Origin of the sequence: Aurantimonas aggregata (genome assembly GCF_010500835.1) — a bacterium.
Classification (GTDB): Bacteria; Pseudomonadota; Alphaproteobacteria; order Rhizobiales; family Rhizobiaceae; genus Aurantimonas; species Aurantimonas aggregata.
Map to the genome: position 1 here is coordinate 109,061 of NZ_JAAAMJ010000003.1, position 56,980 is coordinate 166,040.

Here is a 56,980-nt window from a genome sequence, read left to right on the forward strand (position 1 = left end):
GGATCGGGATAGAGCAGGTCGATCCCGGCAAGGCTGGCGTCCGGCATCCAGTCCAGCAGCCGCACGGCGTCGTCGTCGTAAAGGCGCAGATTGGCTCGCGGCTCGACCTGGATGGTCGACAGCAGCTTGGCCATGCCGTTGACGAAGGGCTCGACACCGATGAAGCCGGTGTCCGGCCGACGCTGCGTCTCGGCCAGGAGATGCTCGCCGCCGCCGAAGCCGATCTCGAGATGCACCGCCGCAACGGGACGGGGAAACAGTGCGGTGAGGTTGGCTGGCGCCGGCGTGTCGAGGTCGATCAGCAGCGTCGGCAGCAGCGTCTCGAGCAGCGCCGCCTGCCCCGGCCGCAGGGTTGGCCCCTTGAGCCTGCCGAAAAACGCCTCGCGGGCGCGCTCCCGGTGGGGGATGGCGGACGGATCGTTCTCCATGGAGACTTTGCGCTTCTGTCTGGCGTTTTCAGCGGCGGCGAAGACCGCTCGCTTTCGGGCGTATCGGCGCCTTCACCGGAAAGCGCCGTCGCGGCCCGCATTGCCGTGCCAGCCCGATCAGGTCAAGGGCCGGCGAAGAGGTGCCGGGAAGTCAGACCTTGTCGGCGACCACGGTCGTATCGGCGAGCGTGCGCACCAGATCGATCACGCGGCGGCGGACCTTGGGGTCGGCAATGCGGACGAAGGCGCGATTGAGCTGCAGGCCTTCGGTCGAGGACAGGAAATCGACGACGTAATCGGGCCCCGAGGGTTCGGCGAAGCCGTCCGTGCCGTCGATGCCGCCCGGCGCGTCCTCGAAGAAGAAGGCCACGGGCACGCTCAGGACTTCCGACATGCGCTGCAGCCGGCTGGCCCCGATCCGGTTCGATCCCTTCTCGTATTTCTGGATCTGCTGGAAGGTGATGCCGAGGCTTTCGCCGAGCTTTTCTTGGCTCATGCCGAGCATCGTCCGGCGCAGGCGAACCCGTGATCCGACATGCGTGTCGACCGGGTTCGGCTTCTTCTTGTTCTCCAGCATTGGAAGCGCCTTCATGTCTGCCCCGACCGACCCCGCTGCCGCGGCGCATGGCAAGCGCCGCAGGCGGGCCCAAAATTGTCTTAAATCAATTTCGAATTCCGGCCTAAGGGGTGCGCATCCAAGCTGTCAATCAACCTTTGCGCGCATCGTGAACCGGGAAAGCAACCCGGCAGCCAGGGCCGCGATCCAGGAGAGCCAGAAGGGTGCGCTGCCGAAGGATGCGTAGGCCGTCGGAGCGCCGGCCTCGGGAAGTGCCACCTCGACGGTTCCGGTCGATCCCAAGGCCAGACCGCCGATCTGCCGGCCATTGGAGTCGTTGACGACCGAGATGCCGGTATTGGCGCTGCGCACCAGCGGCAGGCCGAGAGCGACGGCGGTCAGCTCCGCCAGCCGCAGATGCTGGTAGGGGCCCGGCGTCGCCCCGTACCAAGCGTCGTTGGTGTCGTTGACCAGGAAGCCGGGCCGGGTCTCCGGCGAGCCGGCGTCGATCTCGCCCGGAAAGATGATCTCGTAGCAGATCAGCGGCAGGAAGCTCGGGGCGCCGTCGAGCGGCACCCGGCTGCGCACCGCGCCCGGCGAGAACCCGCCCGGCATGTCCGCCAGCTGCGACACGCCGAGGCCTTCGAAGAAGGTCTGGAACGGCAGATATTCGCCGAACGGCACCAGATGCACCTTGTCGCGAGCGTCGATGATCTCGCCATTGTCGTCGATGACATAGACCGAGTTGTAGACGCGCGAGCTGACGTCCTCGATGTCGCCCTCCAGCCGCGCCGCGCCGGCGATCAGCGTCTCGCCCGGCAGCAGCGTGTCGGCGATGCGGGCGATCGCATCGGGTCGTTCGGTCAGGAGGAAGGGGAACGCCGATTCCGGCCAGATCACCAGCGTCCGTGTCGCCGGCGCATCCGTGACGGCGCTTTCGGCTGCGGCGGCGGACGCGCTCGCCCCGGTGATCGCCGCGGGATCGGCCCGCGTCTCGGTCAGCCTGATGTGGCGCTCGAAGATCGTCTCGGCGTAGCTGTCCTGCCATTTCTGTGTCTGCTGGATGTTCGGCTGGACGACGCGGACATTCACGCCGTCGACGAATTCCGTCGGATGCGTCGCGAGCTGCCAGGCGCCGAAGCCGACATGCAGGACGAGCAGCACGGCGGCCACCGCCAGCGTCGCCATGCGGCCGCGCCGGTCGACGAGCACCGCCGGCGCGGAGAAAACGATGACCGCCAGCAGCGTCAGCCCGTGGACGCCGACGAGGCTGGCGGTCTGCATCAGCAGCGGCACCGGCGCCGCCATGACGCCGATCTCGTTCCAGGGAAAGCCGGTGAAGAGGAAGGCGCGCAGATATTCGACGAGGCCGAAGGCGGCGGCTAGCGCAAAGACGCGGTAGGCGCTGTCGCTCCACAGCAGCCGCGCCAAGGCGGCGGCGACGCCGTAATAGATCGCCAGGATCGCCGGCAGTCCGAGCACGGCGAGCGGGATGAAGACCGCGAACTCTGCGGCATCCACCAGCATGGCCGCGCCCAGCCACCACAGGTCGGCGACGAAATAGCCGAAGCCGAAGAGCCAGCCCGTGGCGAAGACCGGCAACAGCCGGCGCGGCAGCGAGCGGCTCGGGTCGAAGGCCGCGCCGTCGATCAGCCAGACCAGCAGCGGAAAGGAGATGAAGCCGACTGCTGGGAAGTTGAAAGGCGGCAGCGCCAGCGTCGCAAGCGCGCCGGCGCCAAAGGTCAGCAGCGCGCGCCGCCAGCCCGCGACGAGAAGGACGCGGCTGGCAAGACGATCGAGAAGGCGGCCCTCGCTGAAGATACCGCCGCGGCGGGTAATGGCGCTCAATTTGCCCCCGGAGGTCGACGACCCCAAGCACGATGCCGGTCCCGCCCAATAACGATCCTCGCTTTCGCGAGACTGATGCCGTTCCGGCGGTCCCGACCGCCGCGCCGATGCGCGGTGGCCGTGCCCCGGGCTTACGGCGCGTTCGCCAGGCCCTCGACGACGCGGCGGCGCTTGTCGCCCTGGCGGAAGCGCACGATCCGCACCCGCCGGACGCGGCGCGGATCGGCGTCCAGCACCTGGAACTCGAATCCCGGCACGGCCTGGATCACCTCGCCGCGCGTCGGCACCCGGCCGAGCTCGGAGAACAGGAGGCCGCCGATCGTGTCGGCCTCCTCCTCGTACTCGCTGATGTCGAAATCCTCGCCGACCAGCGCCTTCACCTCGTCGAGATCGGCCCTGGCATCGGCCACCCAGATGCCGTCACCGCTCGCCGTGATCATCGGCGCGTCGTCGTCGTGCTCGTCCTCGATATTGCCGACGACCATCTCGATGACGTCTTCCAGGGAGACGAGGCCGTCGGTGCCGCCATATTCGTCGATGACCAGCGCCATCTGCGTCCGCGTCGCCTGCATCCGCGCCATCAGGTCCGAGGCGAGCATCGAGGGCGGCACGAACAGCACCTTGCGGATGATGCCGAGGTCCTCGATCTTCCTGGCAAGGTTGATCTGGCGCAGATCGAGCCCGGATTTCGGCTTGCGCGCGCCGTTGCCGGCAGCAGCGGTGCCGTCAGGCTTGGCGGGACGGGCCACCCGCGTGATGTGGGCGACGACGTCGCGGATGTGGATCATGCCGCGCGGATCGTCGAGGCTTTCGCCATAGACCGGCATGCGCGAATGGCCGCTCGCCTCGAACTGCCGCATCAACTCTCCGAGAGTGGTCGTGATCTCGGCCGCCTCGATGTCGGCCCGCGGGACCATGACGTCCTCGACGCGCACCTCGCGCAGCCGCAGGATGTTGTTGAGCATCGCGCGTTCGGCAGGGCTGAAGGCGTCCTCGCCGGAGCCCTGGTGCATCAGCGCCTCGGTCAGATCCTCGCGCATGACGCGGGGCATGCGTGGCCGCATCCGTCGCAGCAGGCCCGCCCAGACGCCGGGCTGGCCCGGCGTCCCGGCGCGCCGACTTCGGTCGTCGCCGGCGTTGCGGTCTTCGGCCGCATCGCCGACCTGTGTATCGCCACGGTCCCGGTCAGGCACGTGCGCTTCGATGGTCATTGTCTCGCTCATGGTTCGACCGGCGTCATGGCCGGCGTTTCAGTGCCTTCGGCATAGGGATCGGCGATCCCCATCTCAGCAAGGATTTCGACTTCAAGCCGTTCCATGGCCTCCGCCTCGCTCTCGTCGACATGGTCGTATCCGACAAGATGCAGGAATCCATGCACCAGAAGATGTCGGAAGTGGGCATCGAAGGGCTTGTCTTCCAGCGCCGCCTCTCTGGCGACGGTCTCGTAGGCGAGGATGAGATCGCCGAGCAGCGGCCCGGGCGTAGCGCCCGGCCCCGCCATCGGGAAGGACAGGATGTTGGTCGGCTTGTCCTTGCCCCGCCATTCGGCGTTGGCTTCCCGGACCGTCGCGTCGTCGGCCAGCGTCAGGCCGATCTCGCTCACGATGTCGTCAGGCAGATCGATCCGGCGCGCGGCAGCGGCAAAGACCGCCTGTGCGCGCGACGCGATGTCGCCGAGGCCGGCCTCGTCCCAGGCCAACGTCTCGACGGCGAGGGCAACGGTCAGTCCGTCATATGAGCGCGGTTGTCGGTCGCCGGGCACTTAACTGTCCAGCGGGATGGTCGGCGCGCGGTGGCGCGTCGCATCCTCCTCATAGGCCTCGACGATGGCCTGCACCAGCGGATGGCGCACCACGTCCTTGGCCTCGAAGCGCACGGTGACGACGTTCGGCACCCCGACCAGCACCCGCAATGCCTCGACCAGGCCCGACTTCTGGCCGGGCGGCAGGTCGATCTGCGAGGGATCGCCGGTCACGACCATCCGGGCGTTCTCGCCGAGACGGGTGAGGAACATCTTCATCTGCATCGCGGTGGTGTTCTGCGCCTCGTCGAGGATCACCGCGGCGTTGGCGAGCGTGCGGCCGCGCATGAAGGCGAGCGGCGCGATCTCGATGGCGCCGGCGGCCAGCGCCCGCTCGACCTTCTCCGCCGGGATCATGTCGTAGAGCGCATCGTAGAGCGGCCGCAGATACGGGTCGACCTTCTCCTTCATGTCGCCGGGCAGGAAGCCGAGGCGTTCGCCCGCCTCCACCGCCGGGCGCGACAGGATGATCCGGTCGACCTGGCCGCGCTCCAGCAGCATCGCGGCATGGGCGACGGCGAGATAGGTCTTGCCGGTACCGGCGGGGCCGACGCCCAGCACCAGCTCGGCGCGGTCCATCGCCCGCATGTAGGCGTCCTGGGTGGGCGTGCGCGCGTGGATGGTGCGGCGGCGGGTGGAGATCTGGGCCAGCGACATCCGGCCCTTCTTCTCCAGCGTCGGCAGGATCAGCTGGTCGTCCTGGGCGATCGCCATGCGGACGGCGCCGTCGACGTCCTTCTGGCCGATCTCGCTGCCGCGCTGCAGGCGCTCGTAGAGATGGTCGAGCGCCCGGCGCGCCTGCTCGCTGGCCGCCTGCGTGCCGCGGATCTCGACCTTGTTGCCACGCGCCCGCGCATCGACGCCGAGCTTCTGCTCGAGCAGCGCCAGATGCTCGTCGAACTGGCCGAACAGCGAGCTGGCGAGGCGGTTGTCCTCGTAGGTCAGCACGATATGCGCCATGTCGGAGGCGCCGGATACCGGCAGCGTGCCACGTTCTGACTTCAAGCGACCTTCCTTCCGGCTTCGATCCCGGCGCCCGTCGCCATCAGCGAGTTCGGCAGGGTGGATTCGATGGTCACGTCGACAATCTCGCCGATCGCCCCGGCTCCGGCCGGCAGCACCACCGGCTGCAGGAAGGGCGAGCGGCCGACGAGCTGATGGGCGTAGCGGCCCGGCTTTTCGACCAGCACCGGGATGGTCTGTCCGACGAGGCTCGCGGCGAAGCGGTCCTGCTGGACGCGCAGGAGGGCCTGCAGACGCTGCAGCCGCTCCGACTTCACCGCCTCGTCGACATGGTCGTCCATGTCGGCGCCAGGGGTGCCAGGACGCGGCGAATATTTGAACGAGAAGGCCGAGGCGTAGCCGATCTCGACGACGAGCCGCATCGTGGCGTCGAAATCCTCCTCGGTCTCGCCGGGGAAGCCGACGATGAAATCGCCGGACATGGCGATGTCGGGCCGGGCGGCGCGGATCGTCTCGACGAGCCGCAGGTAGTCGTCCGCGGTATGGCGGCGGTTCATCGCCTTGAGGATCCGGTCGGAGCCCGACTGCACCGGCAGATGCAGATACGGCATCAGGCTTTCGAGATCGGCATGGGCGCGGATCAGCTCCGCGTCCATGTCGCGCGGATGCGAGGTGGTGTAGCGCAGGCGCGCGATGCCGGGGATCTCGGCGAGAGCCCGCAACAGGCCGGCGAGGCCGACCGGCCGGCCGGCCGCATCCTCGCCCGCCCAGGCGTTGACGTTCTGGCCCAGCAAGGTCACCTCGCGGACGCCGGAATCGGCCAGGCGGCGCGCCTCCTCGACGATCCCCGCGAACGGCCGCGAGACCTCCGAGCCGCGCGTATAGGGCACGACGCAGAAGGTGCAGAACTTGTCGCAGCCTTCCTGCACGGTGAGGAAGGCGGTGACGCCGCGGGCGCGGATCTGCCGGTCGCTGGTGTTCGGCAGATGGTCGAACTTGTCCTCGACGGCGTAGTCGGTGTCGACCACCTTGTCGCCGCGCGCCACCCGGGCGAGCGCCTCGGGCAGGCGGTGATAGGTCTGCGGGCCGACGACGAGATCGACGACGGGGGCGCGGGCGATGATCTCGCGGCCCTCGGCCTGGGCGACGCAGCCGGTGACGCCGACGCGGAACTCGCGGCCCTGGCTGTGGCGCTCGGCCTTGATGAGCCGGATGCGGCCGAGCTCGGAATAAACCTTCTCGGCAGCGCGTTCGCGGATGTGGCAGGTGTTGAGCAGGACGAGGTCGGCGTCCTCGATCGTCTCGGTCGGCTCGTAGCCGTCCTTCGCCAGCGCATCGCCCATGCGCTGCGAGTCGTAGACGTTCATCTGGCAGCCGTAGGTCTTGATGAAGACTTTGCGGGTATTGGCGCTGGCGCCCACCGGGACGGGTGCTTCGGTTGTTTCGGTCATGCGCCCTTCTGATCGGACCGTCGCCATCGGCCGTGCCGACGGAACTGGTTAGATATCTATATCGCCAGCATCGCCACCATGCGCAAGACGCAGAGCCGTTTCGTTTTCGCCCGCGCCGAGATTCCTCGGGCATCTGTGGCCGCGAAGGCTCGCCACCAGCATCCGTCGCACCCGCTCCTCGGCCGTCCGGGCGATGCGCTTGCGGTCGGACGCGGCATCGAAGAGCAGCGGCTCGCCGAAGGTCACTTCCGCCTCGATGGCGCCTTCGCGCAGGAAGGCGAGGAGGTGCGGGCCGAGCGGCACGTCCCCCGGCCAGGCGGCCAAAGGCCGGAAGAACCGCCCGAGCGGCACGCCATGGGCACTCGTATAGGCGATCGAGACCGGCTGGACGCGCACGGCATGGGTCCGGGCATTGCGGAGCGCTGCCTGCGCCGCGCCGAACAAAGCGGTCTTGAACGGCAGCACCTCGTTGCCGTCCGAAGTGGTGCCTTCGGCGAACAGCACCATGACGTCGCCCTGGTTCAGCCGTTCGGCGATGGCGTCGGCCTGGACGGCGGTCCGCCGGCGGTCGCCGCGCTCGACGAAGACCGTCCGCTGCAGCCGCGCGAGGAGGCCGAAGGCCGGCCAGTCCCTGACCTCGGCCTTGGCGATGAAGGACAGCGGCATGACCCGGCCGAGCACCATGATGTCGGCCCAGGACTGGTGGTTGGCCGCGATCAACAGCGGATGGTCGGGACTCGGCTGGCCGACCACCGTCACCCTGAGCCCGGTGACGGCGCAGGCGACGACGTGCCACAGATGCGGCAGGCGCCGCGCGAGGTCCCAACTCCTCGCCATGGCAAGGCTCTGCAACGGCCAGAGGAGAAGCGTCATGGTCGTCAGCACGACGGCGACGAACCCGACGCGCAACCAGGCGATCATGCGCTGCCGGCCTTCTGCGCCGTCATGATCGGGATTGTTCCTGCACGGCCTATCGCAGCGAGCGCTTGAGGATCAGCGCGCTGGTGCGCCGGCCGTCCGGCTGGCGGTAATAGGCCGGCCGGCGCCCGGCCTCGACGAAGCGCAGGCGCTCGTAAAGCCGGCGCGCGGCGGCGTTCTCCTCGTCGACTTCCAGAAACAGCGAATCGGCGCGCTCGGCGTGAAGATGCTGCAGCACGTGGTCCATCAAGAGGCGCCCCACGCCATGGCGGCGGGCACGCGGCGCGACGGCGATGGTGAGGATCTCGGCCTCGCCCTTGGTGTCGCGGGCCAGGACGAAGCCGAGCGGCGGCTCGCCGGATTGCCCAACTCGGCGGGCGACGAAGCCGAAGGAGCCGTCCTGGCCAAGCAGCGAGGCGAGTTCGTCGCCCGACCAGGGATGATCGAAAGCCTCGCTGTGCAACTCTGCGGCGGTGTCGAGGTCGTCATCTGTCAGCGGCGCGGCGACGACGGGAGCGGTGCGGACCAATGCGTCGAGAAACGAGGTCGTCCAGGCCCAGGGCAGATACCAGTACATCGAAGCTCCTCCCTTTGCCCGTTCCGGGTTTGCCGCGTCGTGGCGGCTTGCGGCGAGACTAGCCCATCAGGGCATGGCTTGAGGAGAGGCCGGGTCGCGAAAGCTGATCGTGCCCGTGGTGCTCGCCGGCTTGGCGTCGGCGCCACGCAGATACAGCGGCCGCGGCGGGGCTTCGAGAGCACGCGCCGCCAGTATTCCGAGCGCACGCATGTCGATGCGCGAATCGGCGCCGAGCACGGCCGCGTCGCGGCCGGACAAGGCGGCCAGGGCGATCGCCGAGCCAGTGCCTACGAGCCCGAGCGGCGTGCCCGCATCGAGATGGGCCAGCATCTGCGGCAGGTCCGCCGGCGCCAGCGCGCGGGGTGCTTCCAGGACGTCGCCGTCAGGGCCGTAGAGCGCGGCATAGATTTCGCCGCGCTTGGCGTCGAGCGTCGCGAGGATTGCCCGACCCTGGCCCAGCTCGGGCGCCGCCAGGGCCGCCAGCGTGTCGATGCCGACGGCCGGAATATTGAGCGCCAGTGCCAGGCCCCGCGCCGCCGCAACGCCGACCCGGATCCCGGTGAAGGAGCCGGGGCCGACGGTGACGCCGATCCGGGTAAGGTCGGCATAGGCGATGCCTGCCTCGCCCAGCACGTCGGCAATCACCGCCATCAGCTGCTCGGCATGGCCCTTGCCGATTTCCGGCTCGGCAGACGCGACAACCCAGTCGGTCGCACCGTCACAGACGGCCGCCGAACAGCGCTCGAAGGCCGTGTCGATGACAAGAAGCATTTGCATCACGCCCGGTTCGGCGATCCGGTCGCCGGTCGCACCATCGCCCGGCTGGCAGGAGGCATCACGACCGGACCCTCCGGATCAGGCGGCGGCGACGGCTTCCACCGCTTCGACTTCCGGCACGAAATGGCGCAGCAGGTTCTGGATGCCGTGCTTCAGCGTCGCGGTCGACGACGGGCAGCCGGCGCAGGCGCCGCGCATGTTGAGATAGACGGTGCCGTCGCGGTAGCCGCGGAAGGTGATGTCGCCGCCATCCTGGGCGACGGCCGGGCGCACACGCGTCTCGAGCAATTCCTTGATGGTCGCGACGGTACCGGCGTCACGCTCCTCGAAGAACTCGTCGCCATCCGGCGCCGCGGTGCCTTCGCCTTCGGCCAGCATGACCGGATCGTTGGAGAGGAAATGCTCCATCAGCCCGGCCAGGATCGCCGGCTTCAGGTACTGCCAGTCCGGCTCGTCCTTCGTCACGGTGACGAAGTCGTAGCCGAAGAACACGCCGGTCACGCCCGGCACCGCCATCAGCCGGGCGGCCAGCGGCGAGCGGCCGGCGGCGTCTGCCGCCGTCAGAAATTCCTCGGTGCCGGTTTCGACCACAACCCGGCCCGGCAGGAACTTCAACGTCGCGGGGTTCGGAGTGACTTCCGTCTGGATGAACATTGCTTGCCTCTCGTGCGACCGGTGCCGCCGAATTCATTGGAATTATTCTAAAGTGTACAGCGCAGCGCCGTTGATCGCAACATAAGGTGCGCGGGGCGCCATCAACAGAGGCTGGCGATATCCTCGTCTGTCAGCGTCGCCGGCACGATCGTCACCGGGATCGGGAAGGCGGCGCCCTTGCCGGCGACCGAGGACACCAGCGGCCCCGGCCCCTCGGACGCATCGCCGGAAGCCAGAACGAGGATGGCGATCTCGCGGTCCGCTTCGATCAATGCGTGGATCTCCTCGACGATCTTGCCTTCGCGCACGACCGTCTCCGGTTCGATCCCGACCTTCTCGCGCAATTCGTCCGCGACCTTGGCGAGCTTGGTGCCGGCTTCCTCGGCGGCTTCGGCCCGCATGATCTTCTCGACGCCCAACCAATGCTGGAAATCACCGGGCTCGATCACGAAGAGCAGGACGGCGCCGCCGCCGCTCGCCTTGGCGCGGTGCGCCGCATAGGAGGCGGCGCGCCCGCATTCGGGCGTGCCGTCGATGATCGCAAGGAACTTGCGCTTGCCGCCGGCATCCCGGCCAATTCGTCTTGATACCATGCCGGCAAGATGGCAGCGGCGATGCCCGGCGACAAGCGGCGGTGCCGCCCGCCCACATACTTTGCCGCATCGGGCGTACGGAGGCGGAGGCAGCCAGCCCCTCAGTCGTCGAGCAGGCCGATGATCTGCTTGACGTCCTTCATGGTCCGTTCGGCGATGGCGCCGGCGCGCTCGCCGCCGTCCTTGAGCACGGCGTCGATATGGCCGGGATCGGCCATCAGCCGGCGCATTTCCGACGTCACCGGCCCGAGCGTCTCGACCGCGAGGTCGACCAGCGCCGGCTTGAACTCGGAGAACTGGCGGCCGCCGAACTCGGCGAGGATGTCGGCCTTCGGCCGCTCGGCAAGCGCCGCGTAGATGCCGACGAGATTGTCGGCCTCCGGCCGGCCGGCGAGCCCCTCCAGCTCGGACGGCAGCGCGTCCGGGTCGGTCTTGGCCTTGCGGATCTTGCGGGCGATCGCCTCGGCGTCGTCGGTCAGGTTGATGCGCGACAGGTCCGAGGGATCGGATTTCGACATCTTCTTGGCGCCGTCCTTGAGGCTCATCACCCGGGTCGCCGGCCCGTCGATCAGCGGCTCGGTGATCGGGAAATAGCCGTTGACGGTCTCGTCGCCCATCGCCATCGGCACGCCGAGCCCGGCTGCGGCGATCTTCTGCGAGAAGTCGTTGTTGAACTTCGCGGCGATGTCGCGGGTCAGCTCCAGATGCTGCTTCTGGTCGTCGCCGACCGGCACCTGCGTGGCGCGGTAGAGCAGGATGTCGGCGGCCATCAGGCTCGGATAGGCGAGCAGGCCGAGCGAGGCGTTCTCGCGATCCTTGCCGGCCTTTTCCTTGAACTGGGTCATGCGGTTCATCCAGCCGATGCGCGCGACGCAGTTGAAGATCCAGGCAAGTTCGGCATGGCCGGAGACGCGGCTCTGGTTGAAGACGATGTGGCGCGCCGGATCGATGCCGGCGGCGAGGAAGGCCGCGGTGATCGAGCGGATCTGGCCCGGGAGGTCGTCATGGACGAGCTGCGCGGTGATCGCGTGGAGATCGACGACGCAATAGAGGCAGTCATGGCTCTCCTGCAGGGCGACGAACTTGCGGATCGCGCCCAGATAATTGCCGAGATGCAGATTGCCCGTCGGCTGGACGCCGGAAAAGACGCGGGGAGAAATGGCGCTCATGGGTCGCGGCTCCGGGGTCGGGAGATCAGGTGAAATCGCGGCGGGTTATGGCCGAGGGGCCGGCATCGATCAAGCGCTGCCTTCATCGGGGCCCGTGGCGGGAGGCGTCGGCCGGCGTCGCTTCACTACCGCGAAGAGCAGCCGGCGATCGGCCGCGCCGGTGGCGAGCGCCAGGCCGAAATAGATCGCCATGGCCGAAGCGACGAGGATGCCGATCGCCAGGATCTGGGTGGCCAGCGGGCTCCCCGGCCGGAGCCAGTCGTCCAGCTCCAGCATGGCGCCGACCAGCGCGGCGCCCATCACCAGCGAGCACAGGAGCGTCAGGGCCGAACGCCTGACGAGCTGCCGGTCGACCTCCCAGAGGCCCTTGCGATAGAGCCCGGCAAACAAGAGGCCGGCATTCAGCCAGCCGGCGATGGTGGTCGCCATCGCGATGCCGCGCTCGGCGAGGATCCCGAACAGGACGATCGACAGGACGATGTTGATGCCGGCGGAGAACAACGTGACATACATTGGCGTGCGGGTGTCCTCGCGGGCGAAATAGCCGGGCGAAAACACCTTGATCATGACGAAGGCCGGCAGGCCAAGGGCGAAGATGCCGAGAACCGCGGCGACGGCTGCCGTCGCCGAGGGTTCGAAAGCGCCGCGTTCGTAGATGACCCGGATGATCGGCTCGGGGATGATGAACAGGGCGACGGCGGCAGGCAGCGTCAGGAACAGCGCGAATTCGAGGCTCCGGTTCTGGGTGTGCTGGGCCTCGCGCAGATGCCCCGCCTTGAGGGCGCGGGCCAGCTCCGGCAAGAGCACGACGCCGATGGCAACGCCGACCATGCCGAGCGGCAGCTGGTACGGCCGGTCGGCATATTGCAGGATCGATACCGCCCCCGGCTTGAACGAGGCGACCGCCTGGCCGACGAACAGGTTGATCTGGGTGATACCGCCGATCAGCGCCGCGGGACCGGCGAGGACCAGCAACCGCTTCAGCCCCTTGGTCCAGCGCGGCCGGCCAAAGGCGATGCTGAAGCCGGCCATGCGCATGGCGATGACGACCATCGCCAGCTGCGCGAAGCCGGAAACCACGACGCCCCAACTCATCAGAAAACCGGTCGTCGCCTTGTCGACGCCCGCGTAGAGGCACCAGGCCAGGACCCCGATCAGGATGAAATTCAGCAGCGTCGGCGCGGCGGCCGCGGCGAAGAATCGCCGGAAGCTGTTGAGGATGCCGCTGACCATCGCCACCATCGACATGCAAGCCAGATAGGGGAACATGATGCGCGACAGCGTCACCGTCAGGTCGTAGCGGGCGGCGCAGGAGAGCATATCGCCGCCGGCCGCCGGGTCGTCGATGCAGGCGCTGAGGCCCGGCGCGATGATCGTCGAAACGAGAAACGGCATGAAGATCAGCGCGACGATGGTCAGCGTCACCAGCGTGGCGAGGAGGGTCGAAAAGACCTCGCTGGCAAAGCGTCTGGCGCCCGCATCGCCTTCTTCCTCCAGCGACCGGGCGAAAAGCGGAATGAAGGCTGCGTTGAAGGCCCCTTCGGCAAACAGCCGGCGGAACAGGTTGGGAAAGCGGAAGGCGAGGTTGAAGGCGTCGGCCACCGGCCCGACGCCCAGCGCCGAGGCCATCATCATCTCGCGGCCGAAGCCGAAGATCCGGGAGACCAGGGTCGCCCCGCCGACGGTCGCAAACTTGGAAAGGAGGCTCATCGAGCGGTAATGCCGAAGGCCCGCGGCGAGGACATGGCGACCAGCGAGGACACTTCGCCCTCGGGATTGTCGAACACCGCCTTCAGCCGCGCCTCGATCCGCTCGGCCCGCGAGTCCGACGTGATCTTGGTGCCGATCAGATCGGTCACGTAGAAGACGTCGACGACCTTCTCGCCATAAGTGGAGATGTGGGCCGAGCGGATGTCGAGATTGAGGTCGGAAATCGCCCCGGTGATGTCGGACAACAGGCCCGGCCGATCCAGCCCCTCGACCTCGATGACGGTAAACTGGTTCGACAGATCGTTGTCGAGCCGGATCCGCGGCGACAGGTTGAACAGCCGCGCGCCGCGCGAGGGCTTGCGGTGGGCGAGCAGGTTGGCGGGCACGTCGCGCCCCTGCAGCAGCCGCTCGATATTGTCGCAGATCCGCTCTGCCCGGCGAATCTCGTCGTCGTCGGACTCGAATTCGCGGTTCAGCATCATGACGTCGAGGGCGCGCCCGTCCGACATCGTGAAGATCTGCGCGTCGGCGATGTTCGCGCCTGCGCCGGCGCAGGCTCCGGCGAGCAGCGACAGGAGGCGCGGGTGGTCGGGCGCCAGCACCATGATCTCGGTGATGCCGTGGAAGCGATCGGTGCGGATGCTGGTCGAGAGCGGCCGCCCGTCGGACGCCTCGCGGAGAAACTCGGCGTGGCGCAGCTGCTCCTCGAGCGGGGTGGTGAGGAAATAGTTCGGGTAATGCAGATCGAGATAGGCGTCGCGTTCGGCATCGGGCCAGGCGGACAGCCGATCGGCCAGGCGCAGCCGCGCCCGGACGAGGCGCTCGCGCCGCGACGACTGGGTGAAGCCGCCGGTCAACGTCGGCTCGGTCTCGAGATAGAGGGTTCGCAGGAGCTGGCCCTTCCAGCCGTTCCAGACGCCCGGACCGACCGCCCTTATGTCGCAGACGGTCAGCACGGTCAGAAGCTTCAGCCGGTCGAGCGTGCGGACCTTCTCGGCAAAATCGAGGATCGTCTTGCGGTCGCTGAGGTCGCGCTGCTGCGCCGTCATCGACATGACCAGATGGTCCTCGACGAGCCAGGCGACGAGTTCGGTCTCCCTTTCGTCGAGGCCGAGCCGCGGGCAGAGCTCCCGGGCGATCTTCGCGCCGGCGATCGAATGATCCGCCGGCCGGCCCTTGGCGATGTCGTGCAGGAGCAGCGCCACATAGAGCGGCGTGCGGTCCTTCAGCGCGTTGACGAAGCCGGAGGCCAGCGGCAGCTCGTCGGCGAGATGCCCGTGCTCGATCAGCGACAGCGTATCGATCGTGCGCAGCAGGTGCTCGTCCACCGTGTAGTGGTGGTACATGTTGAACTGCATCATCGCGACGATCCTGCCGAAATCGGGGATGAAGCGGCCGAGCACGCCGGCCTCGTTCATCCGCCGCAGATGCAGCGCCGGGTCGAAGCGGTCGGTCAGGACGTCGAGGAACAGGCTGTTGGCGTCGTGGTTCTCGCGCAGCGCCGCGTCCACCAGCCGCAGCGAGCGGCGGATCAGCTTCAGCGCGTCCGGGTGGTATTCGAGCTGGTGCATCGCCGCGAGGCGGAAGATGCGGATGAGATTGACCGGATCGTCGCGGAAGACGTTGGGCCCGGTGACGTTGATGCGGTTGTTGTCGATGTGGAAATCGAGCGTGCCCGGGATTTTGCGGGCGCGGCCGCGCAGGCTGCGCACGAAGCCCTTCAGGCCGGGCGCGGCCTTGGCGTGCTCCTCTTCCAGCGCCGCGCAGAAGATGCGCGTCAGATCGCCGACATCCTTGGCGATCAGGAAGTAGTGCTTCATGAAGCGCTCGACGTCCTTCAAGCCGGGATGGCTGTTGTAGCCGAGCCGCTTGGCGATCTCCGGCTGCAGGTCGAAGGCGAGCCGCTCTTCCGCCTTACCTGTGGCGAAATGCATGTGGCAGCGCACCGCCCAGAGGAAGTCTTCCGCCTTGACGAACAGGCGCCATTCGCGCCGCGAGAACACGCCCGCCTCGACCAGCGCCTCGGCCGTGGAGACCCGGTAATGATACTTGGCGATCCAGAACAGCGTGTGCAGGTCGCGCAGGCCGCCCTTGCCCTCCTTGACGTTCGGCTCGACCAGATAGCGGGTGTTGCCACTCTTGGCGTGCCGCGCCTCGCGCTCGGCGAGCTTGGCGGCGATGAACTCCTCGCTGGTGCCGGCAACGACCTCCGCGTCGAAGCGGCGGCCGAGTTCGGCGAACAGCTCGACGTCGCCGGCGACGAGCCAGCGCTCCAGGATCGAGGTGCGGATGGTGAAATCGGCACGCGCCAGCTTGATGCACTCGTCCACCGTGCGGGACGCGTGGCCGACCTTGAAGCCGAGATCCCACAGCATGTAGAGCAGATATTCGGCGACCTGCTCGCCAAGCGCGGACTGCTTGTAGGGCAGCACGAACAACAGATCGATGTCCGAGCCCGGTGCCAGCGTGCCGCGGCCATAGCCGCCGACCGCCACCACCGCCATGCGCTCGCCGACGCTGAGATTGGCTGTCTGGAACACGTGCCGGATGGCGTAGTCGTGGATCTCGCGCACCACCACGTCCTGCACCGAGGCCAGCTTGCGGGCGCAGAGCAGGCCGCTGCCGTCCTCGAAGAGGGCTTCCTCGATCGCTGTACGGGCGTCCGCGATGATCTGCTTCAGGAGCGCGAGGATCTTCAGGCGAGCCGCAGGGGACGCGCCGTTCGCGCCGTCACCGGCAGCGATCGCAGCAAGGCCGCCGCGCAACGTCTCGATATCCAGAATGCCGACGAGATCGATTTCCTCGACATCCGCCGGGATCTGGCGCTTTGCGGGAAGGGACCTCGCTTCGATCAACGACATTCACGTTCCTGGATGCGTATTCGCCGGGATGCGGACTGGCCCGCCTGGGCAGCCTATAAACGACTTGCCGGCCAGGCGCGACACCACAGGTCAGCGATGGCCTTGGCCCAAGGACCCGCAACTGCCGGAAACGCAAAAAGGGCCGCCCGCATGGGACGACCCTTCACAACTCCCGGCGTTCTGGGACGCCGGCTTATCGCTCAAAGCTTACTCAGCAGCTTCGGTCGAGGACTCGTCCTGCAGAGCCTCGCCTTCCTGCGTCGTCGGCTCCTGGCCGGGCGTAAAGGTCGCGCCGGAACCCGGCACGATCGCGCCGCCCGTTGCCGGCTCGGCCATCGTGCCGCTGGTCGTCTCGGCGTCGGTGCCCTCGGCAACGCCCTCGCGCTCGGCAGCGCGGTTCAGCTCGCGCTCGGCGTCATTGCCCGGAACGATCGTGTCCGACTCGGGCGAAGCGGCAGACGGAGCGACAGACGTGCCTGGCTCGGCAGCGACTGCGTCACGCTCGGCGGCGTTGTCCTCTTCGATGACGGTCTCCGAACCCGGAACAGCCGGCGTGCCGGACTGGGCGAAAGCCGGAAGCGCGAAAGACGAAGCGCCAATCAGCATGGCAGAGATAAGAGCGGTCTTCTTCATTTCGTAAAAACCTTTCATCTAGCGCTGGCCACACGAAATATCGTGTACTCCCAGCAACTGGTGTCAAACACCGTGATCGGGAATAGAAACGATGCAACCACAACTGGGTTCCACCGTGAGAGGCTTCATCCTGATCCACAAATCTGCATGGATCGCGCCCCGTTGAGGAAATGAATGCATCAATTGCTGGATGGTTCCCATGAGACGGCAGCTTTGCTCCGCGTCATTGTTGGCCAGCCAGTCCCTTCAAACGATAAAGCGCGTCCAGCGCCTCGCGCGGCGACAGCGCATCGGGATCGAGCGCGGCGAGTGCCTCGGTCATCGGTGCCGGCAGGGACGCAACCGACGCAGGGGCGCGCCGGGCGACCGCGGAGAACAACGGCAGATCGTCCACCAGCGCCGTGCGGCGGCCGGCCTGCTCACCTTTTTCCAGTTCTTCCAGCACGTGCCGTGCCCGCTCCACGACCGATGGCGGCAGACCCGCAAGCTTGGCGACCTGGATGCCGTAGGAGCGGTCGGCGACGCCGGGCTTGACCTCGTGCAGGAAGACCACGTCGCCCTCCCACTCCTTCACCCGCATCGTCGCATTGCGCATGCGGGCAAGGCGGGCGGCGAGCGCCGTCATCTCGTGGAAATGCGTGGCGAAGAGCGCGCGGCAGCGATTGACCTCGTGCAGGTGTTCGACGGCGGCGAAGGCGATTGACAGGCCGTCATAGGTCGCGGTGCCCCGGCCGATCTCGTCGAGGATGACCAGGGCCCGCTCCCCCGCCTGGTTGAGGATCGCCGCGGTCTCGACCATCTCGACCATGAAGGTCGAGCGCCCCTCGGCGAGATCGTCGGAGGCGCCGACCCGGGAGAACAGCCGGTCGACGACGCCGATATGCGCCTTGGTCGCCGGAACGTAGGAGCCGACCTGCGCCAGCACCGCGATCAGAGCGTTCTGGCGCAGGAAGGTCGACTTGCCGCCCATGTTCGGCCCGGTGATCAGCCAGATCGCCCCCGGCCCACCATCGGACGGCGGCGAAAGGTCGCAGTCGTTGGCGACGAAGGGATGGCCGCTGCCGGCCTTCAGCGCCGCCTCGACCACCGGGTGGCGGCCACAGTCGACGGCGAAGGCGAGACTGTCGTCGACCACCGGCGCCACCCAGTCGTCGGCGACGGCGAGTTCGGCGAGCGCGGCGGAGACGTCGAGCACCGCCAGTGCCGCCGCGCCCTGCCGCAGCGCCTCGGCGGCGGCCTCGACCTGCCCAGCAAGGCGATCGAAGCATTCGAGCTCGAGCCGCAGCGCTTCGGCCGCCGCACCGGCGATGCGGCTCTCGAGTTCGGCGAGTTCGCTGGTCGAGAACCGCATGGCCGATGCCATGGTCTGGCGATGGACGAAGTCGCCGACGCCGACCAGCGCCCGTCCCTTTTCGTCACCCACCTCGATGAAATAGCCAAGCACGTTGTTGTGCTTGATCCGCAGATTGCGGATGCCGGTCTCGGCGGCGTAGCGGCCCTGCAGCTCGGCGACGACGCGGCGGACGTCCTCGCGCAGCGTGCGCGCTTCGTCGAGCGCCGGCAACGCCCCCTCCCGCACGAAGCCGCCGTCGCGCCGGAGCAGCGGCACGCTGTCGGCGAGCAGCCGCGACAACTCGGCGAGAAGATCGCCGGGCATTGCGGCGAGGGCATTCCGTCGCATCGCCAGTTCCGAAGGCAGATCGTCGCCAAACATTGCGCCGATCGCCAGGGCCGCCACCAGCCCGTCGCGGATGGCGGCGAGGTCGCGCGGCCCGCCCCGTCCGAGCGACAGGCGCGACAGCGCCCGCTCGATGTCCGGCAGGCCGGAAAGCGCCTCGCGCAAATTCTGGCGGAGCGGCGCCGCGTCGACGAACCAGCCGACCGAGGCGTGCCGTTCCCGGATCGCCGCCGGATCGGTCAGGGGCGCGGCGAGCCGGCCGGCGAACAGCCGCGCCCCTGCCCCCGTGCGGGTGCGATCGATGGCCGAGAGGAGGCTGCCCTGGCGCTTGCCGGCAGTCGTGCGGGTTAATTCGAGCGATGCCCGCGTCGCCGGGTCGATCTGCATCAGCGAGCCGGCGACGATCCGCTCCGGCCGCTGCAGTCCCGGCCGCGCCGCCATCTGGGTCTTGCCGAGATAGGCGATCAGCGCTGCCGCCGCCGACAGCTCGGTGCGGGAAAAGCCGCCGAAACCTTCCAGCGTGGCGACACCGAAGAAGCGGCAGACCCGCTCCTCGGCGGTGGTGCCGTCGAACAGCGTCTGCGGTTCCGGCTGGATCCGGCGGCCGTAGCGCCGAAAGATCGGCTGCAGCGCCGGCTCGTGGAACACCGGCTCGGCGACGACGATCTCGGAGGGCTCGATCGCCGCGATGTCCGCCTCGAGCTGCGCCCGGCCCGATTCGGCGAGCCGGAACGTGCCGGTCGACAGGTCGGTCCAGGCGAGCGCGTAGGTGGCATTCTCGCCGCTGCCGCCGAGACGGGCCAGCGCCATCAGGAAGTTCGGCCGGCCTGGGTCGAGCAGCGCTTCCTCGGTGATCGTGCCGGGCGTCACCAGCCGGACGACGTCGCGCCGCACAACCGATTTGCCGCCGCGCTTGCGGGCTTCCGCCGGATCCTCGATCTGCTCGCAGACGGCGACGCGGTAGCCGAGGCCGATCAGGCGCTGCAGATATTCGTCGGACGAAACCACCGGCACACCGGCCATCGGAATGTCGGCACCCAGATGCTTGCCGCGCCTGGTCAGCGCTATCCCGAGGGCGCGCGAGGCTTCGACCGCGTCGTCGAAGAACATCTCGTAGAAATCGCCCATCCTGTAGAACAGCAGGCAATCGGGATTGGCCGCCTTGATCTCGATGTACTGCGCCATCATCGGCGTCGCGGCCGCGTCCTTGTCGATCGTCATCGGTCGGATCGATCCTTCCCTCGCCGGCGCCGAGCCGCGCGCGCCGCGTGGCAGTCGGGCTTGCGCCTGCCCCCGCTTAGCTTTGCGACCACCCTGAGAAAAGGGGTCAGCCCGACAATCCCAAAGCCAGGGCGGCCGGGGCATGACATCGACGGCAGCCGTTCGCCGAAAATTTCGGTCGGGCAGCGATCGACAATCCTTGCGGCGCCTGTCGCGACGACGTGATCGACGGGACCTGACAACTTGCAACCGGCAACGGTTGCGTCCCGGCAAACGAGACGCCATCTTCTGCCCGGTCAGGCGCCGTTCATCGGTGATGTGGCAAGGGTGTCGTCGCGCCCGCCCCCTGGCGTCGGACGCACAAGGACAGATGCATGATGTCGAGACCCGTTCTACTGGCCCTTGCCCTCCTCGCCGCGACGGCGGGCACGCCCGCATGGGCACAGGACAGCGTCAATGTCCTGCAGTTCGCCCTGTCGAACCCGACCGACAACGCGCAGATGGCAACGCCGCCTTCCCTGGGAGATTCCGTGCCGCAATCGGTGGCGCTGCGGCAGCCCGATCCGAACTCCTCGCTGGCGTATTTCTACTACAACGGACAGCCGGTGATCGTCGATCTGAAGACGCGCAGCGTCGTGCGGGTCGGTCAGTAGGCCGACCGTTCCCGATCGCCGCGATCCGAGGGCGGTCCGTCAGGCGGCAAAGCGCCCGGCGTCGGCGCCGTAATGGCCAATATAGCGGGGATTGATCCGCTCGCGCGGCAGCACGACCAAGACGTCGGTCGTGCCGAACTGGTGGTCGACGACCGCGCCTTCGCCGATATAGCCACCGACCCGCAGATAGCCCTTGAGCAGCGGCGGCAGATCCGCCAGCGCCCGGCGCGGATCGGCGATCTGGACACTGCTCGACAGGAACGTCCCGCGACTCGGCAGTGCGCGGACGTGCCACTCCGCCGGCGCGGCGGCATTCTCGCGCAGGAAGGCGAGGCGCGCGGCCAGCGCTTCGGGATCGGTGCCGGCGAGCGAGGCACAGCCGAACATCGCATCGATGTCGTGGGCGAGCACGTAGCTCCAGATCCCCTGCCACAGCAGCTCGACCGTGCGCTTGCCGCGGTATTCCTTTAACACGCACGAGCGGCCGAGTTCGAGGAACCGCTTGCCCTTGTGGCGCGCCAGCATCGGACCGATGTCGAATTCCTGTGCGGTGTAGAAGCCGCCGGCGAGCGCCGCCGCATCGCTGCGCATCAGCCGGTAGGTGCCGACGATGCGCTCGGTGATCGGGCCGGTGCGCGACTGGTCGATCACCAGCAGATGGTCGCAATAGCGGTCGAAGCCGTCGCGGTCGCGCCGCGTCATCTTCTGGAACTTCGATGGTTGCGCGCTCATCTCCTCGTAGAAGATTCGGTAACGCAGCTGCTGCGCCGCCTTGACCTCGGCGGGGCTGCGGGCGAGCCGGACCTCGAGTTGGCCGATGCGTCCCAGCACCGGCGCCACGGCATCGAAGCGCCGCACCAGATGGCGCATCTTCGCCGGCACGAAGCGCATCACGACGCCGCCGAAATTCAGCGATGTGGGTCGCAGACCCAAGCCCGGCTTCGTGCCCAAAGCGTCCATCGCATCCTCCGTTGGGCCAACCCCTGCCGATAGCCCTTACGGCGGCTCGGCGAAAATTTTATGACTGACCCGGTTTTCATTATCGCAGGCGCCCCGCCCGGGGACAATGGACCGCCCGATCATGCTTGCATGTCGACGACCACGCGGCCCCGGATCCGGCCCTCGACGATCGCCTTCGCCGTGTCGACGATCGCGTCGAAACCGATCTCCGTAGTGATGGCGCCGAGCCGTGCCGCGTCGAGATCGCGCGCGAGACGTCCCCAGGCCTCGACCCGGCGCTGCTTCGGCGCCATCACCGAATCGATCCCGAGCAACGAGACGCCGCGCAGGATGAAGGGCGCGACGCTTGCGGGCAGGTCCATGCCCTGGGCGAGGCCGCAACAGGCGACCACGCCGCCATAGCTTGTCGCGGCCAGGACGTTCGCCAAAGTGTGGCTGCCGACGGCGTCGATGCCGGCCGCCCAGCGTTCCTTGCCGAGCGGCTTGCCCGGCTCGGAGAGCTCCGACCTGTCAATGATCTCGGCGGCGCCGAGGTCGCGCAGCCAGTCCGCCTCGCCCGGTCGGCCGGTCGAGGCGACGACGTGCCAGCCGAGCCCCGCCAAAAGCGCCACCGCGACCGAGCCGACGCCGCCCGCCGCCCCGGTGACCACCACCGGCCCGCTGTCCGGCGTCATGCCTGCTCGCTCCAGCGCCATGACGCTGAGCATCGCCGTATAGCCGGCGGTGCCGATCGCCATCGCCTCCATCGCCGTGAAGCGCTCCGGCAGGGCGACGAGCCATTCGCCCCTGAGCCGCGCCCGCCCGGCATAGGCGCCATGGTGGGTCTCGCCGACGCCCCAGCCATTGAGGATGACGCGGTCGCCCGGCTGCCAGTCCGGATGCGCGGAGGTGATCACGGTACCGGCGAGGTCGATGCCGGGAATCAGCGGCCAGCGCCGCACCACCGGCGCCTTGCCGGTGATTGCCAGCCCGTCCTTGTAGTTGACGGTGGTGGCCTCGACGGCGACGTCGACATCGCCGTCCATCAGCTGGTCCGGCGTCATCTCGACGATGTCGACGGACTGGTTCCTAGCCTCGTCGCGGGAAATCAAGATCGCCCTGAATGTCTCGCTCATCGCTTCCTCCCAGGCGCCGGCGAGATGCCGGCGGTGTCGTCCGAGACGAAGGGCGGCGGCATCCGATGTCAATCGCCGGGCGCGGCTCCGTCGGCCCGGCGGGCACGGCGCGCCTCGCGCGGCGCGAGAATGAACTCGTCGACCAGGATGATGATGGCGCCGACGGTGATGAAGGCGTCAGCGAGGTTGAAGACCGCGAAGTCCCAGACCGGGGTGTGGAAATAGATGTAGTCGACGACATAGCCGAGGCTGACGCGGTCGATGAGGTTGCCGATGGCGCCGCCGACGATGATGGCGAGGCCGAAATGCGTCAGCCGGCGCTCGGCGGGTGTCTTGTACCAGAGATAGAGCACGACGATCAGCACGACACCGGCGATCAGCGACAGGCTGACATCGCTCAGCCCCGAGAACATCGAGAAGGCGATGCCGGTATTGCGGGCGTGGTAGAGCGCCAGGACGGGGAGAAGCTCGATGGCCTCGCCGAGGCCCATGGTTGCCACGACGAGGGCCTTGATCGCCTGGTCGGCGACGACGGCCAGGATGACGATGACGAGGCCAGAAACGAACAGGCGACGGTTCAAAGCCTGAGGCTCCCGCGCCTTGCCTCGAACAGCATGACCCCGGTGGCGATGGCGAGGTTGAGACTGTCGGCGCGGCCCGCCTGGGGGATGCGTGCGAGCACGTCGCATGCCTTGGCCAGCGCCTCGGTCAGGCCCGCCTGCTCGTTGCCCATCACCAGCAGCGTCGGCTGGGCGTCGTATTTCGGCGTCCGGTAATCAACCGTGCCTTCCATGTGGGTGCCGACGACGAGGCCGCGGAAGCGGGCGCGCCATTCGAGGAACTCCGCCTCGCTCACCCGCGCCAGCGGCACAGAGAAGATCGAGCCCATCGTGGCGCGCACGGTCTCCAGCGAGAACGGGTCGACGCTGTCGCCGATGACGATCACGCCTTTGGCGCCGACAGCGTCGGCAGTCCTGAGCACGGTGCCGAGATTGCCGGGATCGCGCACCCGGTCGAGCGCGACGATGACGTCGCCCTTGCCGGCCTCGAGCTGGGCGAGTTGCGTCAGCCGTCGCTTGAACACCCCGACGGCGCTCTGCGGGTTGTCGCGCCGGGTGATGGCCTCCAGCACCTTGTTGTTCGCCTCCAGCACGTCGGCGCCAAGGGCGACGGTGCGGGCCGCCGTGCGCTCCAGCAGTTCGTGGCCGGACGCGGACTTGGCGATGACCAGCGTCTGGATCTGCCAGCCGGCATCGAGCGCGTCGACGACGAGCTTCAGCCCCTCGGCGAGAAACAGCCCGGTCTCCTCGCGATGGCGCTTCTGGGCCAGCGAACGGATGTCCTTGACGATCGGGTTGGAGACGCTGGAGACCTCCTTGACCCGGCCGGGGGCGTTGGTAGGCGGGAGCCGGGTCCGGCCGTCCGTTGGGGGCTTGTCAGACATGATCGGGGGTCCAGCGGCAGAAGAGGGAAGTTGAAAGGAGGCGCGGCTCGTCGCCGGCCTCGCGAATGACGAGCTCGCCCGATTCGGCGGTGCCGCCGAGGCCGCGGAAGGCCTCGCCGGTCAGCGCGGACAGGGCATAGAACGACGCCCGGATCGAATAGGCGGTGAGGATGACGAGGAGCGGGCGGTCCGACAGCAAAGCGCGGGTCAGCGAGAGCAGATAGGGTAGGTCCTCGAAGAGCTGCCAGACCTCGCCCTTGGGTCCGCGGCCGAAGCGCGGCGGATCGAGCAGGATCACGTCGTACCGGCTGCCGCGCTTGACCTCGCGCTCGGCGTAGCGGACCGCGTCCTCGCAGATCCAGCGGATCGGGCTCGATTCGAGGCCCGCGACTTCCTGGTTCTCGCGCGCCCAGGCGATCGCCTTCTTGGACGCGTCGACATGCGTCACCTCGGCGCCGGCGCGGGCTCCGAGCAGCGAGGCGACGCCGGTATAGCCGAAGAGATTGAGCATGCGCACCGGGCGCTGGCCGCCGGCCAGCGCCGCCGTGATCGCCGCCTCGGTGGAGCGCCAGTGCACCGCCTGCTCGGGAAACACGCCGACATGGCGATAGGAGGTGAAGCGGCCGAGATAATCGACGCCTTCCTGGACCAGCGGCCAGGTCTCGCCCAGCGGCCCGTTCGGAAAGCGCCAGCGTCCGGTGCCTTCCTCGTCGGTATCGCCGGTGAAGATCGCATCGGCTCCGTCCCAGGCCGCATCCGGCAGGCGCTTCTGCCAGATCGCCTGGTTCTCCGGACGGCGCACCGTCAGCGGCCCGTAGCGCTCGAGCTTCTCGCCGGCGCCGGAATCCAGCAGCGCATAATCGGCCGACGGCTCAACGGTGAGGATCACCGGCTCGCGCGGCACCGGGCGGGGACCGTTCGGACGCGGCAGGTCGAGGGCCCGCACCGGTGGATCGCCGATGGCCGGTCTCGTGCGGGGGGCATCGTCGCCGCCCGGCGGACGCGGCGCGTCGTTCGGCCGGGCGCGCGGTCCGCGCGAAGCCGTACCGTTCGGGCTCGAATCCGTATGAGGGCCGGGCCGCCGCGCTCGCGCCAAGGCAAACTCCATGCTTTCGATGTCGGGATTTAGGTCATTAGCGGTTCCGGCATGCTTGGCAAAGCCGGCAAAAACGTGATTCTAGATCGGACGACGAGCGAGTAACGCCGACACGCAAGGCGCAAGGGAGGGTTTCGATGGATCTCAAGGGCGAATACCGGCTGCCGGCACCGCGGGAAACGGTCTGGGCGGCGCTCAACGACCCGGATGTTCTGAAGAGCTGCATCCCAGGCTGCGAAAGCCTGGAGATGACCGGCGAGAACATGATGGCGGCGACCGTGACGATGAAGATCGGGCCGGTGAAGGCGAAATTCTCCGGCGAGGTCCGGCTGGAAAACATCAACGCGCCGGAGAGCTATTCGATCGTCGGCGAAGGCAAGGGCGGCATCGCGGGCTTCGCCAAGGGCGGCGCCGACGTGCGGCTCGAGGAAGACGGAGCCGAGACGATCCTCACCTACGACGTCAATGCGCAGGTCGGCGGCAAGATCGCCCAGCTCGGCGGGCGGATGATCGATTCCACCGCCAAGAAGCTGGCCGGGCAGTTCTTCGACTGTTTCGTCGAGAAGGTCTCCGGGCCGCAGGCGACGGCCGAGGGCGAAACCGTCACGGTCTGAGCGGGACGCTCCGTGCGACGCCGCCCCGCGAAGGGCGCGGCGTTCAGGCGGCCTGCGAGGAGACCAGTGCCGTCGAGCCGGAATTGGTGCGGACGCGCTCTTCCTCGATCTGGCGCAGCTTGGCGCGGCTTTCATCGGCCTCGCGGCGCAGCCGTTCGACCTCGTATTTGCGCTTCCATGACTTGCGGCGGTAGTGCGCCTGGGTGAACCAGGTGCCGAGCCCGCCGAGGACGACGCCGAGAATGACGGCGCCCATCAACAGCAGGAACAGCGGCGCGGCGAACACGAGCTGCGGCATGTTGCCGATCGGGTCCAGCGAGACCGGGACTGCCTGGCGGTTGGCGACGCAGAACACCACCAGCAGGATCGCCAGCGGGATGAGAATGACGAGGGTGAGGATTCTCGAGATCATGGGCTCCGCCTCGCGCCCGCCCCGTCACCGGGCACGGGCTGTGTTGTCGGCGGCATCGGCCGCCACAGACTGAGAAACAAACATGGGCGTCGCGCCCCTGCCGTCAACGCCGAGGTGCGTCTGGCGCACGCCTTGAGCGCCTAGCGGCCGTTCAGTCGCTCGCGCAATTCCTTGCCGGCCTTGAAGAACGGCACCCACTTCTCCTCCACCTCGACGGCCTCGCCGGTACGCGGATTGCGCCCCGAACGGGGCGGCCGGTTCTTCACGGAGAAAGCCCCGAAGCCACGCAGCTCGACGCGGTTCGACTCGCAGAGCGCCGACGTGACCTCGTCGAAGATGGCGTTGACGATGGTCTCGACGTCGCGCTGGTAGAGATGGGGGTTGCGGCTGGCGATCGCCTGCACGAGTTCCGACTTGATCAAGACGAGTTCCCCTTCCCGAGACCTGTCGCGCCGCCCCGGACGCTGCTTCGGCCGCCAAGCTGCCGCGCCCGTCCCAGACGGCCGATCGAAACCCGGGCCATTTCCATCATTTATTGCGACGTCACACGTGTTCGTGAAGGCTGCCAGAGCGACACGAGCCCGTCAAGGTGACCGACCCGGCGCAGCACCGCGTCCGACAGCGACGCGGCCCGCGGATCGAGCCCGAGAGCCGCGAAGATACCGGCGCGGGCCTCGGTGAAGATCGAGAAGAACCCCTCGTCCTGTTCCTCGGGCTCACGGTCGACGAAGTCGAGACCGGCGGGCACGCCGCGCTCGGTCTCCAGCCACGCCCGCACCTCGTCCTCGCCGCCCAGCGCGTCGACCAGGCGGTTCTCCAGGCCCTGATGGCCGCTGAACACCGAGCCGTCGGCCAGTACCAGCGTATCGGCCTGGCTGAGGCCGCGGCGCTCGGCGACGAGGGCGACGAACCAGTCATAGGTGTCCATCACCAGCCGGCCGATCATCTGCTTGGCTTCCTCGCTAGCCGGCGCGAAGGGCGACGGCTCGGCCTTCAGCGGCGCCGACTTGATCGCATTGACCTCGACGCCGACCGTGTTCAGCAGGGCGGATGCGTCGACATACTGGAAGATCACGCCGATCGATCCGACGATCGAGGTCTGGCGCGCGACGATGTGGTCGGTGCCGGCGGCGATCATGTAGCCGGCGGAGGCCGCCAGCGTGCCGACTTCCGCCGCGACCGGCTTCACGGCGGCGATGGCGCGCACCGCCTCGTAGATCGACTCGCCGCCGACCGTCGTGCCGCCGGGGGAGTCGATGCGCAGCACCACCGCCTTGACGGCGTCCTCGTCCTTCAGCCGTTCCAGAAGCTCCAGGAGTTTGCGATCCTCGAGGATCATGCCCTCGATGGCGACGCGGGCGATCTGCTCGCGCGGGAGGATCGGGCCCTTCCAGCCGAACAGCGGGACGGCCAGAACGGCCAGCGCAACGACGGCGATCGCCGCCACCCGCCAGAAGCGCAGCTTGCCGCGCAGGCGGCGGCGATCGATGAGATCCTCGGTGGTTCCGGCCATCTCGGCCTCCCTCGCGTTTGACTGCGCGAGCGTTAGCTTGAACCGCGATGCCTGTGAAGGCTCACGAAACGTTCATTCCCTATGGTTAGGAATATGCCGCAATGACTGGGCGCGGACGTAAAAACCCCATATTGGTGTGAAACGCGTCCAGTCACGGTCTGCCGAAGTCCATCGCCGCCATCGATCGCAAGGCAGGTGACGGATCGGGGACAGCTTGATCACGGTGCAAATGAACAATACGCAGGCGCCCCTCGCGAATCCCGCTTCCTCGGTCGCCTCGACCGCGGGACAGGCCTCCGGTCGCAGCGATCTCGAATTTGCGCGGGCGCGTCGTCACTCGCGCATGGTCCGCCGACTGAAGATCGCCCTCCCCTTGATCGCGGCAATCATCGTCGTCGTCGGCGTCACCACGACGTGGCTGGCCCGCAGCCTGCCGGGCGACATCTCGGTGACCGGGACGTCGATCGAGGACGGGCGCGTGGTGATGCAGGATCCCCGCATGTCCGGCGTCGACAGCCAGGAGCGGCCATACGAGATGCGCGCCGTGCGCGCCTTCCAGTCGCTGACCGGCGGCGGGGTCGACCTGGAAAAGGTCACCGCCACGCTCTTCGTCGACGATGACACCACCGCGGATATCACCGCCACGGCCGGATTCTACGATTCGGAAACCAACCTGCTGCGCTTGACCGACGGCATCGAGGTCAAGACGAGCAACGGCATCGCGATCAAGCTCGCTACGGCCGATATCGACCTTGCCGCCGGTGCCATGCAGGGCGGCGGCCCGGTGGCGATCGACACGCCGAACCAGACCATCCGATCCAGCTCCCTCACCGTGTCCGACGGTGGTAAAGTCCTTTCCTTCGGTGGCCGGGTGAGGATGGTGATTGCGCCGTCCGAGGCCGGATCAACCGAAAAACAAGCCTTCAAGAGCGAGTAGACCATGCAAGCCTTCGTCCTTCGTCGCGCCGCGCCCTTCGTTGCGGCTGTTTTCCTCGGCGCCTTCGGCGCATCGGGCGTGGTCGCGCAGGAGGGGCTCGGCAGCAATTTCAACGGGCTGCAGCTCGATGGCGACCAGCCGATCTCGATCGAATCCAACCAGCTCGACGTCGACGACGCCCAGGCGATCGCGACCTTCACCGGCAATGTCGCCGTGGCGCAGGGGGAGACGGAACTGCGCAGCGGCAAGCTCGTGGTGCACTACAAGAAGCCGGAGGACGGGGAAGATGCACCGGCACGTGGCGGCGCCCTGCCCGGCGGGTCGAACCAGATCGACCGGCTCGAGGCGACGGAGAAGGTCTACGTGAAGTCGGTCGACCAGGTGGCGACTGCCGAGCAGGCTTCCTTCGACATGACCAGCCAGCTCGTCGTGATGACCGGCAACGTCGTCCTCAGCCAGGGCGAGAACATCGCCGAAGGCTGCAAGCTGACGATCCAGATGGACACCGGCCTCGCGCGTCTCGAAAGCGCCTGCGGCCAGGGTGGCGGCGGCCGGGTGCGGCTGATGCTGAGCCCGGACGGCGAGTCCAGCGGCCCGGCGACGAACTGAGGCCGGCTGCGTGACGATCGCACAGACGGCCGAGCGTGCCGGTGCCGATTTGACGGACAAGCGGCGGGCGAGCTCGCCGGCCGGCGCCGCGACCGGCAACAAGGCCGGCCCGCGCTTCGCCAACGCCGAGGGAACCCTCGTCGCCGCCAACCTGACCAAGACCTACAGGGGACGCCGCGTCGTCGACGATGTCGGGATCGCGGTGCGCCGCGGCGAAGCGGTCGGCCTGCTCGGGCCCAACGGCGCCGGCAAGACCACGTGCTTCTACATGATCACCGGCCTGGTGCCGGTCGACCGCGGCAACATCCTGCTCGACGGGCACGACATCACTGAGATCCCGATGTATCGCCGGGCCCGGCTCGGCATCGGCTACCTGCCGCAGGAGGCCTCGATCTTTCGCGGCCTGTCGGTCGAGGACAATATCCGCGCGGTGCTCGAAGTCGTCGAGAAGGACAAGGCGACGCGCGAGCGCGAACTGACCAGCCTCCTGCAGGAATTCAACATCGAGCATCTGCGCAAGCAGGCCTCGACGTCGCTCTCCGGCGGCGAGCGGCGGCGCTGCGAGATCGCGCGCGCGCTGGCCTCCAAGCCGACCTTCATGCTGCTCGACGAGCCGTTCGCCGGCGTCGACCCGATTGCCGTCTCCGACATCCAGGGCCTGGTCCGGCATCTGACCAAGCGCGGCATCGGCGTCCTGATCACCGACCACAACGTCCGCGAGACGCTGGGCCTGATCGACCGGGCCTACATCATGCATGCCGGCGCCGTGCTCACCCACGGCAGCCCGCAGCAGATCGTCGACAATGTCGACGTGCGGCGATTCTATCTCGGCGACCAGTTCAGCTTCTGACGTCCGTCGGGACGCACCTTGCGCGGTTCCGATTGACAAGGAAGTTCGACAGAAGCTTTGATGCAGGGATGGCGTCGTCGCCCGCAACTCTGCGGGACTGGGGGTGGCGCCGGGCCGCTGCGGCCTGCCCGGAAAGGGCGGGGCGACCGGTTCCAGGCAAATTGATCGGGGTACATGGCTTTATCGGCCCGACTGCAGATGCGGCAGACCCAGTCGCTGGTGATGACACCCCAGCTGCTGCAGTCGATCCGTTTGCTGCAGTACAGCCATCTGGAGCTGCAGAGCTTCGTCGAGACGGAGATGGAGCGCAATCCGCTGCTCTCCTACGAGCCGGCCAACGCGGCAGCCGCCGCCGAGCCACCCGTCGCACCACCAGTGCCGCACACCAGCGAGCGCCCGGTCACCGGCGCGGAAAGCGACGGCGCCGCCTATGAGAGCGGCTTTACCGGCCGCGAGGACGATACCGCCACGCGACCGACGAGCGCCCCAGCCCCGGCGATGCGCGGCGACGGGCGGATATTCGCGGCGGACAGCGATTTCAGCATCGACGACTTGGCCGAGCGTCGGCCCTCCTTGCACGCCCATGCCCTCAACGAGGTTGCCGACGCGCTGGCCCCGGGCATCGAGCGCAAGCTCGGCGAAGCGTTGGTCGAGCATCTCGACGAGAACGGGTATCTGTGGCGGGCAACGGATATCGTCGCCGCCGAACTCGGGGTGGATGTCGCGACGGTCGAGGACGTGCTGGCGCGACTCCAGCGCGAGGCGACGCCCGCCGGGCTGTTCGCCCGCGACCTTTCGGAGTGCCTCGCCATCCAGCTGCAGCGCAAGGACCGGTTCGACCCGGTGATGCGCACGATCCTCGCCAATCTCGATCTTCTGGCCCGGCGGGATTTCGCGCAGTTGCGCCGCCTCACCGGCGAGGACGAATCGGGTTTGATGGAAATTCTCTCCGAAATCCGTGGGCTCGACCCCAAGCCCGGCCACGCCTTCGATCACCATGGCCCGGAGGCCATCATTCCGGACGTTCTGGTCACGGCGGCGACCGACGGCGGCTGGCAGGTGGAACTCAACCCGGAGGCGCTGCCGCGCGTCCTCGTGGACAACGACTATCTGAAGATCGTCCGGGGCGGCCGGCTCTCGGACGAGGACCGCAGCTTCATCGGCGAGTGCCACCAATCCGCCAACTGGCTGATCCGCTCGCTCGACCAGCGGGCGAAGACGATCGTCAAGGTGGCAAGCGAGATCGTCCGGCGCCAGGACGGCTTCCTGACCCGCGGCATCGGCGGCTTGCGGCCAATGACGCTGATGTCGGTCGCCGAGGCGATCGGCATGCACGAATCGACGGTCAGCCGCGTCACCGCCAGCAAGTTCATCTCGACGCCGCGCGGCACGTTCGACATGCGGTTCTTCTTCACCGTCGCGATCGCCTCGGCCAATGGCGGCGACGCACATTCGGCGGAAAGCGTGAAACACCGGATCAAGCTGCTGATCGACGCCGAGAGCCAGGGCAAGGTGATGTCCGACGACGACATCGCTGCCGTGCTCCGGGACGAGGGCATCGATCTCGCGCGGCGCACCGTGGCGAAATATCGCGAGGCGCAGGGAATCCCCTCTTCCATCCAGCGCCGGCGCGAGATGAATGCGCGTCGGCTGGCTTCCTGACGCATGGTAGCGGCCGCCCCGATCCGGGGCCGAACGGCCCCCGGCTACGGAGGCCGCGCGTTGACACCCCTGGCGAAGGTTCCTAGAAGGCGCCACTTCTCCATTGGGTTCGAGCCTGCCGCCCCGACCACACGCCCTTACGAAAAACAACGCCGGAACGGCACCGAAGAGCGTCGCCAGACGTTTCTCGTAGAATGGGCAGAACCGGTGCTACGTCACCGCAAGGGAGTTCAAGCATGAGTATTCGCGTTTCGGGCAAGCACATCGACGTCGGCGAGGCGTTCCGCGCACGGATCGAGCAGCGGCTGGGCGATGCGGTCGACAAATATTTCGACGGCAATTTCTCCAGCACCGTGGTCGTCTCCAAAGATGGTTCGCGTTTCTCGACCGACTGCACCGTGCATCTCGACACCGGCGTGGTATTCCAGGCGGCCGGCCAGGCACACGACCCGGAGGCCTGTTTCGCCGACGCGGCCGAGCGCATCGAGAAACGCCTGCGACGCTACAAGCGGCGACTAAAGGACCATCACCTGCATGCCAACGGGCAGCAGCGCGACATGGCCTATTCGGTGATGGCCGCGATCCCCGACGAGCCGGAAGACGAGGTCCCCGAGGACTACTCCCCGGCGATCATCGCCGAGACGACGCTGAAGGTCGGCACGCTTTCGGTGGCGGGTGCGGTGATGGAACTCGACCGGCAGGACGGGCCGGTGGTGCTGTTCCGCAATGCCAAGTCGGGCGACCTCAACATCGTCTTCCGCCGCCCGGACGGCAATTACGGCTGGGTCGACCCCTCCTCCTATGCCAAAGCCGGCGACGCTTGAGCGCCGCACAAGCTTTGTCGGCCAGGGTGAGGCGCTCCGCAGCAAGAGGCAGTTCAGCGATGGATTTCGAGATGCTCATCGAACCGGCCGCGATCCTGCCGGGCCTGCGGGCGAACTCCAAGAAGCAGGTCCTGCAGGAGCTGGCCGAGAAGGCTGCCGAGCTGACGGGACGGCCGGAGCGCGAGATATTCGAGACGATCCTGCAGCGCGAGAAGCTCGGCTCGACCGGCGTCGGCAACGGCATCGCCATTCCGCACGGCAAGCTCGAGGGCCTCGACCATATCGTCGGGGTGTTCGCGCGGCTGAGCCGGCCTGTCGAGTTCGACGCGCTGGATGACCAGCCGGTCGATCTCGTCTTCCTGCTCCTGGCGCCGGAGGGATCCGGCGCCGACCACCTCAAGGCGCTGTCGAAGGTTGCCCGGCTGCTGCGCAACCCGGAAACGGTGGGCCAGATCCGAGCCTCCCGCGACGCCGGCGCGATCTACGCGCTGATGACCAGCGCCTCGGCCAAGAACGCCGCCTGAGGCCGCGCCCGGCCGAGACCGATTCTCCAGAACTCTCCAGAAGCTCAAACGAAAAAAGCGGACGAGCCCGCCGGGCCGCCCGCTTTTCGGATTGGCTAAACTCGCGCAGCGATCAGTGGATGCTCACCGTCTGCAGCTCGTTCTCGTCGGCGCTGGCAAGAATGCTGCCGCGGTCGTCGGACACCGCGAGCGGCGTGCCATCGGCGGAGAACAGCGCCCAGAGCCGCAGGCCCGGCCGGATGGCCTGGGCGGTCGGGAAGCGGGCGCGAATATCATCGGATGACATCTGGCGCAGATAGGCGAGATCACCCTCGCCGATGGCTGCCAGATCGGCCTCGCTGATAGCAATGTTGTGGTCGATCATAACGTTTCCTTTCAAGGCCAACGCGGGATCCGGTCAGTCTTCGACCGCAATCTCGATTTTCCGGATGATCCGCTCCGGCTCGGGCTTGGCGAGGTCAATGAGCAGCAGGCCGTTCTTCAACTGCGCGCCGATGATCCGCATTCCTTCCGCCAGCAAGAAGCACTTCTGAAACTGCCGTGCCGCTATCCCGCGGTGCAGGAACTCGCGCTCGGCGTCATCGTTCTGCCGTCCGCGGATCAGCAGCTGGTTTTCTTCGGTGGTCACCTCGAGATCCTCGGGACGAAAGCCGGCCACGGCGAGCGTGATGCGGATCAGGTCCTGGGGTGCCTCGGACGACGCCGCGGCGCGGACGCGCTCGATGTTGTACGGAGGATAGCCGTCGCCGGCCTTGGCTATGCGTTCGAGCGTCTTTTCGACACTGTCGAAGCCGAGCAGCAACGGGCTGGAAAACGGCGTCATACGGCTCATGGGTGATCAAAGTCCTTTGACAAGCGACTTGATGGAAAGCCGGCCCGTCAGCGGCACCGCCTTTCCTCTACCCGGCTCATATGGCGTTCCGACCCTCGTGCTTCAATCCGTGGCCATCGTCGTCACGAATGGTTGCCCGGACAGGTTACGCGTTCGTAAAGGGTACCCGCGAGATCGCCCGTCGCCGTGCGCCAACCAAGCGCCGATCAGGACGCCGTCTCGGTCGCGCCGGGCTTGAAGGCCAGCGCGACGCCGTTGAGGCAGTGGCGCTTGCCGGTCGGCGCCGGCCCATCGTCGAAAATATGGCCGAAATGGCCGCCGCAGGTGGCGCAGTGCACCTCGGTCCGCGGCAGGATCAGCTTGTAGTCGGTCCGGGTCTGCACCGCCTCTTGCGACAGCGGCGCCCAGAAGCTCGGCCAGCCGGTGCCGGAGTCGAACTTCGTCTCCGACGAGTACACCGGCGTGTCGCAGCCGGCGCAGGCATAGAGGCCGCTCTGCTTGTTGTCGTTGAGCGGGCTGGAGAACGGCCGCTCGGTCGCCTCTTCGCGCAAGACGGAATACTGCTCCGGCGTCAGGCGCTGGCGCCATTCGTCGGGCGTGAAGGACACCGGGAACGGCGTCTCGCTGGCAGCCCGGCTGCGGCTGAACAGCCCGCCGCCGATGGCGGCCACCGCGGCGGCGGCTCCGGTCAACAGGACATTGCGCCTCAGCATGCTCTATCTCCTTGTTCGGTTGCCTGGCTCGGGGCTCTGCCCCTCAGGATGAGATGGTCGCGATTGCCGGCCCATACTGCAAGGGGCGCGGCGGGCGCGCACCGCTTTGTGTTCGACGCCTGATCCGGCTGTTGCCTGGCAGATAGGATGCGTCATGGCTCCGCGCCATGCGACGACGGCGCGGAGCCGGACTGCCCGGCCGGCGCAGAGGCGCCCGGCCGGGGATCGCGGCTTAGCTGGCCGGCATCAGGACGGTGTCGATGACGTGGACGACGCCGTTCGACTGCATCACGTGGGCCTGCTCGACCGTCGCCTTGTTGCCCTGCGCGTCGGTGACGATGATGCTGTCACCGTCCATCGACAGGCTGATGTTCTCGCCCGCCACGGTCGGGGCCGGGTGATCGCCGCCATCGTCCTCGATCATCTTCATCGCGGCCTCGGACGTCGCTGCGGCCGGGACCACGTGATAGGTCAGGATCTTGGTCAGCTGCGCCTTGTTCTCCGGCTTCAGCAGCTCTTCGACGGTGCCCGCCGGCAGCTTCTCGAAGGCGGCGTTGGTCGGCGCGAAGACGGTGAAGGGGCCCTCGCCGCCGAGCGTCTCGGCGAGGCCGGCCGCCGTCACGGCCGCGACGAGCGTCGAAAGGTTCGGTGCCGCCGAGGCGTTTTCGACGATGGTCTTGTCCGGGTCCATGGCGACGCCACCGACCATCGTCATGTCCTGCGCGACAGCGGCGGTGGTGAAGCCGGCGGCGCCGACGGCGATCAGCGACGCGAAGGCGGTGCTGCGGATGAGGGTCTTCAGCATGATGGTTTCTCCCTGTGTTGCCGGTCCAAGGACCGCTGCTTCCGTGGGGAAGTCGACACAGTTACGGGAGCTCGAACGACACGGCTTCGCTCCCGGTCATCACACTAAGTTTGGGCAGACGTGATGCTTTGTGCGGAACCATCGGGCGAGCTTCGAACCCGGCTGGTCAGTCGCCGACGGGGCCACGGTTACGCTTGATGTCGCCGCGGCCTTTCTTCGCCTTCAGCCGGCGCTCGACGGAGCCGCGTGTCGGCTTGGTCTTGCGGCGCGGCGGCGGCGGCGGTTTCAAGGCTTCGCGCACCAGCTCGGCAAGCCGTTCGCGGGCGTCCTCGCGATTGCGATCCTGGCTGCGGAAGCGCGAGGCCTCGATGAGGATGTCGCCGTCCTTGGTGGCGCGGCGGCCGGCAAGCTTCAGCAGCCGCCGCCGCGCGTCGGGCGGCACCGCCTCGCAGCGGGACGCTTGGAAGCGCAGCTGCACCGCGGTCGAGACCTTGTTGACGTTCTGCCCCCCCGGGCCGCCGGCGCGGATAAACTGTTCCTCGAGATCGGACTCGGGGATGATCACCCGGCTGGTGACCTGAAGGTCGTTCGCGGCTGCCATGGCGGGACGGTCTTCTCCTTGCGGGCGGCGGGATCGATGGCCGGCCGAGAAGGAGATAGCTGAGAAACGCGGCAAGGGGGAGCGTCGTCGCCAGGATACGGCGACTATCCGGCAAAACCTGCACCGTGCCGCCCACGTCAGCGGGCGGCGCGGTGTCGGACTATTCGGCGGCGAGCTGCAGGGTCGGTGCCGCGTCCATCACGTCGCGATCGACATGCTGCTCGAACTTCTCGAAATTGCGGCTGAACATCTCGACCAGCTTGCGGGCCTGCGCGTCATAGGCCGCCTTGTCGGCCCAGGTGGAGCGCGGATCGAGGATCGCGCTGTCGACGCCCTCCACCGCCACCGGAACCTTGAAGCCGAAATTGGCGTCGGTGCGGAACTCGGCATTCTTCAGGCTGCCGTCGAGCACCGCTGCGAGCAGGGTCCGCGTCACGCCGATCGGCATGCGCTGGCCGGTGCCGTAGGCGCCGCCGGTCCAGCCGGTGTTGACCAGCCAGCAATCGACCTCATGGCGGGCGATCAGGTCGCGCAGCAGATTGCCGTATTCCGACGGGTGCCGCGGCATGAACGGAGCGCCGAAGCAGGTGGAGAAGGTCGCCTCCGGCTCGGTGACGCCCTTTTCGGTGCCGGCCACCTTAGCGGTGTAGCCAGACAGGAAGTGATACATCGCCTCGGCCGGCGTCAGCCGGGCGATCGGCGGCATCACACCGAACGCGTCCGCCGTCAGCATGATGATGTTCTTCGGATGGCCGGCGCGCCCGGTCTCGCTGGCATTCGGGATGAAGTCGAGCGGGTAGGCGGCGCGGGTATTCTCGGTCAGCGAGGAGTCGGCAAAGTTCGGGACGAGGTTCTTGTCCAGCACGACGTTTTCAAGGACCGTGCCGAAGCGGCGCGTCGTCGCGAAGATCTCGGGCTCGGCCTTGGCCGAGAGATTGATCGTCTTGGCGTAGCAGCCACCCTCGAAGTTGAAGATGCCGTCCTCGCCCCAGCCATGCTCGTCGTCGCCGATCAGCGTACGGCGGGGATCAGCCGAGAGCGTGGTCTTGCCGGTGCCCGAGAGGCCGAAGAAGATCGCGACGTTGCCGTCTTCGCCGACATTGGCCGAGCAGTGCATAGGCATGACGCCGCGGCCCGGCAGCTGGTAGTTCAGCGCGGTAAAGACCGACTTCTTCATCTCGCCGCCATAGGTCGTGCCGCCGATCAGCACGATGTTGCGCGAGAGATCGCAGCCGATGACCGTCTCCGAGCGGCAGGAATGGCGCTCAGGATCAGCCTTGAACGAGGCGAGATCGATGATCGTCATGTCCGGCACGAAATCCGCCAGCTGTTCCACCGTCGGGCGGATCAGCAGGTTACGGATGAACAGGGCATGCCAGGCATATTCGGTGACGACGCGCACACGGATGGCGTTCTTCTCGTCGGCGCCGCCGATCAGGTCCTGCACGAACAGGTCGCGGCCACGGGCATGCTGCTTGAAGTCGTCGTAGAGCAGCTCGAAGGCCGCCGGCTCCATCGGCTTGTTGTTGTCCCACCAGACCACCTCTTCGGTCGCCTCGTCGCGGACGACGAATTTGTCCCGGGGGGAGCGCCCGGTGTGACGGCCGGTGGTGACGACCAGCGCGCCATGCGCGGTCAGCCGGCCCTCGCCGCGGCGGATCGCGGTCTCGACCAGCTCGGCCGACGGCAGGTTCCACCGCAGGGAGGATACGCCCTCCAGCCCGGTCGTCTCGATTCCGCTCTGCGGATTGCGCGTGCCGATCTCGTCCACGGTGATCTCCCATAGAATTCGCGTGCCCTCGCCCGAAACGAGTGCTTGCAGCTAGATACTGCGCAGAGGCCCGTTCATCAAGCTGTCACAGGCCTATTTCCTTAGCGCTGACAGGTAGTTAATCGATTTAGCAGTGTCATCTTCCAATTCAATCGGTTCGATGCTGGCGCAACCGCCGTCGAACTCTGCGAAATTTCTTTCGCGGAACTTTGTGGCGGACGTTACGCTTCCTTCAGCAGGGTCTCACCCCGGATGCCGGATTTCGACTCGCGGCAACCGCCGAAACCCGCCGGAAATCCTGCGATTTCCGGCGAAATCTGACGTTACGTCTTTGTAATCTTCGCTTCCCGCCACATTTAGCGCAGATTGATGACGCGACTCGCGCCGATCCGGAGTACCGCTGCCGATCGGCAGCCTTCCCGGACCGACGGACGGCAGGCGCCGCCGAGACAGGCGCCGGCCTGCCTTCCTGGCGGCTTAGACCGCCGGGAGGGTGGAAACTGGAGAAGACCGCAATGCCAACGATCGCTCTTGTCGACGACGACAGGAACATCCTCACCTCGGTATCGATCGCACTCGAGAGCGAGGGCTATCGCGTCGAGACCTACACGGACGGCGCGTCCGCGCTGGAGGGCCTGCAGTCGCGGCCGCCGCAGCTGGCGATCTTCGACATCAAGATGCCGCGCATGGACGGGATGGAGCTGCTGCGCCGCCTGCGCCAGAAGTCCGACATCCCGGTCATCTTCCTGACCTCGAAGGACGAGGAGATCGACGAGCTTTTCGGTCTCAAGATGGGCGCCGACGACTATATCAGGAAGCCGTTCTCGCAGCGTCTGCTGGTCGAGCGGGTGCGGGCGATCCTGCGCCGCGGGCAGCCGCGCGACAATGCCGGCAAGAGCCCGAACGCGACGCCGGAATCCTCGCTGGAGCGCGGCCTGCTGGTGATGGACCAGGAGCGCCATACCTGCACCTGGATGGGCCGGCCGGTGACGCTGACCGTCACCGAGTTCCTGATCCTGCATTCGCTGGCCCAGCGGCCCGGCGTGGTGAAGAGCCGCGACGCGCTGATGGATGCCGCCTACGACGAGCAGGTCTATGTCGACGACCGCACCATCGACAGCCACATCAAGCGGCTGCGCAAGAAGTTCAAGGTCATCGACGACGACTTCGACATGATCGAGACGCTCTACGGCGTCGGCTACCGCTTCCGGGAAACTTGAGGCGGCGCGAAGGCCACTGATGGTATCTATTTCAGGCTCCGACGAGGACGAAGGCAGGCGCGCGGGCGTGCGGCGGCCACCGCGCGACCTCGCCATGCGCAAGCGCCTGCGCCGCCTGCCGTTCATCCGGCGCGTGCTCTACCGCATGCGCTGGGCGCTGGGACACACGATCTTCTCCTCGCTGACGCGGCGCATCGTCTTCCTCAATCTCGTCGCGCTGATCGTCCTCGTCTCCGGCATCCTCTATCTCAACCAGTTCCGCGCCGGGCTGATCGACGCCCGCGTCGAGAGCCTGCTGACCCAGGGCGAGATCATCGCCAGCGCCATCGCCTCGTCGGCGACGGTCGAGACAAACTCGATCACGCTCGACCCAGAGCGGCTGCTCGAACTGCAGGCCGGCGACACGCTGGCGCCGACCTCCGACACCGCGGAAAGCCTGGAGTTTCCGATCAATCCCGAACGGGTCGCGCCGCTGCTGCGGCGGTTGATCTCGCCGACCCGCACCCGTGCGCGGCTCTATGACCGGGACGCCAATTTGATCCTCGACTCCCGCCATCTCTACTCGCGCGGCCAGATCCTGCGCTACGACCTGCCGCCGGTCATCGACGAGGAGCCGTCCTTCCTCGACGAGACCGTGTCGTTCGTGCGCCGGCTGTTCCAGCGCAGCGACCTGCCGGTCTATCGTGAGACGCCGGGCGGCTCGGGCACCGCCTATCCGGAAGTGATGAACGCCCTCACCGGCGGGCCGGCGAGCGTCGTCCGCGCCACCGAAGGGGGCGAGCTGATCGTTTCCGTCGCCGTGCCGATCCAGCGCTTCCGGGCGGTGCTCGGCGTCCTGCTCCTGTCCACCCAGGGCGGCGACATCGACAAGATCGTCCAGGCCGAGCGCATGGCGATCGTGCGCGTCTTCGCCGTGGCGGCCGTGGTCGTCATCGTGCTGTCGACGCTGCTGGCCTCGACCATCGCGACGCCGCTGCGCCGGCTGTCGGCAGCCGCCATACGCGTCCGGCGCGGCGTCAACGAACGCACGGCGATCCCCGATTTCGGCGATCGCGCCGACGAGGTCGGCAATCTCGCCACGGCGCTGCGCGGCATGACCAACGCGCTCTATGCGCGCATGGACGCGATCGAATCCTTTGCCGCCGACGTCTCGCACGAGTTGAAGAACCCGCTGACGTCGCTGCGCAGCGCCGTCGAGACGCTGCCGCTCGCCCGCAACGAAGCTTCGCGCGAACGGCTGCTGGAGATCATCCAGCACGACGTGCGCCGGCTCGACCGGCTGATCACCGACATCGCCGACGCCTCACGCCTCGATGCCGAGCTGGCGCGGCAGATCGCCGCCAAGGTCGATCTCGCCGGCCTGCTGCGATCGGTCGTCGACGGCGCCCATGGCCACAGGCGTGACGGGCGGAACGTGTCGATCAGCTTCGAGCCACAGCCGCTGCCGGCCTCGGTGAAGGGCGGCTACAACGTCACCGGCCACGACCTGCGGCTGAGCCAGGTGTTCACCAACCTCATCGAGAACGCCCGCTCGTTCGTTCCGCCCGAGAACGGCCGGATCAAGGTCTCGCTGCGCCGGCGCGGCCAGCGCGTCGTCGCGACGGTCGAGGATAATGGGCCGGGCATCCAGGCCGAGTTCATCGACCGGATCTTCGAGCGCTTCTACACCGACCGCCCCTCCGGCGAGGCGTTCGGCCAGAATTCCGGTCTCGGCCTGTCGATCAGCCGGCAGATCGTCGAGGCGCATGGCGGCACGATCCGGGCCGAGAACATCGCCGACCCGATGGCGCCCGACGGCGTCGCGGGCGCGCGCTTCATCGTGTCGCTGCCGGCCGAATGAGCGAGACGCTGAACGTTCACGGCTCCGCAGTCCTGATCGGCCGGATGGGCATTCTGGTCCGCGGACCGGCCCGCAGCGGCAAGTCGGCGCTCTGCCTGTCCACCCTGCGGCGCGCCGCCTCGCTCGGGCTCGAGAGCTGGCTGGTGGCCGACGACCGGGTGGTGCTCGCAGCGAGCGCCTCGGACCTCGTCCTGTCGGCGCCCGAAACGCTCAGCGGCCTGATCGAGATATCCGGCGTCGGCATCGTCTCGGAGCCTGTCGCCGCCTCGGCCCCGCTCGTCCTCGTGGTCGATCTCTGCGAGGCGGCGGGCATCGACCGGATGCCCGAAGAGGCCGATGCCACCGTGACGATCCTTGGCGCCGCGTTCCGCCTGGTGCGGCTGCCGTCGCGCTCGGCCGCCTTCGGCGCGGACGTGCTGGTCTCGCTGGCCCTCGCCGGTGCGCGCGTCGGGCGCTGAAATGCCACAAAGCAGCAACTCCCGGCCGATCATTTAACTTGCGTATCGCCTGCCAGATGGTGAGGATGCGCGCCCATATGCCGGACCGCCGCCAATCGCGCTCGCAAGGGGGTGGACCGGTCGCGGCCGCCTATCACGGAGCCTGTCGGATGGCCTGCCAGACAATCGGAGCGTTCGCCGCATGATCGGACTGGTGCTTGTCACCCATGGGCGGCTCGCCGACGAGTTCCGCAACGCGGTCGAACACGTGGTCGGACCGCAGGAAGCCTTCGAGACGATCTCGATCGGACCGGAAGACGACATGGAGCAGCGGCGCGTCGACATCGTCGAGGCGGTCGGCCGCGCCGAGCGCGGCGACGGGGTGATCATCCTGACCGACATGTTCGGCGGGACCCCCTCCAACCTCGCCATCTCTGTGATGGACGGGACGCGGGTGGACGTTCTCGCCGGCGTCAACCTGCCGATGCTGATCAAGCTGGCGAGCGTCCGAAACGAAAAGCCGATCGCCCAGGCGCTCGTGGAAGCCCAGGATGCCGGGCGCAAATACATCAATGTGGCGAGCCGTGTCCTCAGCGGGAAATGATCCGGTCATGCCGGGAAGCGACGGATCGCGATGCGGCGACGATACGCCGACGCCCGGAAGTCACCCCGACGCGCGCATCCTGACGATCGTCAACCGCCGCGGCCTGCATGCCCGCGCCTCGGCGCGCTTCGTCCAGACCGCCGAGACCTTCGACGCGGAACTGACGATCTCGCGTGACGGGATGTCGGTCGGCGGCCAGTCGATCATGGGGCTGATGATGCTCGCGGCGAGCCAGGGCTGCACGATCGAGGTCTCGGCCACCGGTACGGATGCCACGGCCGCCCTCGACGCGATCGAGGCGCTCGTCGCCAACCGTTTCGGCGAGGAGCACTGACCGCCAGGACGCTTGTCACTCGGTCGGCAGTTGGGCCGGTGCGCCGGGAACGGAAGCGGCCGGGGGAGCGGGTGACGACGGCGCGGCGGGAGCTCCGTCGGCAGGCCCGTTTGGCGCGGGCGTGCCGGAATCCGCTTCGGTAACGAGCAGCCGCCAGAGATCGTCGGTCGCCTCGCGCGCACGATCGAGGGGCAGGGCCACCAGGCCGTTGCCGACGGCGCTGGACAGGTCGTCGCGCAGGCGCCGGGCCAGCGGATCGCCGCCCGCCGCCGCGATCGAGGCCCAGCCATACGCCCGCAAGAGGTTCCGCGGCATCGTCGCGCCCTCGTAATAGGCATAGGCGAAGCGCCGCACCGTCGCCCAGTCGCGCGCGGCGAAGGCCGCGACCTCGATGCGCTTCTGCTCCTGCCCGACCGGCGCTGAGCGCCACAGCTGCACCGCCTCGTCCTCTGCGGCGACGATCTCTTCGGGGCTCAGCCGACCGCGCAGCGCGTCGAGGCCCGTATCCTCGACCGTGAGGCCATCGGCCTTGCCGGTCAGCAGCGCGACATAGGCGTCGGTGAGATCGTCCTGCGGGATCGCCACGCCCGGATCGGCGGCGAGTCCGCGACCAAGGAGCCCGATCGCCCGGCGGTTGTCGTTACCGGCGAGGGGCAGGACCAGTGCCACGGCGCGTGCCACATCCTGCGGCACGCCCCGCCCGTCAATCAGGGCTTCGGCGGCGGTCAGCACCGCGTCGGCCGGTGCGCCGGCAGCAACCAGCGTTGCGGGGTCGCGGAGCGTCAGGCGCTCGGCGGTGCCGGCTACGGCCGACGGATTGAGGTCGATGATATCGGCTTCGCCGATCTCGCCGTCGGTCAGGCGCGACAGATCGAACGGCTCGGCCGGCGCGAAGGTCACGTCGAGCCGGTCCGGCCTGGCGAGAAAGGCCTGCGCCGCCGCCGACCATTGCTGCCCCCTTCGCTGCATCTCCGGACCCGCCCCGCCGGGGAGGCCCGCGACCATCGAGGCGACGCCGATCCCCGCCATCATCGCGACCGTGCCGCGGGCCTGATCACCGGTCAGGCCCTGGCGGTCGCCCGCGATGTCGTAGAGCACGGCTGCGAGGCCAGCGTCGGTGAAGCGGATCCGCCCGGACCGCAGGCTGCCGATCACCGTCGGCAGTTCCGAGCCACCCGCCGTCATGTCCTCGAGCGGCGCCAGCACGTGGAAGCCGGCAAGGTCGGCGGTGACGTCGAACGTGCCGATCCTTTCGGCCCGCAGCACGAGATTGACGTCGTAGTCGGCCGCGGCGACATCGCTGACCGCCGTCAGGATCAGGTCGCCGGTGATCGTCTCGCTGTCGAGGCGCTGCAGGGCCTCGCGCACCGTCGGATCAAGCGGCAGGTCGCGCGTATCGACGGCGATGTCCTCGTAGACGACGCCGTCAGCGGCGATCCGCATCTGGCCGACCGATGCGGAGAAACCGTCCCGCTCGACCGAAAGGTCGGTGACCACGAGTGCCTTGGTGACCGGGTCGTAGCGGCGCGAGCGATAGGTGATGCGCGCCAGATTGCGGCCGGCATAGACGGCGAAGTCGAAGAGATACGGCGCATAAGGCAGCGCGAATTCGCTGAAGCTCGCCGGCATGGACGGCGGCGGGGCAGGTACCTGCGCCGGCTGCGCCACAAGGTCGCTGGTCGGCGCGAGCAGGAGGGAAGCGGCTGTCGCCGCCAAAATGGCCATCCGCACGCGCATCACTCGCTCCCCCCGCGTTCGACAAGGCGGCAAGGCTACCGCGAAACCATTGGCTGCCGGAAGAGGCAACGCCGGGTTCGGGTGATCAAGATATAAGTAAATGTTTATGTCCTCTTGCCCAGGCGGTCCGCCACTGGTAAATCGACGGCAACGGTCGCGGTTCTACGCCCGGCCATATCGAAGAACGGATGGACGCTCTCATGGCCAACGACTACGTCGTCAAGGACATCGCCCTCGCGGAATACGGCCGCAAGGAAATCGACATCGCCGAGACCGAGATGCCGGGCCTGATGGCCTGCCGCGAGGAATTCGGCGCCGACAAGCCGCTCAAGGGCGCCCGGATCACCGGATCGCTGCACATGACGATCCAGACTGCGGTGCTGATCGAGACGCTGACGGCGCTCGGCGCCGAGGTCCGCTGGGCCTCGTGCAACATCTTCTCCACGCAGGACCACGCTGCCGCCGCGATCGCCGCGGCCGGCATCCCGGTCTTCGCCATCAAGGGCGAGACGCTCGAGGATTACTGGACCTACACCGACCAGATCTTCCAGTGGCCGGACGGCGAGCCGACCAACATGATCCTCGACGATGGCGGCGACGCCACGATGTACATCCTGACCGGCGCCCGTGCCGAGGCGGGCGAGGACGTCCTGTCCAACCCGGCCAGCGAGGAAGAGGAATTCTTCGTCGCGCAGATCAAGAAGCGCATGGCGATGTCGCCCGGCTTCTTCACCAAGCAGCGCGACGCCATCAAGGGCGTCACCGAAGAGACCACGACCGGCGTCAACCGTCTCTACCAGCTGCAGAAGAAGGGCCTGCTGCCCTTCCCGGCGATCAACGTCAACGACTCGGTCACCAAGTCGAAGTTCGACAACAAGTATGGCTGCAAGGAATCGCTGGTCGACGGCATCCGCCGCGCCACCGACGTGATGATGGCCGGCAAGGTCGCCGTGGTCTGCGGCTACGGCGACGTCGGCAAGGGCTCGGCCGCCTCGCTCCAGGGCGCCGGCGCCCGGGTGAAGGTCACCGAGGTCGACCCGATCTGCGCCCTGCAGGCGGCGATGGACGGGTTCGAGGTCGTGCAGCTCGAGGACGTCGTCGCCAGCGCCGACATCTTCATCACCACGACCGGCAACAAGGACATCATCCGCATCGAGCACATGCGCGAGATGAAGGACATGGCCATCGTCGGCAATATCGGCCATTTCGACAACGAGATTCAGGTCACCGCGCTGAAGAACCTGAAATGGACGAACATCAAGCCGCAGGTCGACATGGTCGAGTTCCCCAAGGGCAACCGCATGCTGCTGCTCTCGGAAGGCCGTCTCCTCAACCTCGGCAATGCCACCGGCCACCCGAGCTTCGTCATGTCGGCGTCCTTCACCAACCAGACGCTGGCGCAGATCGAGCTCTTCACCAAGGGTGAACAGTACCAGAACGAAGTCTACGTCCTGCCCAAGCATCTCGACGAGAAGGTTGCCCGTCTGCATCTCGGCAAGCTTGGCGCAAGGCTGTCGGTCCTCTCCGAAGAGCAGGCGGCCTATATCGGCGTGACCCAGCAGGGCCCTTACAAGCCCGAGCATTACCGCTACTGATGCGCTGAACCAGCCTCTTCGACTCAGACAAGCCGCCGCGACGCAAGCCGTCCGGCGGCTTTTCTTTTTGCCGGCCCGGCTTTGTTGTGGATTGCGCCGAATTAACCAAGAGCTACTATGTCCGAATCGTGGCTGCCGGAGGGTGGGCCGGCGCCACGACGCGTGCCTTGAGTCATGTCTCGATAAGCGGCGGCAGTTCAAACGGGGACAGACAGGATGTTCGAGGAAGGTGGGTCCGGGCGCGTCAGCGCTTTCCGGCCGAATAGCGATTCCACACGCAGCGCGCCGCGCTCGGCGATGCGGATGTGCCGCGGTGCGGCGCCCCTCGCAGCCGCGATCGCGGCGTTGCTGATCCCGGCCCTCGCCGTGGCCCAGACCGAGATCCCGGCAGCCGGCCGCAGCGCCCTCGCCGGCGTGCTCAATCCGGTCGAGATCCTCTATCTTGCCCTGCTTGCGATGATGATCGGCACCACCATGCTGACCGCGGTGTTCATCATCCGCCAGCGCCTGAAGACGACGGCCGAGAACGAACTCCTGCGGGCCAATCTCGCCGACAGTCGTGCCGAGGCGGAGTCGCGCGCAGCGCTGCTCGCCGGCGCGGACGAGCGGATCGTGATCTATTCCGGCCCGGGCGCGCCGGAAATCCTCGGCGCCCTGCCGGGCGATTGCGGCGCGCCGCTCGAGGAGAAGCGCTTCCTGGCCTTCGGTGACTGGATGCCAGCTTCCGCGGCAAGGGCGCTGGCCGACGGCATCGACCGCCTGCGCGGCGCGGCGAAGCCCTTCTGCCTGGAGATCGAGCTGGCGGAGGGCCAGGTGATCGAGGCGACCGGGCGGACCATCGGAGCGCTGGCGACCGTGCGCTTCGTGCGGCTGCAGGGCCTGCGCGAGCGGCTGCGCGAGGTCCAAGCCGCCGAGCAGCGCGCGCTGGCGACGATCGAGACCATGCAGCGCCTGTTCGACGCGGCGCCGATCCCGATCTGGCTGCGCGAGCGCGACGGACGGCTGGTATGGGTCAACGAAAGCTATGCCAGCGCCGTCGATGCCAGTTCGGTCGCCGAGTGCCTGGCGCACCAGAGCGAGTTTCTCAGCCAGCAGGACCGCCTGACCATCGCCGCGCATCGCGCCGAGGCGAAAGTGTTTTCCGGCAAGCTCTCGACCGTCGTCGCCGCGGACCGGCGCAACTTCGCCGTTGTCGAGGCCGACGGGCCGCTCGGCTCGGCCGGGCTCGCCGCCGACGTATCCGAGACCGAACAGGTTCGCATGGAGCTGCGCCAGACCATCGACAGCCAGTCAGAGACGCTGAACCAGCTCACCACGGCCGTCGCCCGCTTCGACGAGAAGACCCGGCTCGCCTACTACAACGCCGCGTTCCAGCGGCTCTTCGACCTGACCAACACCTATCTCGATTCCGAGCCGGACCACCTCGCGCTGCTCGATCACCTGCGCACCACCGGGATCCTGCCGGTCGAGAAGGAATTCCACAGCGAGCTGCGCGACCAGGACCTTGCCGCCTATCGCGCCACCGAACCGACCGAGACGCTGTGGCACCTGGCGGACGGGCGGACCCTGCGGGTCATCGCGACGCCGCAGCCGCGCGGCGGCGCCACCTGGGTGTTCGAGGACATCACCGAGAAGCTGGAGCTGGAAAGCCAGGTCAAGGCGACCGTCCGGCTGCAGCGCGAGACCATCGACTATCTGCGCGAAGCCGTGGCGGTGTTCGGCAGCGACGGGCGGCTGCGCCTGTCCAACCCCGCCTTCGCCGAATTGTGGGGCCTCGACGGCGAGTATCTGCGCTCGCGTCCGCGCATCCATGCGCTGCCGGAGCTCTGCAACTTCGCCATCGTCGGCGGCGACGACGACGAGGGCGAGGCCCGTGGCTGGACCCGGTTCAGCCAGGCGGTGACGGCGTTCGACGAAGCCGGCCGCGACACCGAGACGGGCGAATTCGCGCTCACCTCGGGCCATACCGTCGCCTATGGCATCGTGCCGCTGCCGAACGGCCAGACCATGCTCACCTTCTCCGACATCTCGGATGCCCGCGAGGCCGAGCGCATGCTGCGCGAGCGCAACGAGGCGCTGGAGCAGGCGAACCAGATCAAGAACGACTTCGTACAGCACGTGAACTACGAGCTGCGCTCGCCGCTGACCAACATCATCGGCTTCTCGGCGCTGCTGCGCACGCCGGAGACCGGGCCGCTGAACGAGCGCCAGAGCGAGTATCTCGACTACATCTCCACCTCGACGTCGCAGCTGCTGACCATTGTCAACGACATTCTCGACCTTGCCACGATCGACGCCGGGATCATGGAGCTCGAGCTCGACGCGGTCGACATCGCCAAAACCGTGGCGCATGCCGCCGATGGCGTGCGCGAGCGGCTCACCGAAGCCGGCGTGACGCTCGACATCGACCTCGCGGAAGCCGGCGAGACGCTGCGCGCGGACGGGCCCCGCCTCACCCAGATCCTCTTCAACTTGCTGTCCAACGCGGCCAATTTCGCCCCGGCCGGCTCCGCCGTCGCGCTGCGCGCCCGGCGACGCGACGACACGATCCGCTTCGAGGTCACCGACCGCGGCCCCGGCATCGCCCACGACAATGTCGACAAGATCTTCGAGCGCTTCGAGGCCAATCCAAATGGCGGCCGCCAGTCGGGCGCCGGGCTCGGCCTCTCCATCGTCAAGAGCTTCGTCGAGCTGCACCGCGGCACGATCGAGATCGTCTCGGCGCCCGGCGAGGGAACCACGGTGATCTGCACCCTGCCGCTCGGTGAGACGCCGCCGGATCACCAGGAAAACGGCCGCCCCCGGTTCGAGGACGCGGCCGAATGACAAGACCGGCCGTTGCCCTGACAAGAGAACCGATGATCGCAGCCGACCCGCTGGAAGAGATCGCCCGCCTCGAGCTCGCTGATGCCGCGGCCACCGAACGGCTCGGCGCGGATCTCGCGATGATGCTCCGGGCTGGCGACATCGTGGCGCTCTGCGGCGATCTCGGCGCCGGCAAGTCGACGCTGGCCCGCGCCGCGATCCGGCATCTGGCCGGGGAACCGTCGCTCGAGGTGCCCTCGCCGACCTACACGCTGGTCCAGGTCTACGATACCCAGCCGAACGTGGCGCATTTCGATCTCTACCGCATCGGCGGCGACGACGAGCTCGACGAACTCGGCTTCGACGAGATGGTGGAGGCCGGGGTCGCGCTGATCGAATGGCCGCAAAACGCGCCGCGCGTGCTTGGCGAGGCGAGCCTCGTCGTTACCCTCGACATGGCCGCGGGCGGCGGGCGCGTCGCGGCTCTTGCCGGACGCGGGCCGGCGGCGGAGCGGGTGCGCCGTACGCTGTCGATCCGGTCGTTCCTCGCCGGCGCCGGCCTCGGCGAGGCCGAACGCCGGCGCTTCTTCGGCGATGCCTCCACCCGGCGCTACGAGACCGTTCACGCCGGCACGGCCGAACCGCTGATCCTCATGGACGCGCCGCACCAGCCAGACGGACCGCCGGTCCGCGACGGATTGCCCTACAGCCGCATCGCCCATCTCGCCGAGGACGTCGTGCCGTTCGTCGCCATCGCCGATGCGCTGACCGCGGCGGGCTTCGCCGCGCCCGCGATCCACCAAGCCGATCTCGACCACGGACTGCTGCTGATCGAGCATCTCGGCGACGATACGCTGCTCGACGACGCCGGAAGACCATCGCCGGAGCGCTACGAAGCGGCGGTCCTCTGCCTTGCCGACCTGCACGAAGCGGCATGGCCCGCAGACCTGCCCGTCGCCGGCGGCGAAGTCTACACGGTGCCACCATTCGACCCCGGCGCCATGGCGATCGAGGTCGATCTCCTGCCGGACTGGTATCTGCCGCGTGCCAAGGGCCGCACTGCCACCGCCGAGGAGCGGGCGATCTTCGCCGGGATCTGGGCGGATCTGTTCGCCGAAGTGCGCGCCACGGAAACCAGCCTCGTCCTGCGCGACTTCCATTCGCCGAACGTCATCTGGCGTCCGCGCGAGACGGGGCGGCGGCGGATCGGGCTGATCGACTTCCAGGATGCGGTGATCGGCCCGTCGGCCTACGACGTCGCGGCGCTCGCCCAGGATGCGCGCGTCGACGTGCCGGCCGCGCTCGAGGCCCGCCTGCGCGAGGCCTATGTCGCGCGGCGAACGGCCGGCGATCCCCGTTTCGACGCGGCCGCCTTCGAGCGCGCCTATGCGATCATGGCGGCCCAGCGCGCCTCGAAAGTGCTCGGAATCTTCGTCCGGCTTCTGGAACGCGACGGCAAGCCGCAATATCTGCGTCACATACCACGGATTAAGACCTATCTCGGCCGGACGCTCGGCCATCCCTCGCTGGCATCGCTGAAAGCGCTCTATGCCGCCTGGGGTGTCCTCGACGACGAGGCCCCCTGAACTCACGACATGCGACGGACGATGACGATCTTGAAATCCCCGACCTACAAGCCGACCACCGCGATGGTCCTCGCCGCCGGCCTCGGCAAGCGGATGCGGCCGATCACCTCGACAATCCCCAAGCCGCTGGTCGAGGTGCGCGGCCGGGCGCTGATCGACTACGGGCTCGACGCGCTGGCGCGCAACGGCGTCACAAGGGTGGTGGTCAACGTTCACTACCTGCCCGACCTGATGAAGGCACATCTGCGCCGACGCAAGGACATGGAGATCGTGATCTCCGACGAGCGCAACCTGCTGCTCGACAGCGGCGGCGGCATCGTCAAGGCGCTGCCGGAACTCGGCACCGAACCGTTCTACGTGATCAACTCCGACACGTTCTGGATCGACGGCTATCGCGACAATCTCGATCTCATGGCCGATCTCTGGGATCCGGCGAAGATGGATGTCAGCCTGCTGATCGCCGAGATGCGGCAGGCGACGGGCTACGACGGCCGCGGCGATTTCGCCATGGACCCGGAAGGCCGGCTCGCCCGGGTCGCCGAGCGCGACATGTCGCCGTTCATCTATGCCGGCGCGGCGATCATCAAGCCGTCGGTGTTCGCCGGCATGCAGCCGGAGAAATTCTCGCTGAACCGCATCTTCGACCACGCAATCGACGCCGGACGGCTCTACGGCGTGCGGCTGGGCGGCTTGTGGATCACCGTCGGTACCCCCGCCGCCCTCGTCGAGGCAGAAGAGGCCTTCCAATCCAGCGCGGCGGCCTGAGCCGTCGGCCGTCAGTCCTTTCGGAAAGCCGCGGTATTGGTTTGCCGGCGGTGTTCTTGGCCTCTTCCCATCCCTTGACGACGAGGCCGGGTGTGCCGAGATAACCATCCACTCGGCAAGTTGCGATGCTTCGTGATGCCCACGATCAGCGACGGTGCCGAGCGCATCCAGGCCACCAGACGCTGTGATTCCCGCCGCGTTCTCGCCATCGAGCTGAGCCAAAGGGCATGAGATTTGGCTGATCAGACGATGGCCGTCACCGCCTCTCCGTCAACGCTCCGCTTCCTCGAGGGCACCGGCGACATTCGCCGGTTGATGCGCGAGCGTGACTGGTCGACATCGCCGCTCGGCGAGCCGCAGACATGGCCGCAGGCGCTGCGCCTGACGATCGCCCTGATGCTGGATTCCGGCCTTCCGATGTTCGTCGCCTGGGGTCCGGGCCTCGGCTTTCTCTACAACGACGCCTATTCGCGGCTTCTCGGCAACAAGCATCCGTCCGGACTGGGCGAGCGATTCCAGGCCGTCTGGCCGGAAATCTGGACCGACATCGAACCGCTGATCGACAAGGCGCTCGCCGGCGAAGCCACGATGTTCGAGAACTGGCCGCTCGTCGTCAACCGGCATGGCTATGACGAGACGGCGTATTTCACCTTCTCCTACTCGCCGGTCCGGGACGAGAACGGCACCACTCGCGGCATGCTGTGCGGGGTCGCCGAAACCACGCGCCAGGTCGAGGTCGAACGCCAGCTGCGCGAGAGCGAGGCGCGCTTTCGCAGCATGGCCGACAGCGCCCCGGTCATGATCTGGGTCACCGGCCCCGACGGATATTGCAGCTATCTCAACAGGCCCTGGTACGAATATACGGGGCAGACCGAAGTCGAGGGCGAGGGATATGGCTGGCTTAATGCCACGCATCCCGACGATCGCGAGGAGGCCGAACAGGCGTTTCATACGGCCAACGCGGCGCATCTGCCGTTCCGCGTCGAGTACCGGCTGCGGCGGCGCGACGGCGCCTATCGCTGGGCCATCGACGCCGCTCGGCCGCGCTTCGGCGAGGACGGCAGCTATCTGGGCTATGTCGGCTCCGTCATCGACATCCACGAGCGGCGCGAGGCAGAGATCGCGCTTCGCGAAAGCGAGGACAATTACCGCCACGTGGTCGAGCTCAACCCCCAGACCACCTGGACGGCCGGATCGGACGGCTGGATCGATCGGGTGGCGGAACGCTGGCGGGAATGGACGGGAAGCAGCGGAATGGGCGAGGCCTGGGGCGAGGCGCTTCACCCGGAGGACGTCGAGCCGTCGCTCGTCGCCTGGAAGCAGTCGCTGTCGACCGGCGAGCCCTACGATGTCGAGCACCGCGCCCGGATGGTGTCGGGCCGCTATCGGTGGATGCACTCGCGTGCCTATCCGCGGCGCGACGCCGAGGGGCAGATCGTCCGGTGGTACGGCTCGACGGAGGACATCCACGAGCGCAAGACCGGCGAAGAGCATCTGCATCTGATGATCAACGAGCTGAACCATCGGGTGAAGAACTCCCTCGCCACGGTTCAGGCCATCGCGTCCCAGACCTTTCGCAACCCGGCATCCTACGAACGGGCCCGCGACGATTTCTCCCATCGCCTGCTCGCCCTCGCACAAGCCCATGACGTCCTCACCGAGACGAGCTGGACCGGCGCGACGCTGCAGGCGGTGGTCGACCGCGCGCTGGCGGCGCATCGCGGCGCCGAGGGCGACGGCCAGATCACCGCCAACGGCCCGCCAGTCAACCTGACGCCGAAGACCGCCCTGGCGCTCTCGATGGCGCTGCACGAACTGTGCACCAACGCCTCGAAATATGGCGCGCTTTCGGTCGAGGACGCCCGGGTGGCGATCGACTGGACCGAAGAGGGACAGCCGTCGGACCGGCGGCTGCGGATGACCTGGCGCGAGATCGGCGGACCGACGGTCACCGCGCCGACGCGCAAGGGGTTCGGCACGCGGCTGATCGAGAAGAGCCTGGCCGGCGAGCTCGACGGCGCGGTGGCGCTGTCCTTCGAGCCCGACGGCGTCGTCTGCCGGATCGACGTGCCGTCCGCCGGCGCCGCGTAGCGTCGCTGCCACGCCGGCCGATGCGAATCGCGCAAGGCCCCTGTAGACTCGGGCGATGAGCGCCAACATCCTGTCGATCCCGCCCGGCCGGCCCTTCCTGCCGACCCTCGCGGACAGCCTGCTGGCCGGACGCATCGTCCCGTCCTTTGCCTACCAGGGCGATCCGCTGGCGCTGGCGGACGTCACCATCTACGTCCCGACGCGCCGCGCCGCGCGGGCGCTGGCCGGGGAATTTTCCCGGGCGCTCGGCAAGGGCAGCGCGATCCTGCCGGCGATCCGGCCGATCGGCGAGAGCGACGCGGCCGATCTCTTCGCCGCGCCGCAGGACCGGCCGACCCTGCTGCCGGTGATGGACGAGCTGACGCGGCGGCTGCATCTTGCCCGGCTGGCGCGGCACTGGCGCACGGCAACCGCCATCAGCGAGCGCGAGGCGCTCGGCCTGGAGGCGCCGGTGCTGCCGGCCTCGGCGGCGGATGCGCTTTGGCTGGCGGGCGATCTCGGCACGCTGCTCGACGAGGTCGAGACCGAAGCCGCGTCGCTGTCCGGCATCGCGGCGCTGGCGCCGGACGACCTTGCGGACTGGTGGCGCCTGACGCTGCAATTCCTGGCGATCGTCACCGAGCACTGGCCGGCGCTGCTGGCGAGCCAAGGCCGCGTCAGCGAGGCGGCGGCGCGCAACGCCTGGCTGCGCGGCGAGGCCGAGCGGCTGCGGCAGGGCGGAGCGCGCGGGCCGGTCATCCTTGCCGGCTCCACCGCCACGGCCCCGGCGACGCTGGAGCTGATGCATGCCATCGCCCATCTCGAACAGGGCGCGCTGGTGCTGCCCGGCCTCGACCGGCATCTGCCGCCGACGGCCTTCGACGCGATCGCCCGCGATGCCTCGATCGCCGCGCCCGGCCATCCGCAATACGGCCTGAAAGCCATCCTCGACCGCTTCGCCCGCACGCCGGACAGCGTCGACCATCTCGGCGACGGCGAGGACCCGGCGCTGGCGGCGCGCGAGGCCTTCGTCGCCGACGCGCTGCGCCCGGCGGAGACGACCGACGCCTGGGCGGAAGGCAGCCTCAAGCACGGGCCGGCGGCGCTCGACGGGATGGCGCTGATCGAGGCGGAGGACGAGCGCGAGGAGGCGATGGCGATCGCCTGCGCCATGCGGGACGCGCTGGCCGACCCCGCGGCCACGACGGCACTCATCACGCCGGACCGCAATCTCGCCCGCCGCGTCGTCTCGGAGCTGTCGCGCTTCGGCATCGCCGCCAATGATTCCGCCGGCCGGCCGCTCTCGGCGACGGCGCCGGGCACGCTGGCGGCAACGGCCATCGAAGTGGCGCTGAAGCCGGGCGACCCGATCGCGCTCGTCGCGCTGCTCAAGCATCCGCTGACCCGGCTCGGCATGGCGCCGGGCGACGCGCGGCGGGCGGCGCGCGCCATCGAGTTGATCGCGCTGCGCGGTTCGGTCGGCGTCGCCGATGGCGCCAAGCTCGCGGCGATCCAGGCGGCGAGGCGCAAGACGCTGGAAGAGCATCCCTACCGGGCTGCCCGCCCGGTAAGGGAGGTGAGCGCCGCCGAACGCGATCTCGCGGACACAATGGCGGTGCGTCTGGAAGAAGCGCTGGCGCCGCTGGTGACGCTGCGGTCCGCAACCGGCGAGATCGCCGACTATGCGCTGGCGATGACGCACTGCCTTGAGGCGCTGGCCCGCTCGCCGTCGGGCAGCGCCGAGGAGCTCTATGCCGGTGAGGCAGGGCAGACACTGACCGGCTTCCTCTCCGGCCTCGTCCAGGCGCCGCGGACCGGCTTCGACTTCGCCGCCGCCGAACTGCCGGACGTGGTGGCGGCGCTGATGGCCGGCGAGACGGTGCGGCCACGCGGCGGCCTGTCGGCGCGGGCCTTCGTCTGGGGCACGCTGGAGGCGCGGCTGCAGCATGTGGACGTCGCCGTGCTCGGCGGCCTCAACGAGGGTACGTGGCCGGCGGGCGCCCGCTCCGGCGCGTTTCTCTCCCGGGTGATGCGCCGCGAGATCGCGCTCGATCCGCCGGAGCGGCGGATCGGCCTTTCCGCCCACGATTTCTGGATGGCGATGGGCACGAGACGGGTGATCCTGTCGCGCGCGCGGCGCGCCGGTGGCGCCCCGGCGATCGCCTCGCGCTGGCTGCAGCGGCTCACGACGCTCGCCGGCACGGAGGGCGCCGCGCGGCTCGTCCGCGAGGGCGAGACCTTCCTCGCCCATGCGCGCGACCTCGACCATGCCGAGATCGCGCCGCGCGTGGGCCGGCCGACACCGCGCCCGCCTTTGGCCGATCGCCCGACCAGGTACCGCATCACCGATGTCGAGACGCTGATCCGCGACCCCTATGCCATCCATGCCCGCGACATCTTGCGGCTGGAGCGACTGCCGGAGCTGATGCGCGACCCGCACGCGGCCGAGCGCGGCAATCTCTTTCACGAGATCCTCGGCCGGTACGTGATCGAGGGACACGATCCGGAGGCGGAGGACGCCGTCGCCGATCTCCTCGCCATCGCCCGCGAGGCCTTCGCCGAGGAGGCGCTGCCGCCGGACATCCACGCCGTCTGGTGGCCGCGCATGGAGACGCTGGCGACCAACTACATCGTCTGGGAGCGCGGGCGCGGGGCCGGGGTCGCCGAGCGCCACGCCGAGATTTCCGGCGCGCAGGAACTGCCGGGACTTTCGACGACCCTGACCGGCCGCGCCGACCGCATCGACCGCATGCGGGACGGCTCGACCGAGATCATCGACTTCAAGACCGGCACGACGCCCTCGCTGTCGCAGGCCCGCGCGTTGCTCGCGCCGCAATTGCCGCTGGAGGGCGCCATGGCCAAGCGCGGCGCCTTCGGGGAGGCGGCGACGGCGACCCGCATCGCCGACCTCGTCTATGTGCGGCTGCGCGAGCGCAAGCTTTCCGAGGACCGATTGGGCAACGATAACACCAAGAAGGGCGAGCCGATCGATGCCGACGCGCTGAGCGAGGAGGCATTCGCCAAGCTGCTCGGCCTCGCCGCCGCCTATCGCCAGGAGACGACGCCCTTCACCTCGCGGGTGCGGCCGTTCCTCGCCGGCGACATGTCCGGCACCTACGACCACCTGGCGCGGGCGCAGGAATGGGCGATCGGCATGGACGATGCCGGCGAGGAGGGCACGTCATGACCAGTTTCGTCGGGATCGAGCAGACCCTCGCCACCCAGGCGCGCGCCGCCAACCCAACGCTGTCGGTGTTCGTGTCGGCCAATGCCGGCTCCGGCAAGACGCATGTGCTGACCGAGCGCGTGGTGCGGCTGCTGCTGTCCGGGGTCGAGCCGGCGCGCATCCTCTGCCTGACCTACACCAAGGCGGCGGCGGCGGAGATGTCGAACCGGGTCTTCGGGCGGCTCGCCCGCTGGGCGACGGCGGCGCCAGACGTGCTGGAGAAGGAGATCGCCCTGCTCGACGGCAGCCGCCCGGACGCGGCGCGGGTCGCCGCGGCCCGCCGGCTGTTCGCCGAGGCGCTGGAGACGCCGGGTGGGCTGAAGATCCAGACCATCCACGCCTTCTGCGAGGCGATCCTCCACCAGTTCCCGCTCGAGGCGAACGTTCCCGGCCATTTCGAGGTGCTGGACGAGACCGAGAGCGCGGCACTGCTCGGCGAGGCGCGACGCCGGCTGATCACCGGCGCCAGCGCCACGCTGGCCAAGGACGATGCGGCAAGGCTCCTCGCCGGGGCCTTCGCCACGGCGCTGTCGCTGGCCGGGGAATGGGGCCTCGACCAGCTGATCGACGAGATCGTCCGCAAGCGCGACGCGATCCGCCGGCATGTCGACGAGGCCGGCGGCCTTGCCGAGGCGATCGATCTGCTGCGCCGGGCGCTGGGCGTTCCCGCCAACGCGGACGAGGCGTCGATCCTCGCTGACGCCTGGCCGGCCCCGGGGTTCGACCCGGAATTCTGCCGCAGCGTGCTGGCGGTGGCCGTGACCAGCACGAAGAAGACCGACATCGACCTTACCGCCGGCCTCACCGCCCTGCTCGACCCGCCGGCCGGGGGCGAAATCCAGGCTGCCCGCTATCAAGCGCTCCGGGCGCTGTGCCTCAGGAAGGACGGGGTGCCCTGCAAGCCGGGTAGCGTCGCGACGAAACACGTCACGGACTTCTTCGAGGATTTCGCCGAGCGGCTGGAGTTGCTCGCCGGCCACCTCCTCGC

General features: G+C 68.2%; 53 protein-coding genes (2 of these 53 cut by a window edge). 20 read left to right on the forward strand and 33 right to left on the reverse strand.

What is annotated here, in order from left to right; all coding sequences use genetic code 11:
• The 17 genes from trmB to mutS form a co-directional block, all read right to left on the reverse strand.
• Window positions 1–428 carry the 5' portion of a tRNA (guanine(46)-N(7))-methyltransferase TrmB gene (gene trmB / locus GTW51_RS06720; RefSeq protein WP_163043134.1) on the reverse strand. It extends 286 nt beyond the left edge of the window, so the window shows 428 of its 714 coding nt (coding positions 1–428); the start codon lies at window positions 426–428; its stop codon lies beyond the left edge, outside the window.
• Window positions 429–579: 151 nt separating this feature from the next.
• Entirely contained in the window at window positions 580–1,005 is a 426-nt protein-coding gene (locus GTW51_RS06725; protein WP_163043340.1) for a helix-turn-helix domain-containing protein, read from the reverse strand.
• A 126-nt stretch (window positions 1,006–1,131) separates the two neighbouring features.
• Entirely contained in the window at window positions 1,132–2,832 is a 1,701-nt protein-coding gene (lnt, locus tag GTW51_RS06730) for an apolipoprotein N-acyltransferase (RefSeq protein ID WP_246232721.1), read from the reverse strand.
• A 131-nt stretch (window positions 2,833–2,963) separates the two neighbouring features.
• A complete protein-coding gene (locus GTW51_RS06735; protein ID WP_163043341.1) occupies window positions 2,964–3,896 on the reverse strand; it encodes a hemolysin family protein in 933 nt (310 codons plus the stop codon).
• 155 nt (window positions 3,897–4,051) lie between these two features.
• Window positions 4,052–4,594, reverse strand: coding sequence for an rRNA maturation RNase YbeY (ybeY, locus tag GTW51_RS06740; RefSeq protein WP_343033937.1), 543 nt, complete (start codon window positions 4,592–4,594; stop codon window positions 4,052–4,054).
• The gene (locus tag GTW51_RS06745; RefSeq protein ID WP_163043343.1) at window positions 4,595–5,593 is read right to left on the reverse strand and encodes a PhoH family protein; all 999 of its coding nucleotides are present in this window, start codon (window positions 5,591–5,593) and stop codon (window positions 4,595–4,597) included.
• 41 nt (window positions 5,594–5,634) lie between these two features.
• Window positions 5,635–7,047: a tRNA (N6-isopentenyl adenosine(37)-C2)-methylthiotransferase MiaB gene (gene miaB / locus GTW51_RS06750; RefSeq protein WP_163043136.1), complete on the reverse strand. Its 1,413-nt coding sequence runs from the start codon at window positions 7,045–7,047 to the stop codon at window positions 5,635–5,637.
• A gap of 48 nt (window positions 7,048–7,095) precedes the next feature.
• Window positions 7,096–7,968 (reverse strand): lyso-ornithine lipid O-acyltransferase, encoded by an 873-nt coding sequence (gene olsA, locus GTW51_RS06755; protein ID WP_163043137.1) that lies wholly within the window; start codon window positions 7,966–7,968, stop codon window positions 7,096–7,098.
• A 49-nt stretch (window positions 7,969–8,017) separates the two neighbouring features.
• Window positions 8,018–8,542: a GNAT family N-acetyltransferase gene (locus GTW51_RS06760; protein WP_163043138.1), complete on the reverse strand. Its 525-nt coding sequence runs from the start codon at window positions 8,540–8,542 to the stop codon at window positions 8,018–8,020.
• Between the two features lie 66 nt (window positions 8,543–8,608).
• Window positions 8,609–9,319 (reverse strand): tRNA (adenosine(37)-N6)-threonylcarbamoyltransferase complex dimerization subunit type 1 TsaB, encoded by a 711-nt coding sequence (gene tsaB, locus GTW51_RS06765; RefSeq protein ID WP_163043139.1) that lies wholly within the window; start codon window positions 9,317–9,319, stop codon window positions 8,609–8,611.
• 78 nt (window positions 9,320–9,397) lie between these two features.
• Window positions 9,398–9,973: a NifU family protein gene (locus GTW51_RS06770; RefSeq protein WP_163043140.1), complete on the reverse strand. Its 576-nt coding sequence runs from the start codon at window positions 9,971–9,973 to the stop codon at window positions 9,398–9,400.
• 101 nt (window positions 9,974–10,074) lie between these two features.
• A complete protein-coding gene (locus GTW51_RS06775) occupies window positions 10,075–10,566 on the reverse strand; it encodes a universal stress protein (RefSeq protein ID WP_163043141.1) in 492 nt (163 codons plus the stop codon).
• A 101-nt stretch (window positions 10,567–10,667) separates the two neighbouring features.
• Window positions 10,668–11,735 (reverse strand): tryptophan--tRNA ligase, encoded by a 1,068-nt coding sequence (trpS, locus tag GTW51_RS06780; protein ID WP_163043142.1) that lies wholly within the window; start codon window positions 11,733–11,735, stop codon window positions 10,668–10,670.
• 69 nt (window positions 11,736–11,804) lie between these two features.
• Window positions 11,805–13,445 (reverse strand): murein biosynthesis integral membrane protein MurJ, encoded by a 1,641-nt coding sequence (murJ, locus tag GTW51_RS06785; protein ID WP_163043143.1) that lies wholly within the window; start codon window positions 13,443–13,445, stop codon window positions 11,805–11,807.
• Window positions 13,442–16,306 (reverse strand): [protein-PII] uridylyltransferase, encoded by a 2,865-nt coding sequence (locus tag GTW51_RS06790; RefSeq protein WP_163043144.1) that lies wholly within the window; start codon window positions 16,304–16,306, stop codon window positions 13,442–13,444. Before GTW51_RS06790 ends, murJ begins: the two co-directional genes overlap by 4 nt.
• 207 nt (window positions 16,307–16,513) lie before the next feature.
• A complete protein-coding gene (locus tag GTW51_RS06795) occupies window positions 16,514–16,939 on the reverse strand; it encodes a hypothetical protein (RefSeq protein WP_163043145.1) in 426 nt (141 codons plus the stop codon).
• A 223-nt stretch (window positions 16,940–17,162) separates the two neighbouring features.
• Entirely contained in the window at window positions 17,163–19,838 is a 2,676-nt protein-coding gene (mutS, locus tag GTW51_RS06800) for a DNA mismatch repair protein MutS (RefSeq protein ID WP_246232724.1), read from the reverse strand.
• A gap of 374 nt (window positions 19,839–20,212) precedes the next feature.
• On the opposite strand from mutS, the gene GTW51_RS06805 reads away from it, so the two are divergent.
• Window positions 20,213–20,491, forward strand: a complete 279-nt coding sequence (locus GTW51_RS06805; protein WP_163043146.1) for a hypothetical protein — start codon at window positions 20,213–20,215, stop codon at window positions 20,489–20,491.
• Window positions 20,492–20,530: 39 nt separating this feature from the next.
• Here GTW51_RS06805 and olsB read toward each other — a convergent pair whose 3' ends face one another.
• From olsB to GTW51_RS06830, 5 genes are all read right to left on the reverse strand, one after another.
• A complete protein-coding gene (gene olsB, locus GTW51_RS06810; RefSeq protein WP_163043147.1) occupies window positions 20,531–21,451 on the reverse strand; it encodes a l-ornithine N(alpha)-acyltransferase in 921 nt (306 codons plus the stop codon).
• Window positions 21,452–21,570: 119 nt separating this feature from the next.
• Entirely contained in the window at window positions 21,571–22,566 is a 996-nt protein-coding gene (acuI, locus tag GTW51_RS06815) for an acrylyl-CoA reductase (NADPH) (protein WP_163043148.1), read from the reverse strand.
• Between the two features lie 68 nt (window positions 22,567–22,634).
• Window positions 22,635–23,147 carry a signal peptidase II gene (lspA, locus tag GTW51_RS06820; RefSeq protein ID WP_246232726.1) on the reverse strand — a complete coding sequence of 171 codons (513 nt, stop codon included), beginning with the start codon at window positions 23,145–23,147 and terminating at the stop codon, window positions 22,635–22,637.
• On the reverse strand, window positions 23,144–24,010 hold the full coding sequence (locus tag GTW51_RS06825) for a TrmH family RNA methyltransferase (RefSeq protein WP_163043150.1): 867 nt from the start codon (window positions 24,008–24,010) through the stop codon (window positions 23,144–23,146). The genes lspA and GTW51_RS06825 overlap by 4 nt, the downstream gene beginning before the upstream one ends.
• Entirely contained in the window at window positions 24,003–25,118 is a 1,116-nt protein-coding gene (locus tag GTW51_RS06830; RefSeq protein WP_163043151.1) for an RsmD family RNA methyltransferase, read from the reverse strand. Before GTW51_RS06830 ends, GTW51_RS06825 begins: the two co-directional genes overlap by 8 nt.
• 125 nt (window positions 25,119–25,243) lie before the next feature.
• On the opposite strand from GTW51_RS06830, the gene GTW51_RS06835 reads away from it, so the two are divergent.
• A complete protein-coding gene (locus tag GTW51_RS06835; protein ID WP_163043152.1) occupies window positions 25,244–25,720 on the forward strand; it encodes an SRPBCC family protein in 477 nt (158 codons plus the stop codon).
• Between the two features lie 43 nt (window positions 25,721–25,763).
• Here the strand turns inward: GTW51_RS06835 and GTW51_RS06840 are convergent, their stop codons facing one another.
• From GTW51_RS06840 to GTW51_RS23850, 4 genes are all read right to left on the reverse strand, one after another.
• The gene (locus GTW51_RS06840; protein WP_163043153.1) at window positions 25,764–26,132 is read right to left on the reverse strand and encodes a lipopolysaccharide assembly protein LapA domain-containing protein; all 369 of its coding nucleotides are present in this window, start codon (window positions 26,130–26,132) and stop codon (window positions 25,764–25,766) included.
• A gap of 140 nt (window positions 26,133–26,272) precedes the next feature.
• Window positions 26,273–26,554 (reverse strand): integration host factor subunit beta, encoded by a 282-nt coding sequence (locus GTW51_RS06845; RefSeq protein WP_163043154.1) that lies wholly within the window; start codon window positions 26,552–26,554, stop codon window positions 26,273–26,275.
• A 110-nt stretch (window positions 26,555–26,664) separates the two neighbouring features.
• On the reverse strand, window positions 26,665–27,645 hold the full coding sequence (gene sppA / locus GTW51_RS06850) for a signal peptide peptidase SppA (RefSeq protein WP_163043155.1): 981 nt from the start codon (window positions 27,643–27,645) through the stop codon (window positions 26,665–26,667).
• Window positions 27,646–27,978: 333 nt separating this feature from the next.
• A complete protein-coding gene (locus GTW51_RS23850; protein ID WP_246232780.1) occupies window positions 27,979–28,146 on the reverse strand; it encodes a hypothetical protein in 168 nt (55 codons plus the stop codon).
• Here GTW51_RS23850 and lptC point away from each other — a divergent pair.
• From lptC to ptsN, 6 genes are all read left to right on the forward strand, one after another.
• Window positions 28,088–28,582, forward strand: coding sequence for an LPS export ABC transporter periplasmic protein LptC (gene lptC, locus GTW51_RS06855; RefSeq protein WP_343033951.1), 495 nt, complete (start codon window positions 28,088–28,090; stop codon window positions 28,580–28,582). The genes GTW51_RS23850 and lptC overlap by 59 nt on opposite strands.
• A gap of 3 nt (window positions 28,583–28,585) precedes the next feature.
• Complete coding sequence (lptA, locus tag GTW51_RS06860; RefSeq protein ID WP_163043157.1) at window positions 28,586–29,191, forward strand: lipopolysaccharide transport periplasmic protein LptA; 606 nt, start codon at window positions 28,586–28,588, stop codon at window positions 29,189–29,191.
• Window positions 29,192–29,201: 10 nt separating this feature from the next.
• Window positions 29,202–30,041, forward strand: a complete 840-nt coding sequence (gene lptB, locus GTW51_RS06865; RefSeq protein WP_163043158.1) for an LPS export ABC transporter ATP-binding protein — start codon at window positions 29,202–29,204, stop codon at window positions 30,039–30,041.
• 174 nt (window positions 30,042–30,215) lie between these two features.
• Window positions 30,216–31,703 carry an RNA polymerase factor sigma-54 gene (gene rpoN, locus GTW51_RS06870; protein ID WP_163043159.1) on the forward strand — a complete coding sequence of 496 codons (1,488 nt, stop codon included), beginning with the start codon at window positions 30,216–30,218 and terminating at the stop codon, window positions 31,701–31,703.
• Window positions 31,704–31,939: 236 nt separating this feature from the next.
• Window positions 31,940–32,527, forward strand: a complete 588-nt coding sequence (hpf, locus tag GTW51_RS06875) for a ribosome hibernation-promoting factor, HPF/YfiA family (RefSeq protein WP_163043160.1) — start codon at window positions 31,940–31,942, stop codon at window positions 32,525–32,527.
• Window positions 32,528–32,586: 59 nt separating this feature from the next.
• Window positions 32,587–33,051 (forward strand): PTS IIA-like nitrogen regulatory protein PtsN, encoded by a 465-nt coding sequence (gene ptsN, locus GTW51_RS06880; protein ID WP_163043161.1) that lies wholly within the window; start codon window positions 32,587–32,589, stop codon window positions 33,049–33,051.
• Between the two features lie 112 nt (window positions 33,052–33,163).
• On the opposite strand, the gene GTW51_RS06885 is transcribed toward ptsN, so the two are convergent.
• The 6 genes from GTW51_RS06885 to GTW51_RS06910 all read right to left on the reverse strand — a co-directional run bounded on the left by GTW51_RS06885 (window position 33,164) and on the right by GTW51_RS06910 (window position 37,773).
• Window positions 33,164–33,415 carry a BQ00720 family protein gene (locus tag GTW51_RS06885; RefSeq protein WP_163043162.1) on the reverse strand — a complete coding sequence of 84 codons (252 nt, stop codon included), beginning with the start codon at window positions 33,413–33,415 and terminating at the stop codon, window positions 33,164–33,166.
• Between the two features lie 33 nt (window positions 33,416–33,448).
• Complete coding sequence (locus GTW51_RS06890) at window positions 33,449–33,883, reverse strand: Hsp20 family protein (RefSeq protein ID WP_163043163.1); 435 nt, start codon at window positions 33,881–33,883, stop codon at window positions 33,449–33,451.
• Window positions 33,884–34,089: 206 nt separating this feature from the next.
• Window positions 34,090–34,596 carry a peptide-methionine (R)-S-oxide reductase MsrB gene (msrB, locus tag GTW51_RS06895; RefSeq protein WP_163043164.1) on the reverse strand — a complete coding sequence of 169 codons (507 nt, stop codon included), beginning with the start codon at window positions 34,594–34,596 and terminating at the stop codon, window positions 34,090–34,092.
• A gap of 232 nt (window positions 34,597–34,828) precedes the next feature.
• Window positions 34,829–35,401 carry a fasciclin domain-containing protein gene (locus GTW51_RS06900; RefSeq protein WP_163043165.1) on the reverse strand — a complete coding sequence of 191 codons (573 nt, stop codon included), beginning with the start codon at window positions 35,399–35,401 and terminating at the stop codon, window positions 34,829–34,831.
• 166 nt (window positions 35,402–35,567) lie between these two features.
• A complete protein-coding gene (arfB, locus tag GTW51_RS06905; RefSeq protein WP_163043166.1) occupies window positions 35,568–36,002 on the reverse strand; it encodes an alternative ribosome rescue aminoacyl-tRNA hydrolase ArfB in 435 nt (144 codons plus the stop codon).
• A 160-nt stretch (window positions 36,003–36,162) separates the two neighbouring features.
• On the reverse strand, window positions 36,163–37,773 hold the full coding sequence (locus tag GTW51_RS06910; protein ID WP_163043167.1) for a phosphoenolpyruvate carboxykinase: 1,611 nt from the start codon (window positions 37,771–37,773) through the stop codon (window positions 36,163–36,165).
• 515 nt (window positions 37,774–38,288) lie between these two features.
• Between GTW51_RS06910 and GTW51_RS06915 the strand changes: the two genes are divergently transcribed.
• The 5 genes from GTW51_RS06915 (at window position 38,289) to GTW51_RS06935 (ending at window position 42,208) form a co-directional block, all read left to right on the forward strand.
• Window positions 38,289–38,993, forward strand: coding sequence for a response regulator transcription factor (locus tag GTW51_RS06915; protein WP_163043168.1), 705 nt, complete (start codon window positions 38,289–38,291; stop codon window positions 38,991–38,993).
• Window positions 38,994–39,012: 19 nt separating this feature from the next.
• Window positions 39,013–40,833, forward strand: coding sequence for a stimulus-sensing domain-containing protein (locus tag GTW51_RS06920; RefSeq protein ID WP_163043169.1), 1,821 nt, complete (start codon window positions 39,013–39,015; stop codon window positions 40,831–40,833).
• Entirely contained in the window at window positions 40,830–41,291 is a 462-nt protein-coding gene (locus GTW51_RS06925) for an HPr kinase/phosphorylase (RefSeq protein ID WP_163043170.1), read from the forward strand. The genes GTW51_RS06920 and GTW51_RS06925 overlap by 4 nt, the downstream gene beginning before the upstream one ends.
• A gap of 181 nt (window positions 41,292–41,472) precedes the next feature.
• Complete coding sequence (locus GTW51_RS06930) at window positions 41,473–41,874, forward strand: PTS sugar transporter subunit IIA (protein ID WP_163043171.1); 402 nt, start codon at window positions 41,473–41,475, stop codon at window positions 41,872–41,874.
• 7 nt (window positions 41,875–41,881) lie between these two features.
• Window positions 41,882–42,208 carry an HPr family phosphocarrier protein gene (locus GTW51_RS06935; protein ID WP_163043172.1) on the forward strand — a complete coding sequence of 109 codons (327 nt, stop codon included), beginning with the start codon at window positions 41,882–41,884 and terminating at the stop codon, window positions 42,206–42,208.
• A 15-nt stretch (window positions 42,209–42,223) separates the two neighbouring features.
• On the opposite strand, the gene GTW51_RS06940 is transcribed toward GTW51_RS06935, so the two are convergent.
• Complete coding sequence (locus tag GTW51_RS06940; protein WP_163043173.1) at window positions 42,224–43,945, reverse strand: sel1 repeat family protein; 1,722 nt, start codon at window positions 43,943–43,945, stop codon at window positions 42,224–42,226.
• Between the two features lie 200 nt (window positions 43,946–44,145).
• Between GTW51_RS06940 and ahcY the strand changes: the two genes are divergently transcribed.
• The 7 genes from ahcY to addA all read left to right on the forward strand — a co-directional run.
• Window positions 44,146–45,540, forward strand: a complete 1,395-nt coding sequence (gene ahcY / locus GTW51_RS06945) for an adenosylhomocysteinase (RefSeq protein WP_163043345.1) — start codon at window positions 44,146–44,148, stop codon at window positions 45,538–45,540.
• A gap of 303 nt (window positions 45,541–45,843) precedes the next feature.
• The gene (locus tag GTW51_RS06950) at window positions 45,844–48,366 is read left to right on the forward strand and encodes a sensor histidine kinase (protein ID WP_203565938.1); all 2,523 of its coding nucleotides are present in this window, start codon (window positions 45,844–45,846) and stop codon (window positions 48,364–48,366) included.
• A gap of 32 nt (window positions 48,367–48,398) precedes the next feature.
• A complete protein-coding gene (gene tsaE, locus GTW51_RS06955) occupies window positions 48,399–49,931 on the forward strand; it encodes a tRNA (adenosine(37)-N6)-threonylcarbamoyltransferase complex ATPase subunit type 1 TsaE (protein ID WP_163043174.1) in 1,533 nt (510 codons plus the stop codon).
• 21 nt (window positions 49,932–49,952) lie between these two features.
• Complete coding sequence (locus GTW51_RS06960) at window positions 49,953–50,696, forward strand: nucleotidyltransferase family protein (protein ID WP_163043175.1); 744 nt, start codon at window positions 49,953–49,955, stop codon at window positions 50,694–50,696.
• A gap of 234 nt (window positions 50,697–50,930) precedes the next feature.
• On the forward strand, window positions 50,931–52,787 hold the full coding sequence (locus GTW51_RS06965; protein ID WP_163043176.1) for a PAS domain-containing sensor histidine kinase: 1,857 nt from the start codon (window positions 50,931–50,933) through the stop codon (window positions 52,785–52,787).
• Window positions 52,788–52,842: 55 nt separating this feature from the next.
• Entirely contained in the window at window positions 52,843–55,953 is a 3,111-nt protein-coding gene (addB, locus tag GTW51_RS06970) for a double-strand break repair protein AddB (RefSeq protein WP_163043177.1), read from the forward strand.
• A protein-coding gene (gene addA / locus GTW51_RS06975; protein WP_163043178.1) for a double-strand break repair helicase AddA crosses the window boundary here: on the forward strand, window positions 55,950–56,980 show its beginning. It continues 2,653 nt past the right edge of the window; only the first 1,031 of its 3,684 coding nucleotides appear in the window; the start codon lies at window positions 55,950–55,952; its stop codon lies off the right edge, out of view. The genes addB and addA overlap by 4 nt, the downstream gene beginning before the upstream one ends.

Bases quoted from the DNA above. Each gene is read 5' to 3' on its own strand.
- murJ (WP_163043143.1), bottom strand. From the start codon at position 13,445: ATGAGCCTCCTTTCCAAGTTTGCGACCGTCGGCGGGGCGACCCTGGTC.
- miaB (WP_163043136.1), bottom strand. From the start codon at position 7,047: ATGACCGAAACAACCGAAGCACCCGTCCCGGTGGGCGCCAGCGCCAAT.
- GTW51_RS06735 (WP_163043341.1), bottom strand. From the start codon at position 3,896: ATGCGGCCACGCATGCCCCGCGTCATGCGCGAGGATCTGACCGAGGCG.
- hpf (WP_163043160.1), top strand. From the start codon at position 31,940: ATGAGTATTCGCGTTTCGGGCAAGCACATCGACGTCGGCGAGGCGTTC.
- trpS (WP_163043142.1), bottom strand. From the start codon at position 11,735: ATGAGCGCCATTTCTCCCCGCGTCTTTTCCGGCGTCCAGCCGACGGGC.
- GTW51_RS06825 (WP_163043150.1), bottom strand. From the start codon at position 24,010: ATGTCTGACAAGCCCCCAACGGACGGCCGGACCCGGCTCCCGCCTACC.
- GTW51_RS06790 (WP_163043144.1), bottom strand. From the start codon at position 16,306: ATGTCGTTGATCGAAGCGAGGTCCCTTCCCGCAAAGCGCCAGATCCCG.
- rpoN (WP_163043159.1), top strand. From the start codon at position 30,216: ATGGCTTTATCGGCCCGACTGCAGATGCGGCAGACCCAGTCGCTGGTG.
- sppA (WP_163043155.1), bottom strand. From the start codon at position 27,645: ATGGCCGGAACCACCGAGGATCTCATCGATCGCCGCCGCCTGCGCGGC.
- msrB (WP_163043164.1), bottom strand. From the start codon at position 34,596: ATGCTGAGGCGCAATGTCCTGTTGACCGGAGCCGCCGCCGCGGTGGCC.
- GTW51_RS06900 (WP_163043165.1), bottom strand. From the start codon at position 35,401: ATGCTGAAGACCCTCATCCGCAGCACCGCCTTCGCGTCGCTGATCGCC.
- GTW51_RS06925 (WP_163043170.1), top strand. From the start codon at position 40,830: ATGAGCGAGACGCTGAACGTTCACGGCTCCGCAGTCCTGATCGGCCGG.
- tsaB (WP_163043139.1), bottom strand. From the start codon at position 9,319: ATGCAAATGCTTCTTGTCATCGACACGGCCTTCGAGCGCTGTTCGGCG.
- tsaE (WP_163043174.1), top strand. From the start codon at position 48,399: ATGATCGCAGCCGACCCGCTGGAAGAGATCGCCCGCCTCGAGCTCGCT.
- GTW51_RS06745 (WP_163043343.1), bottom strand. From the start codon at position 5,593: ATGGCGCATATCGTGCTGACCTACGAGGACAACCGCCTCGCCAGCTCG.
- lptA (WP_163043157.1), top strand. From the start codon at position 28,586: ATGCAAGCCTTCGTCCTTCGTCGCGCCGCGCCCTTCGTTGCGGCTGTT.
- GTW51_RS06935 (WP_163043172.1), top strand. From the start codon at position 41,882: ATGCCGGGAAGCGACGGATCGCGATGCGGCGACGATACGCCGACGCCC.
- GTW51_RS23850 (WP_246232780.1), bottom strand. From the start codon at position 28,146: ATGCGGGGATCCTGCATCACCACGCGCCCGTCCTCGATCGACGTCCCG.
- GTW51_RS06830 (WP_163043151.1), bottom strand. From the start codon at position 25,118: ATGGAGTTTGCCTTGGCGCGAGCGCGGCGGCCCGGCCCTCATACGGAT.
- GTW51_RS06805 (WP_163043146.1), top strand. From the start codon at position 20,213: ATGATGTCGAGACCCGTTCTACTGGCCCTTGCCCTCCTCGCCGCGACG.
- olsA (WP_163043137.1), bottom strand. From the start codon at position 7,968: ATGATCGCCTGGTTGCGCGTCGGGTTCGTCGCCGTCGTGCTGACGACC.
- GTW51_RS06770 (WP_163043140.1), bottom strand. From the start codon at position 9,973: ATGTTCATCCAGACGGAAGTCACTCCGAACCCCGCGACGTTGAAGTTC.
- ptsN (WP_163043161.1), top strand. From the start codon at position 32,587: ATGGATTTCGAGATGCTCATCGAACCGGCCGCGATCCTGCCGGGCCTG.
- mutS (WP_246232724.1), bottom strand. From the start codon at position 19,838: ATGACGATCGACAAGGACGCGGCCGCGACGCCGATGATGGCGCAGTAC.
- GTW51_RS06760 (WP_163043138.1), bottom strand. From the start codon at position 8,542: ATGTACTGGTATCTGCCCTGGGCCTGGACGACCTCGTTTCTCGACGCA.
- ahcY (WP_163043345.1), top strand. From the start codon at position 44,146: ATGGCCAACGACTACGTCGTCAAGGACATCGCCCTCGCGGAATACGGC.
- arfB (WP_163043166.1), bottom strand. From the start codon at position 36,002: ATGGCAGCCGCGAACGACCTTCAGGTCACCAGCCGGGTGATCATCCCC.
- GTW51_RS06885 (WP_163043162.1), bottom strand. From the start codon at position 33,415: ATGATCGACCACAACATTGCTATCAGCGAGGCCGATCTGGCAGCCATC.
- GTW51_RS06930 (WP_163043171.1), top strand. From the start codon at position 41,473: ATGATCGGACTGGTGCTTGTCACCCATGGGCGGCTCGCCGACGAGTTC.
- addB (WP_163043177.1), top strand. From the start codon at position 52,843: ATGAGCGCCAACATCCTGTCGATCCCGCCCGGCCGGCCCTTCCTGCCG.
- GTW51_RS06775 (WP_163043141.1), bottom strand. From the start codon at position 10,566: ATGGTATCAAGACGAATTGGCCGGGATGCCGGCGGCAAGCGCAAGTTC.
- GTW51_RS06915 (WP_163043168.1), top strand. From the start codon at position 38,289: ATGCCAACGATCGCTCTTGTCGACGACGACAGGAACATCCTCACCTCG.
- GTW51_RS06890 (WP_163043163.1), bottom strand. From the start codon at position 33,883: ATGAGCCGTATGACGCCGTTTTCCAGCCCGTTGCTGCTCGGCTTCGAC.
- GTW51_RS06795 (WP_163043145.1), bottom strand. From the start codon at position 16,939: ATGAAGAAGACCGCTCTTATCTCTGCCATGCTGATTGGCGCTTCGTCT.
- GTW51_RS06950 (WP_203565938.1), top strand. From the start codon at position 45,844: ATGTGCCGCGGTGCGGCGCCCCTCGCAGCCGCGATCGCGGCGTTGCTG.
- GTW51_RS06835 (WP_163043152.1), top strand. From the start codon at position 25,244: ATGGATCTCAAGGGCGAATACCGGCTGCCGGCACCGCGGGAAACGGTC.
- GTW51_RS06920 (WP_163043169.1), top strand. From the start codon at position 39,013: ATGGTATCTATTTCAGGCTCCGACGAGGACGAAGGCAGGCGCGCGGGC.
- GTW51_RS06940 (WP_163043173.1), bottom strand. From the start codon at position 43,945: ATGCGCGTGCGGATGGCCATTTTGGCGGCGACAGCCGCTTCCCTCCTG.
- GTW51_RS06960 (WP_163043175.1), top strand. From the start codon at position 49,953: ATGACGATCTTGAAATCCCCGACCTACAAGCCGACCACCGCGATGGTC.
- acuI (WP_163043148.1), bottom strand. From the start codon at position 22,566: ATGAGCGAGACATTCAGGGCGATCTTGATTTCCCGCGACGAGGCTAGG.
- GTW51_RS06725 (WP_163043340.1), bottom strand. From the start codon at position 1,005: ATGCTGGAGAACAAGAAGAAGCCGAACCCGGTCGACACGCATGTCGGA.
- GTW51_RS06840 (WP_163043153.1), bottom strand. From the start codon at position 26,132: ATGATCTCGAGAATCCTCACCCTCGTCATTCTCATCCCGCTGGCGATC.
- olsB (WP_163043147.1), bottom strand. From the start codon at position 21,451: ATGGACGCTTTGGGCACGAAGCCGGGCTTGGGTCTGCGACCCACATCG.